Here is a 54,751-nt window from a genome sequence, read left to right as displayed (position 1 = left end):
CGCGCCACCGCCGCCTCGCCGAGGTCGATGTCGCCTACCACGTCGGCGGTCCGGATGTAGAACTGCGGCCGGTACCCGGTGGAGACGGCGGTCGTACGGCCGCCCTCCCGGGCCGACAGCACGTACACCTGCGCGGTGAAGCGCCGTCGGGGCACCACGCTCCCCGGTGCCGCCACGACGTGCCCGCGCCGGACCGCGTCGCGGGCCACCCCGCGCAGCAGCAGGGCCACGTTGTCGCCGGCCTCGGCCGACTCCATCGGCTTGCCGAAGGTCTCGACGCCGGTGACGACGCTCTCCAGACCGGCCCCGAGCACGTCCACCCGGTCGCCGACCCGTACGGTGCCGCGCTCGACGGCGCCCGTGACCACCGTCCCGCGGCCGGTGATGGTCAGCACGTTCTCGACCGGCAGCAGGAACGGCGCGTCCACGTACCGCTCCGGCATCGGGACGTAGGTGTCCACGGCGTCCAGCAGCGCCTCCACGGACGCCGTCCACCTCGGGTCCCCGGCCAGGGCGCGCAGCCCCGAGACCCGTACGACGGGCGCGGTGTCGCCGCCGTAGCCGTGCGCGGTGAGCAGGTCGCGTACCTCCAGCTCGACGAGTTCGACGAGTTCGTCGTCGGCCGCGTCGGCCTTGTTCAGCGCCACCACCACGTGGTCGACGCCCACCTGCCGGGCGAGCAGGACGTGTTCGGCGGTCTGCGGCATGATCCCGTCGAGCGCGGAGACCACGAGGATCGCTCCGTCGAGCTGCGCGGCGCCGGTCACCATGTTCTTGACGTAGTCGGCGTGGCCGGGCATGTCGACATGGGCGTAGTGCCGGGTGTCGGTCTCGTACTCGACGTGCGCGATGTTGATGGTGATGCCGCGCGCCGCCTCCTCGGGCGCCCGGTCGATGCGGTCGAAGGGCACGTAGGTGCCGGAGCCGCGCTCGGCGAGGACCTTGGTGATGGCGGCGGTCAGGGTGGTCTTGCCGTGGTCGACATGGCCCATGGTGCCGATGTTGAGATGCGGTTTGGTGCGGACGTAGGCCGTCTTGGACATGGTGGTACCTCGAAGCGTCATGAGTGGCGGTGGTGGGACCCCGAGGACTCTCCGACCCTCCCCCTGCGGGGTCCGCCGGACGTTCCGGAGAGGGTCAGCTTCGGGCGCCGTCGACAGCGGCCGGGGGCACGACTGCGGCAGCCTTCGGGGCATCCGCTGCCGCGGATGCTGCGAGGAGGAAGGCGTGCCGGAACATGAGGCCGATCATCGTCGACGGGATGTCCGACGTCGAATGGTTTTCGCCGGTACGGGAGTTCGGCAGGCCGGTGCGGCCGGGGGCGCTCTCAGGCGCCGATGTTCTTCAGCGCCTCCCGCACCGACAGCGGCGCGAGCCGCCCCTTCTCCCGCGCGACGAAGTCCCGGACTGCCCGGGGGTCGGTCTTGGCGTACTCGCGCAGGGCCCAGCCGATCGCCTTGCGGACGAAGAAGTCGGGGTGGGCGGCCTGGGCCGAGCAGTAGGCGAAGAGCCGGTCGGCGTCGGTGCGCTCCTTGTGACGCAGTTGGTGGAGGAGGGCGGTGCGGACGATCCACAGGTCGTCGTCGGTGCTCCAGGCGTCCATGGCGGTACGCAGTCGCGGATCGGCGGCGACGAGCGCGCCGACGACATGGGCGGCGAGCAGGTCCACGGTGTCCCACCAGGGGACGGTGGAGACCAGGTGCCGGGTGACGGGCAGGAAGGCGGAAGAGCAGCGTCCGGCGTGCCGGCGCAGGTAGTCCACGGCGAAGTACTGGTACTCGCGTTCGGGAAGCCGCCAGCAGCGCAGCGCGACGGCGGCGCAGTCCGCCTCGTCCGGCCGGGGAAGGCCCTGAAGGACCGGCCGGGACAGGGACCGGCGCACGGGGGTGGTGAGGCCGAGGAAGGGCGCCACGTCCTTCATGTACGCGCGCATGGCCACGGCCCGCTCGGGGTCGGCGGCGGGGCCGTAGGCGGCGGTGAGGCGGCGCAGCACGGTGTCGGCGAGGGCGCTGTCGGGGACGTCCGGGGTTTCCCCGCCTGTCACGCTCATGAGACGAACCATACGGCGATCACACACATATGTCGGTTAGTGTCACCGGATGCTCGATGCCCACACCCGCTCTGGGGGCACCGCCCTGGCCGCCGCTCCCCCGGCCGCCGCTGAGCTCACCGTCGCCCTGCCCGTGCCGTTCGCCGCGCGCTGTTCGAGAGCGCTGCTGTCGCCCTGGTCGCGGCTGTCCCTGCTGCTGGTCCTGCTGGTCTCGGCCGCGGTCTGCGTGCTGCTGTTCGAACCGCAGCGGCTGCTGGCGGACGGCTGGCCGCCCCAGCTGGGCGGCGCCGCCGCGACGCTGGTGTTCGCCGTGGCGTACGGGCTGTGCACGGTGGCGTTCGTGCCGCGGCCGCTGCTCAACCTCGCCGCGGGCGCGCTCTTCGGCTCCCAGTTCGGTCTGGCGGCGGCGCTCGCGGGGACCGTGCTCGGGGCCGGGCTCGCCTTCGGGCTGGGCCGGATCCTCGGGCAGGAGGCGCTGCGCCCGCTGCTGCGGGGCCGCTGGCTGAAGGCGGCGGACGGACAGCTCTCCCGGCACGGCTTCCGCTCGATGCTGGCGGTGCGGCTCTTCCCGGGGGTGCCGTTCTGGGCGGCGAACTACTGCGCCGCCGTCTCCCGTATGGGCTACGCGCCGTTCCTGCTGGCGACGGCGCTCGGTTCGATCCCGAACACCGCCGCCTACGTGGTGGCCGGCGCCCGCGCCTCGACACCGACGTCACCGGCCTTCCTGATCGCGCTGGCCTGTATCGCGGTGCCCGCGCTGGCGGGCGTGGTGGTGGCCTGGCGCAAGCGGCACCACCTGCGGGGCTGAACCGCGCCCCCGCGAGCGCCGGACTACAGGCTCTCCACGATCATCGCGTTGGCCAGCCCGCCCGCCTCGCACATGGTCTGCAGGCCGTAGCGGGCGCCCCTCGCGCGCATCGCGTGGACCAGGGTCGCCGTCAGGCGGGTTCCGCTGGCGCCCAGCGGATGGCCGAGCGCGATGGCGCCGCCGTGCACGTTGACCTTCGCCAGGTCCGCCCCGGTCTCCTGCTGCCAGGCCAGGACGACGCTGGAGAACGCCTCGTTGACCTCGAACAGGTCGATGTCGTCGAGGCCGAGCCCCGAGCGGCGCAGCACCTTCTCGGTGGCCGGGACGACTCCGGTGAGCATCAGCAGCGGGTCGGAGCCGGTGACGGCGAAGCCGTGCAGCCGGGCGAGGGGGCGCAGGCCCAGCCGGGCGGCGGTGTCGGCGGAGGCGATGAGCACGGCGGAGGCGCCGTCGTTGACGGGGCTGGCGTTGCCGGCGGTGATGTTCCACTCGATCTGCGGGAAGCGCTCGGCGAAGCCGGGGTCGTGGTAGGCGGACCTGAGCCCGGCGAGGACCTCGGTGGTGCTGCCGGGGCGTACGCACTCGTCCCGGGCGACGCCGTCCAGGGGCGCGACCTCGGCGTCGAACAGGCCCTGTTCCCAGGCCGCGGCGGCCTTGCGGTGTGAGGAGACGGCGAAGTCGTCCATCCGCTCGCGGGTGAGGGACCACTTGGCGGCGATGAGTTCGGCGCTGATGCCCTGCGGGACCAGGCCCTCGGGGTAGCGCGCGGCGACGCCGGGGCCGAAGGGGTCGGCGCCGGGCGGCACGTTGGACCACATCGGCACCCGGCTCATGGACTCCACGCCGCAGGCCACGACGAGGTCGTAGGCGCCGGCCATGACGCCCTGCGCGGCGAAGTGCACGGCCTGCTGGGAGGAGCCGCACTGGCGGTCCACGGTGGTGGCCGGGACCGACTCGGGGAAGCCTGCCGACAGGGCCGCGTACCGGGTGGTGTTCATGGCCTGCTCGCCGACCTGGTCGACGGTGCCGCCGATGACGTCGTCGATCAGTGCCGGGTCGACGCCGGTGCGTTCGACCAGGGCGCGCAGGGTGTGGGCGAGGAGTTCCACGGGGTGGACGTGGGCGAGGGCGCCACCGGGCCTGCCCTTGCCGATCGGGGTGCGTACGGCTTCGACGATCACTGCGTCTCGCATGGTGCGGGCCTCCACAGCTACCGGTCAGTAGGAAATTCCAACTCACCATAGCTCCGCAAGTTGGAAAAACAAACCCTCTCCTAGACTTGGCGCCATGACCGCCGCGAAGGACCCCCGCCCCTGCTCCATCGCCGACGCCCTGGCCCTGGTCGGCGAGAAGTACTCCCTGCTGGTCCTGCGCGAGGTCTGCCTCGGCAACGGCCGCTTCGACCAGCTGGTGCGCAACATCGGGGCACCGCGCGACGTCCTGGCGACCCGGCTGCGCCGCCTCGTGGACGCCGGGATCCTGACCAAGCGCCTCTACAGCGAGCGGCCGCAGCGCTTCGAGTACCGGCCCACCCGCGCCGGCCTGGAACTGGAACCGGTCCTGATGACCCTGATGGCGTGGGGCGACCGCCATCTGCGCGGCACAGCGGAACGCCCGATGATCGTCGAGCACAGGTGCGGCCAGGCGCTCGAACCGGTCGTCACCTGCGCCGCCTGCGGCGAGCCGGTCCGGCACGAGGACCTCACCGCGCACCCGCAGACGCCGGGCTGGACGCTGTCGGGGCCGACGGCCGCGGCCTGAGCGGGCCCATCCCGCGAAACCCCTGTGCCATGGCCGGAGTCGAGGGACGCTACGCTGCCCTCGACACTGTGATCACCGGGCCTCGTGGGCGCGGTGCACCCGTTCGCGCCAACCCGATCACCACTTGGACGTCGTAACTTCATGTCTTGGTTTGAATCCCTCATCCTCGGACTCGTCCAGGGGCTGACCGAGTTCCTCCCCGTGTCCTCCAGCGCCCACCTGCGGCTCACCGCGGCGTTCTCCGGCTGGGAGGACCCGGGTGCGGCCTTCACCGCGATCACCCAGATCGGCACCGAGGCAGCCGTGCTGATCTACTTCCGCAAGGACATCGGGCGGATCGTCCTCGCCTGGACCAAGTCACTGACCGACAAGGCGATGCGGCGCGACCACGACGCACAGATGGGCTGGCTGGTGATCGTTGGCTCGATCCCGATCGGCGTCCTCGGCCTGACGCTGAAGGACCAGATCGAGGGCCCCTTCCGCGACCTGCGGATCACCGCGACGATGCTGATCGTCGTCGGCATCGTCATCGGTGTCGCCGACCGGCTCGCGGCCCGCGACGAGACCGGCGGCCGGCACCGCGCGGCCAAGCAGCGCAAGGACCTCAAGAGCCTCAACGTCAAGGACGGCCTGATCTTCGGCCTGTGCCAGTCCGCGGCCCTGATCCCCGGTGTCTCCCGCTCCGGCGCCACCATCAGCGGCGGCCTGTTCATGGGCTACCAGCGCGAGGCGGCGGCCCGTTACTCCTTCCTCCTCGCGATCCCCGCGGTGCTCGCCTCCGGCCTGTTCGAGCTCAAGGACGCGATGGAGGGCGGCCATGTCACCTGGGGTCCGACGATCTTCGCGACCGTCATCGCCTTCGCGACCGGCTACGCGGTCATCGCCTGGTTCATGAAGTACATCTCCACCAAGAGCTTCATGCCGTTCGTCTGGTACCGCATCGCCCTCGGCATCGTGATCATCGTGCTGGTCGCCACCGGCAAGCTGAGCCCCGACGCCGGTGAGCCCGCGCACTGACCGCGTGCGCCGGAGCGCCCGTGACCGAGGACATACAGGATGCGTAGCCATTCGGTAGCGCAGTGTCAGTGCTTGCCCCTAGGCTGGCCCGCATGTCCCCGGATTACTTAACCCGTGGTTCCCTGCGCTCGGCCGCCGAGGTGAACGAGCAGATCCGCGCGCTGTGGGTGCGCGCGGGCGGCACCCTGTCCGCCCAGGAACGCGCGGAGTACGAACTGCTGGTCGTCGAGTGGGCGGCCGCCATCCGCCGCGCCGTCGTGGTCGAGGCCGCCTAGAGCCTCGGGATCAAGGAAGTCCCGCACGCCTCTTGGCGTCGACCGCCGCATGCCCAACACTGAGCCGATGACGCAGCGTGTGGAGCTCGCGACCGTGATGGACCGGCTGGCCGTCGACGGGCTGATCACCGAGTACGCGGTGGCGGTCGACGACGGCGACTGGGAGGCGTACCGCGGGCTGTTCGCCCCCGCGGGCCGCGCGGACTACCGCTCGGCGGGCGGCATCGAGGGCGAGGCCCGGCAGGTGGCCGACTGGCTGGCCGAGAGCATGCGGCTCTTCCCGATGCGCCAGCATCTGATCGTCAACCGCCGGATCAGCTTCGGGATTCTGGAGCAGGACACCGGGGACACCGCCCGCGTCCGGGCCGACTACGTCAACCCGATGCGCATGGCCCCCGACGGCACCGCCCCCGACTTCGTCTGCGGTGGCCGCTACGACTTCGCCCTGACCCGCACCCACGACGGCTGGCGCCTCGGCGAGGTCGTCGTCAGGGAGAAGTGGCGGCGGCTGCCCGAACCGGCCACGACACGATAGGCGGCCGATCCCGGGCGCTCTGTTGCCCGAACGATCTCAGCGCGCACACTGGAGGCACCAAGGGGCAGGGAGGCGGCGCATGCAGAGGTTCGGCCACTGGCTTCACACCCCGTGGCGGCGATCGCTGACCACGGCGGCGGCCGGAGCACTGCCCGTCCTCGCCTTCCCGGCCCCCTCCCTGTGGTGGTTCGCCTACGCCGCCCTCGTCCCCTGGATGCTGCTGCTGCGCACCTCCCCCACCCCCCGCCGGGCGCTGTACGACGGCTGGTGCGGCGGCTTCGGCTTCATGCTCGCCATGCACCACTGGCTGCTGCCGAACCTGCACGTCTTCACCTTCGTCATCGCCGCCCTGCTGGGCGCACTGTGGGCGCCGTGGGGCCTGCTGGTCCGGCACTTCCTCGCCGGTGAACCCGGCGCCGGCCGGGTCGCGGCCGCGCTGGTGGTACTGCCCTCGGGCTGGCTGATGGTGGAACTGGTCCGCTCCTGGGAGGCGCTCGGCGGGCCCTGGGGGATGCTCGGCGCCTCCCAGTGGCAGGTGGAACCGGCGCTGCGGCTGGCCTCGGCCGGCGGGGTCTGGCTGCTCAGCTTCCTGGTGGTGGCCCTCAACGTCGCCGTCACCGTGCTGGTCGCGGTCCGCCGGTCCCGGGTCCCCGCGGTGGCCGGTCTGATCGCCACCGCCACCGTCACCTCCGCCGCCTGGGCCTGGACCCCGCGCCCGGAGAACACCGGGCGCACCCGGATCGCCGTGGTGCAGCCGGGGGTGGTCAAGGGCGCCGACAGCCCCGACCGGCGCTTCGCGGTGGAGGAGCGCCTCACCCGTGAACTCGCCGGCCGGGACGTGGACCTGGTCGTGTGGGGCGAGAGCAGTGTCGGCTTCGACCTCGGCAGCCGCCCGGACCTGGCGGGGCGACTGGCGGAGCTGGTCCGGGAGACGGGCGCCCGCGTCCTGGTCAACGTCGACGCCCGGCGCTCCGACCGGCCCGGGATCTACAAGAGTTCGGTGCTGGTCGGGCCGGACGGGCTGACCGGGGCGCGCTACGACAAGATGCGGCTCGTCCCCTTCGGCGAGTACGTGCCGGCCCGGTCGCTGCTCGGCTGGGCCACCTCGGTCGGCGAGGCGGCCGGCGAGGACCGACGGCGCGGGACCGAGCAGGTCCTGATGGACGCCGGCGGAGGGCTGCGGGTGGGCCCGATGGTCTGCTTCGAGTCGGCGTTCCCCGACATGAGCCGCCACCTCGCCGCCGACGGCGCCCAGGTGCTCGTCGCCCAGTCGGCGACGTCGACGTTCCAGCAGAGCTGGGCCCCCGAGCAGCACGCCTCGCTCGCCGCGCTGCGCGCCGCGGAGACCGGCCGCCCGATGGTGCACGCCACCCTCACCGGCGTGTCCGCCGTCCACGACGCCCGTGGACACCGCGTCGGCTCCTGGCTCGGCACCGATGCCAGCACCGCACAGGTCTACGACGTACCGCTCGCCCGCGGCACCACGCTCTACGTCCGGTTCGGGGACTGGCCCCTGCTGATGGCGCTGCTGGTGCTCGCCGCCTGGTGCACGGGCGAGGGGGTGCGCGGCCGCCGGGTCAGGCGGCCCGGTCCTGAACCGCTCGTACCACCCGCTCGCACAGTTCATGGGTCGCCAGCGCGTCCCGGGCGCTGAGCACCTTCCCGGCGCGCACGGCGTCCAGGAACGCCAGCACGGCCTGCTCGATGCCCCGCTGGCGGGCCACCGGCACCCAGTCCCCGCGACGGCGCACCGTCGGCTGGCCCTTGTGGTCGACGACCTCGGCCAGGTTGATCACCTGCCGCTTGGTGTCCTGGCCGGACACCTCCAGGATCTCCTCGGCCGAACCGCTGAGCCGGTTCATCACCCCGAGCGCGGTGAAGCCGTCACCGGCGAGCTGGAGCACCACATGGTGGAGCAGCCCGCCCTCGGTGCGGGCCCGCACGGTCACGTCGTCCACCGGCCCCGGCACCAGGAACCGCAGGGTGTCCACGACATGGATGAAGTCGTCGAGGATCATCGCGCGCGGCTCCTCCGGGAGCCCCACCCGGTTCTTCTGCATGAGGATCAGCTCGCGCGGATGGTCGGCGCACTGCGCGTACCCGGGGGCGTGGCGCCGGTTGAAGCCGACCGCGAGGCTCACCCCGCGCTGTTCGGCGAGCTCCACCAGCCCCTCGGACTCGGCGAGTTCGTACGCCAGCGGCTTGTCGACGTAGGTCGGCACGCCCGCCTGGAGGAGCCGCGTCACGATCACCGGGTGGACGTCGGTGGGGGCGTGCACGAAGGCCGCGTCGAGGCCGGCGGCGAGCAGGGAGTCCAGGGAGGTGTGCCGCTGCCCGGCGGGGACGCGCAGCGTGTCGCCGACCCGCTCCAGGGTGGCGGGGGTGCGGGTCTGGAGGTGGAGTTCGACCCCGGGCAGCTGGCCGAGAACGGGCAGGTAGGCCTTCTGCGCGATGTCGCCGAGTCCGATGCAGCCGACCTTCACTGGTGCTCCCTGAGATGTGTCCGAGCTGACACGACCGAAGCATACGGCGGCCGTGGGAGGGAGGCTTGGGGCGGCCCGGGGCCGGTGGAAAACCGATGGTGGGTGTCGGGGAATCCAACGAGGATGCGGGGATGACGACCGAACGCCGTGAACCCTCCCTGACCGCCGACGAGCGCACGATGCTGGACGGCTGGCTCGACTACCACCGGGACACCCTCGCCCACAAGTGCGAGGGCCTGACCGAGGCCCAGCTGCGGACCGCGTCCGTGGAGCCGTCCGAGCTGACCCTGCTGGGGCTGGTGCGGCACATGGCGGAGGTGGAGCGGTTCTGGTTCCACGAGATCCTCCTCGGCGAGGACCTGGGAGTGCTCTACTCCTCGGAGGAGGACCGGGACGGCGACTTCCACTTCTCCGACTCGGACACCTGGCAGGAGGCGCGGCAGACCTGGGGGAACGAGATCGCCCGGGCCCGCCGCAACAGCGCCGGCCTCGGCCTGGACGAGCTGTCCAAGGGCACCAGCCGGTCCGGCGAATCCTTCAACCTGCGCTGGATCTACACCCACATGATCGAGGAGTACGCCCGCCACAACGGCCACGCCGATCTGCTGCGCGAGCGCATCGACGGGGCCACCGGGGACTGACGTCACCCTCGGCGGGCGCGCGGCCTCCTTACGGGGGCCGAGATCACCCGTGCGGGGCATCCTGCGCCCGTCCGCTGTTCCGGGAGCGGCCGCAACCAGCAGAGTTGCGCGGGTGCATCGAACGACGACCACCGCGACCCTCCTGGTCACCGTCGCCCTCTCGGCCCTCTCGGGCTGTGTGACGGTCCAGCGCCCGCCCGTGTCGGCACCCGTGCCCACGTCGGACCGGCCGTCCACGCCGCTGCCGGGCGCCCGCTCGGGGCCGCAGACCGTGCAGGCGCCGGCGCTGGAGGCCCTGGAACTCATCGGCCCGCCGCGCCGCCCGGACCGGCGGCCGACGCTGACGCGGCGGCCGGCCGAGCCGTCGGTGGCGCCGGGGACCCCGCGGGTACGGCCGCCGGTGCCGCCCGCCCGTCCGCGTCCGGCCCGCCCCGAGCCGCGGCGCCCCGAGCACACCCTCCCCCGGCGCCCCGGGGTCGAGGTGTCCGACATCGCGGAGTCGGTGCGCGAGAGCACCGACGTCTGCGCGCTGGGCAGGAAGTACGGCGGCTGGCGCGGGGACAGCCCGGAGGCCCGCCTCTGCGAGCAGACGTACGGTCGCTGAGTCAGACGCGCTGCCCGGGAGGGCCCCAGTCGTCCGAGGGGTCGCCGTCCCCCAGCCGCAGCTCCAGTCGGCTGATGGCCGCCCGTACGCCGTCCCCGTAACTGTCCTCGGCGAGTGTCCGCGAGGCGGTGCGGGCCCGGCGCAGATGGGTCCGGGCGGCGTCGGGGCGGTCGAGCTTCACGTAGTCGGCGGCGAGGTTCAGATGCAGCGAGGGGTAGAGCGCCCGCACCGCCGGCGCCCCCTCGTGCGCGGCGAGCCGGTCCCCGGTCAGCTCCTCCGCCGCCGTCAACGCCCTGAGGTCCCAGGCGAGTTCGTCGGCGGGCTCGTCCTGGGTGTCGGCGAGGTAGTGGGCGAGGGTGCAGCGGTGCAGGGCGTCGCCGTCCTCGCCGATCTCGGACCACAGGGCGAGGAAGCGGTGCCGGGCCTCCTCCCGGTCCCCCGCGTGATGCAACATCACGACCTGCCCGATCCGTGTCATCACGGCGTCCGGCGCCGTACGCTCCTGTCGCTCCGCCACCGCGTCCTCCACACCTCACCGGCCCTGGTCGCCCCCGACGCTAACCGCAGGCCGCGGCATTCCGGGCGAGGCGGGGCCGACCCGGCAGGGCGGCCCCGCACCCGGTCAGCCCAGGCTGGGCAGCCGCCAGTCGATCGGTTCGTGGCCCTGCGCCGCGACCGCCTCGTTGATCTGGGTGAAGGGACGGGACCCGAAGAACTTCTTCGCCGACAGCGGCGAGGGGTGGGCGCCCTTGACGACCACGTGCCGGCTCTCGTCGATCAGCGGGAGCTTCTTCTGCGCGTAGTTGCCCCACAGCACGAACACCGCCGGGTCGGGCCGGCCGGCCACCGCGCGGATCACCGCGTCGGTGAACTTCTCCCAGCCCTTGCCCTTGTGGGAGTTGGCCTCCGAGGCGCGGACCGTGAGGACCGCGTTGAGCAGCAGGACGCCCTGCCGGGCCCACGGCATCAGATAGCCGTTGTCGGGCACCGGCAGCTCCAGCTCCTGCTCCATCTCCTTGTAGATGTTGCGCAGCGAGGGCGGGGTCTTCACGCCGGGCCGGACGGAGAAGCACAGACCGTGCCCCTGGCCCTCGCCGTGGTAGGGGTCCTGGCCGAGGACCAGGACCTTGACCTGGTCGAAGGGCGTCGCGTCGAGCGCCGCGAAGACCTCGTCGCGCGGAGGGTAGACGGGACCCTTCGCTCGCTCCTCCTCGACGAACTCCGTCAGCTCCTTGAAGTAGGGCTGCTGCAGTTCGTCGCCCAGAACCCCGCGCCAGGACTCGGGCAGCATGGCGATGTCGGTCACGTCAACTTCCTTCGGTGTGCGGTCACTACGACGTGCGTCGCTTCCTGACCACAGAACCTACCGGCGACCACTGACAACGCGCGGCGCCTGCCCCGAACCCGCCTGCTACCAGCTGGTCTTGCGGTAGAGCGAGCCCATCGTCATGATCGTCGACGGGTCGAGCGCCCGTTCCGCGCCGGAGATCTCGTTGCTGGCGGCGACGTACTGCCGGCCCTGCCACAGCGGGATCAGCCGCGCGTCCCTGAGCAGGTACTTCTGGGCCTCCTCGAACTCCTTCTCCACCGCGGCCCGGTCGCTCTCCTGGCGCGAGCGGGGCAGCAGGTCCCCGGTGATCTCGGGGGCCGGGTAGGGCGTGCCGAGGGCGTTCTGCTCGCCGACGAAGGGCGCGATGAAGTTGTCGGCGTCGGGGAAGTCGGGGGACCAGCCGCGGCCGAACACCGGGTACTCGCCCTTCTGGTAGCCGGAGACGTAGGTCTTCCAGGGGCGGCTCTTGAGGGTGACCTCGAAGAGGCCGGACTCGTCCAGCTGGTTCTTGATCTCCTCGAACTCCGCCTTGGTCTCGGAGCCGTAGCGGTCGGTGGTGTACCAGAGCTGGAGCGGCACCGGCTCGGTGATGCCGTCCTCGGAGAGCATCTGGCGGGCCTTGGAGGTGCTGGGCTGGCCGAAGTCGTCGAAGAAGCCGGTGGTGTGGCCGGTCAGGCCCTTGGGGACCATGGAGTACAGCGGCTCCACGGTGTCCTTGTAGACCTTGTGCGCGATGGCGGGCCGGTCCAGGACCTGGGCGACGGCCTTGCGGACGGAGGGCTTCGCGGCCCACGGGTCCTTGGGGTTGAAGACCAGGTAGCTGATCTGGGTGCTGACGCTCTCGACGACCTGGAACTCCTTCTGCGCCTCGTGCGTCTGGAGGTCGAGGATGTCGTCGGCGGCGATACCGCGGAAGGCGACGTCCAGTTCGTGCTTGCGCAGGGCGTCGACCATCTCGCCGGAGTCCTGGAAGTAGCGGATGGTCACGGCGCCGTTCTTGCGCTCCGCGTACCCGTCGTAGCTGTCGTTGCGGGCGAGTTCGGCCTTCGTGCCGTCCTCGTACGACTTCAGCGTGTAGGGCCCGGAGCCGACGATCCCGTCTCCCTCGCGGAGCTTGTCCGCGGGGTAGCTCTCCGGGTCGACGATCGACATGGCGGGCGTGGCCAGCACGAACGGGAAGGTGGCGTCCGGCTTGTTGAGGTGGAAGACGACCTCGCGGTCGCCCAGCGCCTGGACCCGTTCGAGGCTGCCCAGCAGACCGGCGGGACCGCCGTTGACGTTGATGTCCCGGATGCGGTCGATGGAGTACTTGACGGCCTGCGCGTCCAGCGCGCCGCCGTTGGAGAACTCCAGGCCCTCGCGCAGTTCGCAGCGGTACGCCGTGTTCGAGGTGTCGGTGAACGCGCAGCTCTCGGCCGCGTCGGGCTCGGGCACCGTGGCGCCGGCCGGGTAGCTCAGCAACGTCTGGTAGATGTTGCGGAACAGTTCCCAGGAACTGTCCCAGGAGGCGGCGGGATCCAGCGTGCTGGGCGCACTGGTGGTCCCGACGACGATCGGCCCCTCGTCCTCGGAAGAATCAGACGAGAGAACTCCGCATCCGGTCATCAGGGACGATATGGACGCGATGGCCGCCACCTGCCGCAGGCATCGGTTCCGGTTGAACACGCGCACGCTCCTCGATCTGCCATACCAAGGGTCGGCAGACCATACCGCAGAGCATCACCACTTGAACCGGCTTGTCACAAGGCATCTTGATCGATAAACCTTTGACTACGTTGTCAACGTCCTGTGAACTTATGAGTTTTGGACGTTTCGCTCAGCTCTGTACAGAGATCGGTACGGAAAAGGGCCCGCGCCTCCGCGGAAGGAGCGGAGACACGGGCCCGTCGCGGCCGTCAGCCGACGCCGGCGTTGAGGAAGATGCCTCCGTCGACGACGAGGGTCTGACCGGTCACCCAGTCCGACTGCTCGGAGGTGAGGAACGCGGCGGCGCCCCCGATGTCGGAGGGCACGCCGAGGCGGGCCAGCGGGTAGGAGGCGGCCGCCTCCGCTTCCCGGCCCTCGTAGAGCGCCTGGGCGAACTTGGTCTTCACCACGGCCGGGGCGATGGCGTTGACCCGCACCTTGGGCGCGAACTCGTGCGCCAGCTGCTGGGTCAGGTTGATCAGCGCGGCCTTGCTGACGCCGTAGGCGGCGATGAAGGGCGAGGGCGCGATGCCCGCCACGGAGGCGATGTTGACGATCGCGCCGCCGTTGTCCTTCTGCCAGGCGTGCCAGGTCTTCTGCGCGAAGCCCAGTGCCGAGATCACGTTGGTCTCGAACACCTTGCGGGCCACCCCCAGGTCCAGGTCCGCGATGGGCCCGAACACCGGGTTGGTGCCGGCGTTGTTGACCAGGAAGTCCACGCGGCCGAAGGCCTCCATGGTGCGCTCGACGGCGACGGCCTGGTGGGCCTCGTCGTGCGCCTTGCCGGCGATGTGGATCGCGCGGTCGGAGCCGAGCCGCTCGACGGCCTCCTTGAGGGAGTCCTCGTTGCGGCCCGTGATGGCGACCCGGTCGCCGCGCGCGACGAGCGCCTCGGCAACGCCGTAGCCGATGCCGCGGCTGCCGCCCGTGACCAGGGCGACCTTGCCGGAGAGTGCTGCTGAAGTCATGTGTCCGATCCTCTAGTCGAGCGGTCCGCCGGCCACGTACAGCACCTGGCCGGAGACGAAGCCGGCGGCCTCGCCGGTGAAGAAGGCGATGGCGTTGGCGATGTCGTCCGCCTCGCCGACGCGCTGGACCGGGATCTGGGTGGCGGCGGCGGCCTTGAAGTCGTCGAAGCCCATGCCTACGCGCGCGGCGGTGGCGGCCGTCATGTCGGTGGCGATGAAGCCGGGGGCGACGGCGTTGGCGGTGACGCCGAACTTGCCGAGCTCGATGGCGAGGGTCTTGGTGAAGCCCTGCATGCCGGCCTTGGCCGCGGAGTAGTTGACCTGGCCCCGGTTGCCGAGCGCGGAGGACGAGGAGAGGTTCACGATCCGGCCGAACTTGGCCTCCACCATGTACTTCTGGCACGCCTTCGCCATCAGGAAGGCCCCGCGCAGGTGGACGTTCATGACGGTGTCCCAGTCGGAGACGCTCATCTTGAACAGCAGGTTGTCCCGGAGCACACCCGCGTTGTTGACGAGGATGGTCGGCGCGCCGAGCTCCTCGGCGATGCGGGCGACGGCCGTCTCGACCTGGGCCTCGTCGGAGACGTCGCAGCCGACCGCGAGGGCCTTGCCGCCGGCCGCGGTGATCTTCTCCACGGTGTCCTTGCAGGCGGCCTCGTCGAGGTCGACGACGGCGACCGCGCGGCCCTCGGCGGCCAGGCGTACGGCGGTGGCGGCGCCGATCCCGCGCGCTGCGCCGGTGACTACGGCGACCCGCTGGTCAGTGGTGGACATGGCTGCTTCTCCTCGCCCTTGGGGTGCGGCTCAGCGGCCCGCCCATCGGTGAGCGACCGCTTAGTACCTTCAGCAGACGTGACGCTAGAAGCCCTGGCACCCGGTGTCAACGGCACACCGTCACGTGTGATCCATTACCTGGCCCCGAGCGGTGACCGTCCGCCATCCTCCCGCGCCGCGCCCGCCCACGACACCCGATCGGCCCCGCTGGACGGGTCACCGCCGCGGGCGGCCCCTAGCGTCGGCCGAGAGCCCGTACGGGCCGGAGAGGAGGCGCGCCATGCGCCGTCGCACCGGGGCCGCAGGCACGCTGATCGCGATAGCCGCGATCATGCCGCTGGCCGGCATCGCACACGCGCAGGACCTGGACTGCGGGAACTTCACCTACCAGGAGGACGCGCAGGCCGAGTACGACCGCAACCCCGCCGATCCGAACCGGCTCGACGAGGACCAGGGGCAGGACGACGGCATCGCCTGCGAGGTCCTGCCCCGGCGGGGACCCGGCGCGACCCTGATCCCGCCCGCGACGCCTCCCGCGACCGTCACCCCGCCGCCCCGGACTCCCGCGACCGTGAGTCCGGTGACCCCGGTCCCGGTGACCAGCATTCCGGTGACCACCGTTCCGGTGACCACGGCCCCCGCCACCCTGAGCCCCGCCACGACCACGCCTGCCACGCTCACCCCGACCCTCGGTGTCCGGGGCGGTCTGGGCGGTTCCGCGGGTTCCGCGCTCGGGGGCTGGGAGGCCGCCGCCGGGGCGGCCCTGGTTGCTGGCGGCGCGGTGGCGGCCGGCTACGTCATCAGGCGGCGCCGCCGCTCCTGAATCACCGCACGAGCAGGTCCAGCAGGCGTTCCGGTTCGGCCTCCGGGTCGGTGGTCAGGCCGGTGTGGACGGGACCGGGCTGGACGATCGTGGAGCGGGGGGCGATCAGCCAGCGGAACCGGCGGCCCGCGTCGTCGGGCGCGGCCTGGCCGGCCGCGTCGCCGCCGGAGCAGACGCGTTCCACGGCGCCGAGCGCGGCCCGTACGCCGGCCACGTCCGCCCGTGGGTCCAGGGCCAGCAGCCTGGCCTCGTCGAGGTGGGTGCGCGCGCCGACGTAACCCCTGGCGCGGCAGTAGACGAGCACCCCGGCGTTGATGCACTCACCGCGCTCGATACGGGGCACGACGCGCAGGACGGCGTACTCGTAGACCTCGCGGCCGGTCGGTCCGCCCTTGATGAAGTGCCGGTCGTCGCTCACTGGAGCCCCTCGATGCGTTCGTGGATGACGGCGGCCCGGGCCAGCAGGGGGCGCGCGTAGGCCCGTCTGAGGTCGTTCGGGGTATCGAAACCGGGTTCGTCGGCCAGCCAGGCGTCCGGGATCTCGGCGGTGACCTCGGCGAGCAGTTCCCCGGTGATCCGGGGGGCCAACTCGGCGGCGGCCGAGGCCACATCGGGGGCGAAGGGCGCGAGCGCGTGGTCGCCGGCATCGTAGGGGCGGACCGCGGAGGTGTCGGCGCCGGGCCAGTTGTGGTGCCAGATCAGGGTGGCGCCGTGGTCGATGAGCCACAGCTCGCCGTGGAGCATCAGCAGGTTGGGGTTGCGCCAGGAGCGGTCGACGTTGTTGACCAGCGCGTCGAACCAGACGATCCGGCCGGCCTCCTCGGGGCCGACCGGGAAGGCAAGCGGGTCGAAGCCGAGCGCGCCGGACAGGAAGTCCATGCCCAGGTTGGTGCCGCCGCTGCCCCTGAGCAGTTCCTGCACCTGCTGCTCGGGCTCCCCCAGACCCAGCACCGGGTCGAGCTCCACGGTGACCAGACGGGGCATCCGGAACCCGAGCCGACGGGCGAGTTCGCCGCACACCACCTCGGCGACCAGGGTCTTGCGGCCCTGTCCCGCGCCGCGGAACTTCATGACGTACGGGCGCGCGTCGTCGGCCTCGACGAGCCCCGGCAGCGAGCCGCCCTCACGCAGCGGTGCGACGAAGCGGGTCGCGATGACTTCCCTGAGCATCGCCCCAGGTTACTTGCGCCCTGAACGGCACACGCGCGCCGCCCGTACCAGAGGGCGCAAGGCGTACCTCCGTGGAAGGGATGACCCGCATGACGAGCGAACCGCTCCACCCCGCCGACGCACCGAGCCGCCGGACCGTCGTGGCGGCCGTGGGCGCGGTGGGGATCTCCTTCGCGCTGAACGCCTGCGGCTCGGAGGACGACGACCCGCCCGCGACCTCCGGGTCCGGCGGGACGGTCATCGCTCGGACCGCGGACGTGCCGGAGGGCGGCGGCCGGATCGTCCCCGAGCACAAGGTGGTCCTGACCCAGCCGACCGCGGGCACCTTCAAGGCGTTCTCCTTCGAGTGCACCCACCAGGGCTGCCCGGTGACGGGCGTCTCCGACGGCGCCATCACCTGCCCGTGCCACAACAGCAGGTTCTCCATCGAGGACGGCAGCGTGCAGAAGGGTCCGGCGACGCAGCCGCTGCCCGCCAAGGAGGTCACGGTGGACGGCGACGAGATCACACTGGCCTGAGCCGGCGGTCGCGGCGGAACGCGGCCACCGCCTGTTCGGTGGTGGTGAGGGTGGCGACGAGCGCGAGGGTGTGCCGGACCATCGCGGGGGTGTACGCGCAGGGCACCCCGGCTATCGCGTCGGTGGGCACGACGGCCGTGTAACCGCGGTTCACCGCGTCGAACACGGCGTTGGGGATCGCCACGTTGGCCGAGACCCCGGCCACCACCAGCGTGCGGCACCCCAGATTGCGCAGCAGAGCGTCGACGTCGGTGCCCTGGATCGGCGACAGGCCGTGCAGCCGCCGTACGACGATGTCCTCCTCGCGGACCTCGATCGGGTCGGCGACCCGGACCGCGGCGGAGCCGGCGAGCTGCTGGACGGGGAGCCGTTCGGCGGCGCGGAACAGGCGCGCGTTGCGGTTGGCGCCGCGGCCGTCGGGGCGGCGCTCGGCGAGCGCGTGAATCACCTGGACCCCGCCGGCGCGGGCGGCGGCCACCAGCCGGGCGACGTTGGCGAGGGCGCCGGAGGAGCGGGCCGCCTCGGCGAGTTCGGGCAGGGCGCTGTCCGGCCCCACGACCCCCTGTTGGCACTCGACCGTGAGCAGCACGGTGGCGACGGGGTCGAGGAGTTCGCTGAGCTGGTCGGAGGACGGCACGATGGTCCCCTTCTCGCCGACGGGCCTGGGCGGGCGACGGTAGCCACCATTGCGCGCGGAGGGAAGACGACTCATCCTTTTCTGACGTGATGTCAGAGGATCTCCTCTGACACGACGTGGGAGAAAGAGGGGGAGGGACCTATGACCGTCGCTCAGCGCCGGGGTCGGAAGATCATGATGACTCCGGGTGAACTGGACGAGTTCCTGGCCACCCAGCGCACCTGCCGGGTCGCCACGGTGTCCGCCGACGGGGCGCCGCACGTCAGCACGCTCTGGTTCGCGTGGGACGGCACCTCGCTGTGGCTGTACTCGGTGGTGCGCAGCAGGCGTTGGGCCCAGCTGCGGCGCGACCAGCGGGTCGCGATCGTGATCGACACGGGCGAGGAGTACGACGAGCTGCGGGGCGTGGAGCTGTCCGGGACGGTGGAGTTCGTGGGCGAGATCCCGCGCACCGGGGAGCTGCGCGCCGAACTCGACGTGCCGGAGACGCTGTTCGCGCGCAAGAACTTCAACCTGGAGGAGATGCCGCACGACGGCCGCCACGCGTGGGTGCGGCTGACCCCGGAGAAGACGGTGTCCTGGGACTTCAGGAAGCTGGCGGGGGCCTGAGCCCGGCACCGGGTGCCAGGCGTAAAGGAGCGCGGGGTGACGCGGAGGAGCGCCGAGGGGCCCTATCCGCCGATCCTCTCCCCCGCCGCGCGCAGCGCCTGCACCGCCGCCCGGATCGACGGCCGGCGGTCGGCGTCCGCCCGCCAGACGACGTACACATGGCGCCGCACCCGCTGGCGCAGCGGTACGGCGACCACTCCCGCGGGCATCGGGTCGCGGCCCAGCACGGGCACGATGCACACCCCGAGTCCCGCTGCGACCAGGCCGAGCTGGGTGTGGGTCTCCGCGGCACGGTGGCCGACGATCGGCTCGATGCCCTTGGAGCGCAGGGTGAACATCAGCCACTCGTGACAGAACTCGCCCTGGCCCCAGGTGATCCACTCGTCCTCGGCGAAGTCGGCGAGGTCCACCTCGTCCCGGCCGGCGAAGCGGTGGCCGGCCGGCATCGCCACGTCGGCGGGGTCGTCCAGGATCGGGGCCTTCACCAGGCCGTCCGGCAGCGGCATCGGCTTGTTGTACCAGTCGAGGACGACGGCGAGGTCGAGGTCGCCGCGGACCACCCCGGCGACGCCCGCCTCCGGTTCCAGCTCGCAGGAGCGCAGCCGCAGCGCCGGGTGTCCGGCGCGCAGCGCGGCGAGGGCGACGGGGAACAGCCCGCGCGCCGCGGTCGGGAACGCCGAGATCCGCAGCTCGCCCGCGACCTGGCCGCGCTGCGCCTCCAGATCGGCCTGGGCCAGTTCGACCTGCGAGAGGATGCGGGCCGCGTGCTCGGCGAGCAGCCGTCCGGCGTCGGTGAGGCGGACACCGCGGCCGTTCTTGGCCAGCAGTTGCTGTCCGACCTCCCGCTCCAGCTTGGACATCTGCTGGGAGACGGCGGACGTGGTGATGTGCAGCCCCTCGGCGGCGCCGCTGACCGAGCCGTGCCGGGAGAGGGCGTCGAGGGTACGCAGGCGCTCCAGGTTCAACATGTAAGCAATGCTACGAGATAAAGCTCGCGAATTCTCGCTTGTGCTACGAGATCCTTCGGCCGCACCCTGGTCCCATGACCCGCTCACGCTCACGGCTCGACTGGCGCCTGCGCTTCGCCGCGCTCTCCCTGATCTGGGGTTTCAGCTTTCTGCTCATCAAGGTGGGCACCGAGGGCTACGCGCCCTTCCAGGTCACGCTCGGCCGGCTGGTGTTCGGCACGGCCGTGCTGGCGGTGGCGATGGCGGTGCGCCGGGAGCGACTGCCGCGCGGGGCCCGAACCTGGGGGCATCTGACGGTCGCCGCGTTCCTGCTGAACGCGCTGCCCTTCTCGCTGTTCGCGTACGCGGAGCTGACCATCCCCTCGACGCTCGCGGGCATCTGCAACGCGACCTCACCGCTGTGGGGCATGGCGCTGTCCATGGTCGCGCTCTCCGAGGACCGGCCGACCCGGGTGCGCGTCGCCGGTCTCGGTCTGGGCTTCCTCGGGGTGCTGACGGTGCTGGGCGCCTGGCAGGGCTTCAGCGGCATGGACGCCCGGGGCACCGGGATGGCCCTGCTGGCCTCGCTCTGCTACCCGGTCGGCTGGATCCACATCCGCCGCACCCTGGCCGGCTCGCCCTCCTCGCACCTCTCCCTGACCGGCGCCCAGTTGCTGCTCGCGACGGCTCAACTCGCCGTCATCACTCCGCTGTTCACGTCGATCCCGGCCGAACTCCCGCTGGTCCCGCTGCTGGCGGTGGTGGCCCTCGGCGCCCTCGGCACCGGTTTCGCGGTGCTGCTGCAGTACGGGCTGGTGGCCGAGGTCGGTCCGACCACGGCCCAGATGGTCACGTACTTCATCCCGGTCATCGCGACGGCGGCGGGCGTCCTGGTGCTCGGCGAGCCGCTGAGCTGGTCGACCCCGGTCGGCGCCGTGATCGTGCTGGCGGGGGCGGCCCTGACCCAGCTCCGCCCCCGACGCCACGAGCCGCCCCGGGCGAACATCGCCGAAACGCCCGAGCGGGCGGCGGCCGTACCGGGCGCGGCGACCCGCTGAGCGCCCTCGGCGGACCGGCCACTTCTAGACGCCGCCCCTGCCGGGCGCCGGGCGTACGGCCGAGGCGACGGCGTCGGCCAGGGTGAGGGTCTCGGCGTCGGTGAGGGTCGAGACCGTGATGCGCAGTCCCGGGCCGGAGTTCAGGCGGAAGCGGGCGCCGGGGGCGACGGCCCAGCCGGCGTGCAGCAGGCGGGAGACGGCGCCGGTCTCGTCCGGGACGGGCACCCACACGTTCATGCCGGTGCGGCCCCGCGCCACGACCCCCCGCTCGGCGAGCGCCCCGATGAGCAGATCCCGGCGCCCGCCGTACGCCGCCGCCACCGCCTTCGGATCGACCGAACCGTCCGCCCACAGCCGGACGACGGCACGCTGGACGACCAGGCTCACCCAGCCGGGCCCCAGGCGCTGCCGTCCCCGGACCCGGTCGAGGGTGACCTCGTCCCCGGTCAGCACCGCGAGCCGCAGGTCGGGGCCGTACGCCTTGGCCGCCGAGCGGACCAGGGCCCAGTGCCGGGTGACGCCGGCCAGGGGGTGCAGCGGGACGTCGACGATGGCGTACCCGTGGTCGTCCTCGACGAGGAGGGTGTCCGGGTACTCCCGGAGCACGGACCGCAGCGCACGCGCGCGTGCGGCGCCGACCGCGGCGCCGGTCGGGTTCTGCGCCCGGTCGGTGACGATCAGGGCGCGGGCCCCGGCCGCCAGCGCCCCGCGGACGTCCTCGGGCACCGGCCCCTCGTCGTCCACGCCGACCGGCGCGAGGCGCAGCCCCAGCGCGGGGACCAGGTCCAGGACGCTGCCCCAGCCCGGGTCCTCGACGGCCACGGTGTCGCCCGGTTTCAGATGCGCTGCCAGCACCCGCTCGATGGCGTCGAGGGAGCCGGAGGTCACCGCCAGCGGCCCGTCCGGCACACCGTCGGCGTCCAGTTCGGCGCGGGCGATCCGCACCAGCTCGGGGTCGACGGGCTCGTCCCCGTAGAGCACCGGCGCCCGGTCCGCCCGAAGCGCGGCGGCGGTGAACGCCGGGGCGAGCGGCGGCAGCAGGGCCGTGTCCGGGTTGCCGTCGGCGAGGCCGCGCACGCCCGCGGGGACGTCGTCACGGATGTAGTCGCGGGCCGTGGTGGCCGGTTTCGGCCGCACCCGGCTGCCCCGGCGCCCCGCGGTCTCGATGACCCCGCGCTCGCGCAGGGTGCGGTAGGCGGCGGCGACGGTGTTGGGGTTGACCCCCAGCTCGGCGGCCAACTCCCGCATCGGCGGCAGCGTCTGCCCCGGTGCCAGCCGCCCCGCGCCGACCGCCGCCTCGATACCGGCCGCGATTTCCGATGCGCGCCGACCCGTGATCCGATATTCTCCTAGCACAAACCAGATTATGCACTAGTGCAATGGAGACCGCAATGCAGGGGACGCCTCCGCAGGAACACCAGCCCGCCGCCTACACGCCGACGGACCGCACCGTCCCCACCCGCTCCGCCAAGCGGGCGTCGTACGACAGGGAACTGGTGCACTCGATACTCGACGAGGCGTACGTCTGCCATCTGGGCTTCGTCCGGGACGGCGCGCCGGTGGTGCTGCCGACCCTCTTCGGCCGCGTCGGCGACACGCTCTACGTGCACGGCTCGACCGGCTCGCGCCCGCTGCGGATGACGGGCCAGGCGGACCCGGGGCTGCCCGTGTGCCTGACCGTCACGCATGTGGACGCGCTGATCCTGGCCCGGTCGGCCTTCCACCACTCGATCAACTACCGCTCGGTGGTGGTGCACGGTGTCGCGCACCAGGTGACGGACCCGGAGGAGAAGCGGATGGCCCTGGACGCCCTGGTCGACCATGTCGTACCGGGCCGCTCGGCGGACTCCCGCCCCGCCAACGGGAAGGAACTGGCCGCCACCGCCGTCATCCGGCTGGACCTGAACGAGGTCTCGGCGAAGCTGCGCACCGGCGGTGTGAACGACGAACCCGAGGACCTCGCCCTCCCGCACTGGGCCGGCGTGGTCCCCCTGCGCAAGGGCTACGAGGCCCCGGTCGACGACCCGGACCTGGCACCCGACACGAAGGTGCCCGCGTACCTCACGTGACCGCGGGGCCCGGGACGTCAGGCCCTACGTGGCCGTCCCCCTGGCCGACAGTTCCCGCTCGGCGCCGCCGCCCGCGGCCACCGGTTCGCCGGACCCCTTGCCCGGCGCCGAGGACTGGGCGATGAAGGCGCCGAGGAGGACCACCGCGCCGCCGATGATCTGCGGGGCGGAGAGGTGCTCGCCGAGCAGGACCCAGGCCAGGACGGTCGCGATGACCGCCTCAAGACACGCGACCACGCCCGCGACCTGCGGGGAGAGCCGGCGCACCGAGACCACGCCGGTGACGTAGGCGACGACGGTGGCGACGAGGACGATCCAGGACAGCAGCAGCGCGGCCGCGACCGGGGTGCCGTTCATGTCCGCGCTGCGGGTGAGGACGCCCCAGTCCATGGACCAGGGCCGGGCCACCACGGTCAGCACGGCGGCGCCGACGAGCAGACCGTAGGCGATGACGCCGAGCGGGTCCGGCGCCTCGTCCGCCGAGTCGCTGCCCTGGTCGGACAGGACGAAGTAGCCGACCTGGCAGCAGGCCGCGCCGAGCGCGAGCAGCAGGCCGAGCGCGTCGAAGCCGAGCCCGGCCCACACCTCGACGACACAGGCGAGTCCGCCGACCGCGAGGACCACCCCGAGCGCGGCGGCCCGGGTCACTGGCCGCCGCTGCACGAACCGCACCCAGCCCAGCACCAGCGCCGGCGCGAGGTACTCCACGAGCAGCGCGACCCCGACCGGGATGCGGGAGATGGAGGCGAAGTAGAAGGCCTGCACGCCGGCCACGCCGAGCAGTCCGAACCCGGCGAGCAGCGCGGGCCGTTGCCGCACGAGCGCGCGATGGCGCACGGCGAGCGGCAGCATCACCAGGGCGGCGCCGGCCACTCTCAGCCACACCACGTGCAGCGGGTCCAGGCCCGCCTCGATCAGCGGCTTGGCCGCGACACCGGATCCCCCGAAGGCGAGCGCGGAGACGAGTGCGAGGCCCAGCCCCATGCCCCTGCCGCTGCCCTGACTGCTCTCTGACGTACGCACCGGCACATGATGACAGGCGACGACATGAGCGTCACCCCCGATGACACCTGTCTCAGCGCATGGACTCCGCTCAGCAGCCGGAGTCGCCCGGTCAGCAGCCGGAGTCGCCCGCGAAACTCCCGGGCCGGCTGTCGATCCGGGAGTACACCTCTCCCGCGTCGATCCCGGCCCGGGCCAGCACCTCCACGGCGCGGGCCCGCGCGTCGACGACGAGCGCGGCGAGCAGGTCGACACCGGCCGCGGGTTCGCCGCGGCGGGCGGCGCGGGCGCAGGCGTGCTCCAGCGCGCCCGCGGCGAGCGGGGAGAGGCCGTCGGTGTCGGTCACCACGGGCAGGGCGGCGGAGTCCTCGACGCTGCCCTGCCAGCGCAGGCCGTAGCCGATGCTGCGCTGGACGAGATAGCCGAGCAGCCGGGCGACCCGGGGCGCGTCGCCGAAGACGTCCCGCACCTCGGCGTCGTACTCCAGGAGGGAGTGCAGCAGATGGGCGCTGTCGACCTGGCGGTCCGCGTCCCGCACCGCACGGCGGCGGGCGCCGGAGATCACCGCTGCCAGCTCCGCACCGAGCCTGGCATCGTTGTCCGTGCGCCTTCCGGCCTGTTCGGGTTCCGGCTGGCGGGGAATACGGGATGGCACATCCCCTACCCCATCAGTCGCCGGGGTCGCGGTCATCCCCGGCGGGATGCATCTTCGCGTCCCACGGAGAGTGGACCCGGTGGGCCGAAATCTCCTCCCTGGGGATGAGATCAGGCCGTTTCCGGACCGACGGCGCGCGCCGCCTTGCCCCGCGCCCCGCGCGCAACCGCGCCGGGTCCGAGTACGTCCCAGAGGTGGATGGAGAGCAGGTGCTGGCTGGTGGCGCTGCCGGCCGTGGACGGCAGACAGTACGTCTACCGGGTGTACGCCCCGGAGGACGCGCTGCGCGGTGACCTGTTCTGGGACGCCTGGCACTGTCACGACGAGAGCGCCCTGCCGCGCGCGTGGGACCTGTTCGACGCGGCGGTCATACGGCTCATGGGCTGAGTCCCGGACGGGCCCGGTCTCCACACATTCTGACGGTTCATCAGTATTGAATGTTCCGGGCCCCGCGACTACGTTCCGCGACACCGTAGCGTGCGACGAAGGGGTGGCGGCATGGCCGAAGTCAACGCGGAGGCGCGGATCGGGGCACCGGCCGACAAGGTGTGGGACCGGCTCACCGACTGGCCCGCGTACGGCGAGTGGAACGCGACCCACACCAGCTTCCCCCGGGGCGGCCCGGCCGTCCTGGAAGTGGGCGGGACCTTCCAGGAGAACATGAAGCTGATGGGCTTCCCGGCCGAGGTCGAGTGGACCATCGAGGAGCTGGAGCCGGCCCGGGTGCTGGCCCTGCGCGGCAAGGGTCCGATGGCGGTGAGCGTCTGCACCCGCTACACGCTGACGCCGGACGGGGACGCCACCACCGTGCGCATCGACGGGGAGTTCACCGGCGCCGCCGTGTCGCTGATGGCGGGCCGGCTGAAGGACTCGGGGACGGCGGCGCTGAACGAGTCGCTGCGCAAGCTGGCCGGACTGGTGACCTGAGCCCGCACGACGAAGGGGCGCCCCGAGGGGCGCCCCTGACTCACGGCGGGGAGGCTGCCGTCAGTCCTCGTCGGCGAGGATCAGGTACAGCTTCTTGCGCGCTTCGTTGATCACGGAGATCGCCTTCTCGCGCTGCTCCTTGCTGCCGGTCTTCCAGACCTGCCCGAACGCCTCCATCAGACCGAAGCCGGCCTGCCGGATGTCGTTCACGGCCTCCCAGTCGACCCCGCGCGCGGCCTCTTCCCAGGGCGCCTCGGGGCCTTCGTCGGCCGCGGTACGGCCGGCCTCGGTGAGGGAGAACAGCTTCTTGCCGCCCTCGCTCGCACTGGAGATCAGCCCCTCGTCCTCCAGCAGTTGAAGGGTGGGGTACACCGAGCCCGGGCTGGGCTTCCACGCCCCGCCGCTGCGCTCGGTGATCTCGCGGATCATCTCGTAGCCGTGCATCGGCCGTTCCTTGAGCAGGGCCAGGATCGAGGCGCGTACATCGCCGCGCCGCGCCCTCCCCCGAGGTCCGCCACCCCGGCCCCTGGGCCCCCAGGGGCCGGGTCCGCCGCCGAAGCCGGGACCGCCCGGCCCGAAGGGCCCGAAGGCACCGCGCCGTCCGTCGAAACCGCCCCGGCCCTGACGACCGGCTCCACTGTGTCCACGTTCGAATCCATGGGAACGCATCGCAATCACTCCATTCCATCGTTGATCTGTCGCGATGCGTCAACGATATATCGGAACTGTTCTTACGACAAGCCCCCGGTTCGGGCGGGCCGACGCCCAAATCGGTCCAGCGCCCCGGAATTGGCCTTGGCCCGCGCCTTCGGCACCCCTCTACCGTCGAGGCATGCGCATCCGAATCGTCGACGCCTTCACCGACCGCCCGTTCCGCGGGAACCCAGCCGGGGTCCTGCTCCTGGACGCCTTTCCGGCCGACGACTGGCTCCAGAACGTCGCCATGGAGGTCAACCACGCCGAGACCGCGTTCGCCCACCGCCTCACCGACGACGCGCACGCCGACTGGGCGCTGCGCTGGTTCACGCCGGCCGCCGAGGTCGCGATGTGCGGTCACGCCACCCTCGCCACGGCACACGTCCTGCGCACCACCGGGGCGCACGAGGGCCCGGTGCGGTTCGCCACCCGCAGCGGGGTCCTGGTCGCCACGCCCCAGGAGGACGGCTCGTTCGTCCTGGACTTCCCGACGGCACCGCTCACCGCGTCCGCGATCCCGGACGGGGTCGCCGAGGCACTCGGCGCCCAGCCGCTGAGCGCCTACGACACCGGCCCGAACGTGGGCGACCTGCTGGTGGAACTGGCCGACGAGAAGACCGTCCGCTCCCTGGCCCCCGACCTCAAGTCCCTGGGCGCCTACTCCGAGCGCGGTGTGATCGCCACCGCCCGCGCCGAGGACCCTTCGCAGGGCCACGACTACGTCTCGCGCTGCTTCTTCCCGAACATCGGCATCGACGAGGACCCGGTCACCGGCAGCGCGCACACCGCGCTGGCCCCCTTCTGGTCCGAGCGCCTCGGCCGCGCCGCACTCACCGGGCTCCAGGCGTCCCGGCGCTCCGGCCTGGTCCGCACGGAGGTACGCGGCGACCGCACCCTGCTCGGCGGCCGCGCGGTCACGGTGATCGACGGGGAGCTGCTGGCCGGGTGAGGGTGGGGCGGCGGGCGCCTCCCGCCGCTGCCCCGGCACACGGCTTCCAGGTTTCCCGGCTGCCGCCCCGCCCGGTCAGGCGGTGGGCAGCCAGTCCACCTTGCCCGCGAGCAGCGCGTACCCGACGAACGCACCGATGTCGAGCAGCGAGTGCGCCACGACCAGCGGTCCGACCCGGCCCCACCGGCGGTAGAGGTACACGAAGACGACGCCCATCACCATGTTCCCGATGAACCCGCCGATGCCCTGGTAGAGGTGGTAGGAGCCGCGCAGCACGGAACTGGCCGCCATCGAGGCCCCCGGCGACCAGCCCAGCTGCTGGAGCCTGCGCAGCAGGTAGCCGACCACGATGACCTCTTCGAGGATCGAGTTCTGCAACGCCGACAGGATCAGCACCGGGTACTTCCACCACACCTCGGGCAGCGCCTCGGGGACCACGGTGAGGTTGAACCCCAGGCCCCGGGCGGCGAGGTAGAAGGCGATGCCGGTGCTGCCGATCACCGCGGCGACGGCCGCGCCGCGGCCCAGGTCGGGCCAGGGGCGGGTGCGGTCGAACCCGAGGGCCCGCAGTCCGCTGCCCTCGCGCATCAGGAAGTGCGCGACAAGGAGCACGGGGACCAGCGAGGTGGTGATGCCGAAGAGCTGCCAGGCGAGGTCCAGCCAGGGCCGGCCGGGCGCGGCGGAGGCGTTCAGGGTGGCGGCCTGGTCCTTCAGGCCGCCGGGCCGGGTGACCGAGCCGACGAAGCTGATCAGCGCGGAAACCCCGCTCGCACCGAGCGACAGCGCCAGCACCAAGAGGGTCTCGTCGCGCAGGATCCGGCGCGAGGGCCCCTCCTGCGGGAACGACCCGGACACAGGTCCCGCCTCCGCCTGCACACTGCCTCCCAGGGGCACCACCGTCATCGGACGTCACAGCTTGCCCGATCAGTATGGAGCGGACGGCGGCGACCCCCGGTCCGGCGCCCCTCAGCCCAGCGCAACCGCCTCCGGCAGCCCCACCGGCCAGGTGTGCACCGGCTCGCCCGCGTGCATCAGCTCGCAGTAGCGGCGGGTGGTGGCGGCCAGCGCGGCGTCCCGGGACAGCCCGCGTTCCAGGGCCCGGTGGAAGGTGGCGGACTGCCAGGCGGCTCCGTTGGTCCGCCGTCGGCAGCGCTCCTCGATGACCCCCAGGTACCGGTCCCGGTCGACGGGTTCGACACCCCAGGCGTCGAGACCGGCCGCCGCGAGCGGCAGCAGTTCCTCGCGTACGAGGGTGGTGGCGTCCAGTTCCGTGGTGCCGCCGTGGCGGCCGCGCCGGGGCCACTGCAGACGGGCGTCGATGCCGTGCCGGCAGGCGGCGTCGAAGTTGGCCGCGGCAGCCTCGAACGGCAGCCGGGTCCACACCGGGCGGGACTCCTCGGCGAGGGCGCGGACGACGCCGTAGTAGAAGGCGGCGTTGGCGATCACGTCGGTGACGGTGGGGCCGGCCGGCAGGACGCGGTTCTCGACCCGAAGGTGCGGGACGCCGTCGGCGATGCCGTAGACCGGGCGGTTCCAGCGGTACACCGTGCCGTTGTGCAGGACGAGTTCGGCGAGGGAGGGGATGCCGCCCTCGTCGAGCACCTTCAGCGGGTCCTCGTCGTCGCAGATCGGCAGCAGGGCCGGGTAGTAGCGCAGGTTCTCCTCGAACAGGTCGTAGGCGGAGGAGATCCAGCGCTCCCCGAACCAGGTCCGCGGGCGCACCCCCTGGGCCTGGAGTTCGGGCGGCCGGGTGTCGGTGGACTGCTGGAAGAGCGGGGGCCGGGACTCACTCCACAGCTCACGGCCGAACAGGAACGGCGAGTTAGCGCCGACCGCGATCTGGGCCGCGGCCACGGCCTGCGCCGCGTTCCACACGGCGGCGAAGCGGGCCGGGGTGACCTGGAGGTGCAGTTGGACCGAGGTGCAGGCGGCTTCCGGCGCTATCGACTTCGAGGTGCAGGTGAGGTGTTCGACGCCCTGGATGTCGAGCAGGAAGTCCTCGCCGCGGGCGGCCACGATCTGGTCGTTGAGCAAGGTGTAGCGGTCGACGTCGGAAAGGTTGGAGGAGACCAGGTCGTCCCGGTCGAGGGTCGGCAGAATGCCGATCATCATGATTCCCGCATCGAGCTCCCCGGCTTTTCGATGGGCATATGCCAGCGACGTACGGAGTTCCTCGTCGAGCTGGTCGAATACCCGGCCTCCCAGCCGGTGTGGAGCTATGTTGACTTCCAGGTTGAACATGGCGAGTTCTGTTTGGAAATCCCGACTCGCGATCCGCTCGAGAACCTGCGCATTCAACATTCTGGGCATGCCGTCGGCTCCGGCGAGATTCAATTCGATCTCGAGCCCCATGAGGTTCTTCGGGCGGTCGAACCGCTTCTCCGCCAGCAACCGCTCCAGACCCGCCAGACACTCCCGGAGCTTGTCGCGGTAGCGCTGGCGGTCGGACAGATCGAACCGCCCTGCCACGACTTTCTCCCCCATCGGAGCCTCTCCCTCCTCGCATGGGCGGGCCGTGCGTCCGGCCGCCGTGGTCCCGAGTCAGGTGGGATGATGCCCAGCACGAGCGATCGATAACGTCTCCGGCCCGACTCGCGGCCCGCTAGGCTGTCGCACATGACCGGCGGCACATTCACCGGGCATGCGGCAGCGCGGGGTTTCGGGGCCTTGACGAACTCGTGAAAAACGCCGACGACAATTGGCCGTCCGCTCCTTGCGCATTTACCGAGGTCATCGCCTCACACCCCATCCGGAATCGGGATGATTCCCGCGGAACGCCGTCCGAATGCACCCTTGCCGAGTGGGCCGCAGACGTGTAGATGAAACACTCACTGAACACTTGTCGTATAAACTCCGCGGACAAGGCAGAAGGCTGGCGCCCGGTCGGAGAACCTGCCGCAGGGATGGACTGCGGCGGGTCTCGCGCACACCCACGCATCCAGACCTCGGCCCCTGCCCTCTCCACCCCCGCGAGCTGACAGCGCCGTCCGCCACGCCCTCGCGCCACTGTGCCTGTCGAATGAGAGGCGACCCACCATGCCGCTGCATGTCCCCCCGGCTCCCGCGCCCGCACTTCGCTCCGTCCTCACCGCACTCGGCTCCCCCACCGCGGTCCGCGAGGCCCGAACGCCGTCCCTGCGCGCCGCCCAGGGGCCCGCGACCCCCGAGCTGCCCCTTCCGGTGCACGTCCTGGACGGCATCGCCACCGGCGGGCCCGTCACCACCCGGCTCGCCGGGTGGCGGTTCCTGATCCGCTGCGGCGACCGGGCCGTCGCCGCGGCGGAGACCCGGCTGACCCCCGACGGCTGGGCCTTCTCGCACTTCTTCGAAGGCCCCTACATCACCTCGACCGAGCACGCGCTGCGCCAGGCCGAGACGATGCCACAGGCGTACCAGCCCCGACTGCTCTCCGTGCCCAGCCTGTACATGCTGACCCTGTGGCTGCACGGCGACGCCGCCGCCGACGCCGCCGCCGGCCATCCGGAGCCCATGGACCTGCTGGTGCCGCTGGCGCCCGCCCCGCCCGGCATCGCGGCCCACCGCCCGCACCGGGCCGCCGATCTGCTGCCGGTGCTGACCCACCGCGTGGCCCCGGCCCCGCTCCTCGGCTCCCCCGCCTGACGCCCCCGCCGCAACTCCCGTACCCCGCCGCCGGTCGCCGGCCGCGGGGTACGGCGGCATGTACGGCGCTCGTCCGCTCGTACGAGCGCGAGTACGCTCCCAAGAGCCTCTGACCTGCGTGGACTAGCCCTTTCCGGCCCCCCTGAACCACCCGAAATGACAGTGCGGTCGGGCTGAACCGTCCGCGCGAGTGACGCGTCATCAACCTATGAGAAGCGGTGCACCGAAATCCCTGCGGATTGACGCCCGTAGGGCAACACTGGGTTCGAACCACTTGTCGCAACGGGGGCGGCCATGAACAACACGACAGAGCGAAAGATCCCACCCATGTGCCAGCACCAGACACCGTGTCCCTCCGCAGACTCCGCCGACCGGGAGTCCGCCCGCCTCGTGGCGCACCACCCGGAACAGGGCTGGAGCCTGCTGTGCAACGGCGTTCTGCACTTCGAGGACACCGGTGAGCTCCTGCCCGACGGGCAGATCATCGCCCCGCACCGCCCGTTGGGCGCCGGCCAGGTGATGACCGCGGCCTGACCGCGGCCGGGCGGTCCGCCGACCGCCCGGAGACCCAGGGGGCCGGCCGCAGACCCGTTCTGCGCACCGGCCCCGACGCGTGTCCGGCGCCGGTCACTGCACGTAGTCCCCCGTATCTGCTGCGGTTTCGGCCCCGCCCGCCACCTCGCGGGTCACCCCTTCGTCGCGCCGGCGGTCAGGCCGCCGACCAACTGGCGCTCGGCGACCGAGTAGAAGGCCAGGGCCGGCACCATCGCGAGGACGAGATAGGCGAAGACCCGGGCCACGTCCTGCGAGTACTGCCCCTGGAACTGCTGCACCCCGATCGGGATCGTCCACCACGTCGGCTCGTTGAAGACCAGCAACGGCAGGAAGAAGTTGTTCCAGCTGGTGACCACGGCGAGGACCGACACCGTGCCCAGCGCGGGCCGCGCCATGGGCAGCAGCACCCGCCAGAAGAAGCCCAGCGGCCCGCAGCCGTCGAGCGTGGCGGCCTCCTCCAGCTCGCCGGGGATCTGCCGGAAGAAGCCCCGCAGGATGATGATGGTCATCGGCAGTCCGAACGCCGCCTGCGGCAGGATCACACCGAGCGGGTTGTCCAGCAGGTTCATCGAGCGCAGCAGCAGGAACAGCGGCAGCGCCGCCACCGCGAAGGGGAACATCAGCCCCATCGTGAAGACCGTGAACAGCAACTCCCGGCCGCGGAAGGCGAACCGCGCGAAGGAGAACGCGGCGAGCGCCGAGGCCGCCACCACGATCAGCGTGGTCGCCACCGCGATCAGGGTGCTGTTGCCGACCAGCCGCCAGAAGTCGCCGGAGGCGAGAACTCCGGTGTAGTTCCCGGTCACCCACGGGTCGGGCAGCCCGATGGGGTTGCGGGAGAGCTGGTCGGTGGACTTGAAGCCGGAGATCACCGCGTAGAGCAGCGGGACGCCCATCAGCGCGCCGACCGCGATCAGGACGAGGTGCAGCGGAAGCCCGCGCCCCCGGTTCTTGTGCCGGACGCTCACTTGCCGCCTCCCCGCATGGTCGTGGTCGCACCCTCCAGGTCCCGGCGGAGCACGAACCGCTGGTAGGCGAGGGCGAAGACGAGGCTGATGCCGAACATGACCACGCTGATCGCGCCGGCGTAGCCGACCTGGTAGCGCTTGAAGCCGAACTGGAACATGGTCACGGCCATCGTCTCGGAGTGGTGGTCGGGGCCGCCCGCGGTGACCACCCACACCAGGTCGAAGAGCTGGATCGACCCGATGACGGAGAGGAACACGCTGATCCGCAGGGTCGGCGCGAGCAGCGGCACGGTGATGCTGCGGAACCGCTGCCAGGGACCGGCGCCGTCGATCAGCGCCGCCTCGTGCAACTCCTTCGGTATGGACTGGAGTCCGGCCAGGTACAGCATCATGTGGAAGCCGAAGTACTTCCAGGTCATGACGAGGAACAGGGTGGCCATCACCATGTCCGGGTCGGCGAACCACTCACCGCCCAGACCTTCCAGGCCGACCCCGTCGAGGACGTGGTCGGCGAGGCCCTCGCCCGGGGCGAAGATCATGGCGAACAGCACGCCGGTGATGGCCTCGGAGAGCACGTACGGCGCGAAGAAGAGCATCCGGTACACCGCCCGGCCGCGCATCCGCTGGTTGAGCGCGACGGCCATGGCGAGCGCGAACGGCAGCTGCAGGGCCAGCGAGAGCACGATCAGGACGAGGCAGCGCCAGAGGTCGCCGAGGAAGACCGGGTCGTCGAGGAGCCGGGTGAAGTTGTCGACGCCGATGTAGTCGGAGGGCATGCCGAAGCCGCCCCACCGGAAGAAGGAGGCGTACAGGGCGAAGAGGATCGGCAGCAGCACCAGGACGCCGAACAGCACGAGCGCGGGCACCTGGAAGGAGACCGCGGTGAGCCAGGCCAGCGCCCGCCGCCGGGCCCGCTCCCGGACCGCGTCGGGGGCCGGGAGCGGGGCGTCCGGGTCCGGACCGGTCCGCCGGTCCGGGAGGAAGGTGGACGTCATCGGCGGCTACTGCTCTTCCTTCGCGACGGCGGTGATCGAATCGCCGACCTGCTCGGGCGACTTGGACCCGGCGATCAGCGCTCCCACGCTGTCGTTGACCTCCTGGCCGACGGCGGGCGCGTACGCCTGGTCGAGGTAGAGCTGGAAGCCGGTGGCGGCCGTCAACTCCTTGTGCACCGCCTTGATGTTGGGGTCCGTGAGGGCGCTCTCGGCGGCCGGGACGACCGGCAGCACCCCGGTCTTCTCGACCAGCTCCCGGTCGGTCGCCTCCGAGGCGAAGAACTTCAGGAAGTCCACGGCCGCCTGCGGGGCGCCGCTGCGCAGGGCGTGGCCGCCGCCCCCGCCGAACACCTCGGTGATCGCTCCCCGGCCGCCCTCCACGGCCGGGAAGGGGAAGAAGCCGAGGTCGTCGCCGATGCCCTTGCCGGCGTCGGCCTGGACGACGGGCGCCCACTGGCCCATGAGCTCCATCGCGGCCTTGCCGTTGCCGACGGTGGCCGCCTGCCCGGTCGGGCCTGAGTAGGAGGCGCCGAGGAACCCCTTCTGGAACGGCTCCAGTTCGACCAGTTCCTTGAGGTGCTCGCCGGCCTGGACGAGCCCGGGAGAGGTGAAGTCCTTGTCCTCGTCGGCCTTGCGCAGGGCGTCCGCTCCGGCGGTGCGCATCGCCAGGTAGGACCAGTAGTACATCCCGGGCCACTTCTCCTTGCCCGCGAGGGCGAGCGGGGTGACACCGGCGGACTTCAGCCGTTCGACCGCCTCCAGGAAGGCGCTCCAGGTGGCCGGGGGCGCGCTGATGCCGGCCTGCTCGAAGAGCGCCTTGTTGTACCAGAAGCCGATCATCCCGATGTCGAAGGGAATGCCGTACAGCTTCTCGTCGAGGAGGTAGGGCTGTCTGGCGACCGGCAGCAGTCCCTCGGCCCAGGCCTCGGTGCGGTCCGTGAGGTCCTCGACCAGTCCGGCCTCGACCTGCTGGCGCAGGACGCCGCCGCCCCAGGTGTGGAAGATGTCCGGGAGTTCCCCGGAGGCGGTCAGCGCCGTCATCTTCGACTTGTAGGCGTCGTTCTCGAACTGAACGATCTTCACCTTGACCTTCGGGTTCTGGGCCTCGAACTTCCGCGCCAGGCCCGCCCACACGTCCTTCGTGGGCTGGGTGGTGGAGATGTTCCACCACTCGATGGTGGTCGTGCCGTCGGACGACCCCCCGTCCGAGTCGCCGCCGCAGCCGCTCAGTGCCGTCATGCCCAGACCGGCCGCGGCGGAGGCCGCCAGGAAGCCGCGGCGGGAGAGTGCCGGGTCGCCCATCATGCGCTCCTTGTGCTCGGGACGGCGCGTCCGCTCCGCCCACCAGGGATTTCGAAAGTTTCGATGCAAATCCAGAAAGCTTCGCTGCTGCCGCACCCTAGAGACAGCGCTCGATGGGTGGCAACCCCTTGCGCACGGGGAATCCGCAGCCGACTCGCCCGTACCTGCTGGGGAGTTGGGCTCAAGGGGCCCCAGAGCCCCGCGTACGGGTTGGGAGCGGACTTCGGAGGGTGTGCCGAAACATTCGGCCTGACTGGCGAACCTTACGAACAGCGGCGAACCTTGCGGGGCAGGACGCGGGACGCCGACGGGGCCGGGACGTCGTACTCGTCCCGGCCCCGCCGACTCCCGTTCGCGCCGACCGGCGCGATCAGCTCTTCGCCACGAGCGCCTTGAGGGCGATGTTCAGTTCGAGGACGTTCACCCGGGGCTCGCCCAGGAACCCGAGCGTGCGCCCCTCGGTGTGCCGGTCCACGAGCGCCTGCACCTGTTCGGGCGTCAGTCCGTTCCGCTCGGCGACCCGGTGGACCTGGAGGTCCGCGTAGGCCGGGGAGATGTCGGGGTCCAGTCCGGAGCCGGAGGAGGTCACCGCGTCGGCGGGCACGTCCGACGGCTCGACCCGGTGGTCGGCGGTGGAGTTGTCCTCGACGACGGCGGCCTTGGCCTCCTTCACCCACCGGACCAGTTCCTCGTTGTCCCCGGACCGGTTGGTGGCGCCGGAGAGGATCAGCGCGTACTGGGTGTTGACGCTGTTGGTGCCGAGTCCGTTCTGCGGCCGGCCCTGGAACCACTTCAGATCGGGCTCCGGGGTCTCCCGGCCCTCCTTCAGCGGCAGGTTGTAGGTCTGCCCGATCAGCGAGGAGCCGACGACCCTGCCGTCCGCTTCGACTTCGGAGCCGTTGGCCTTGCCGTTGAAGAGGGCCTGCGCGACGCCGGTGACGACGAGCGGGTAGAGCACGCCCGTCACCAGGGTCAGTACGAGGAGGGCGCGCAGGCCCGCCCCGAGCAACCGGGCGGTGTTGGATACGGAGTTGTTCATCGCGTCAGCCGATTCCGGGGATGAGGGAGAGAAGCATGTCGATGGCCTTGATGCCGATGAAGGGCGCGACCAGACCGCCGAGGCCGTAGATCCCGAGGTTGCGGCGGAGCATCCGGTCCGCGCTCGTCGGGCGGTACCGGACGCCCTTCAGGGCGAGCGGCACCAGGGCGACGATGATCAGCGCGTTGAAGACGACCGCCGACAGGATCGCGGAGTCGGGCGAGGACAGGTTCATGATGTTGAGCTTGTCCAGGCCCGGGTGGACGGCCGCGAACAGCGCCGGGATGATCGCGAAGTACTTCGCGACGTCGTTGGCGATGGAGAAGGTCGTCAGCGCGCCCCGCGTGATCAGCAACTGCTTGCCGATCTCGACGATCTCGATCAGCTTGGTCGGGTCGGAGTCGAGGTCGACCATGTTGCCGGCCTCCTTCGCGGCCGACGTACCGGTGTTCATGGCCACGCCGACGTCCGCCTGCGCGAGCGCGGGAGCGTCGTTGGTGCCGTCGCCGGTCATCGCGACCAGCTTCCCGCCGGCCTGCTCCCGCTTGATGAGCGCCATCTTGTCCTCGGGAGTCGCCTCCGCGAGGAAGTCGTCGACGCCCGCCTCCTCGGCGATCGCCTTGGCCGTCAGCGGGTTGTCACCCGTGATCATGACGGTCCTGATGCCCATGCGGCGCAGTTCGTCGAACCGCTCCCGCATGCCGTCCTTGACGACGTCCTTGAGGTGGACGACGCCCAGGACCCGGGCCCCGGCTCCGTCCTCGACGGCGACGAGCAGCGGTGTTCCGCCGGCCTCGGCGATCCGGTCGGCGAGCGCCGCGGCGTCGTCCGCGACCCGGCCGCCCCGCTCCTCGACCCAGGCGATGACCGAACCGGCCGCGCCCTTGCGGATCATGCGCCCGTCGACGTCCACGCCCGACATCCGGGTCTGGGCGGTGAAGGCCGTCCAGGTCGCGCCGGCGAGTTCGCCCCGGGGCCGCTCGCGCAGACCGTACCTCTCCTTGGCCAGCACGACGACGGAACGCCCCTCCGGGGTCTCGTCGGCCAGCGAGGAGAGCTGGGCCGCGTCGGCCAGCTCGGCCTCCGTGGTCCCGCGCACCGGGACGAACTCGGCGGCCTGGCGGTTGCCGAGGGTGATGGTGCCGGTCTTGTCGAGCAGCAGGGTGGAGACGTCACCGGCCGCCTCGACCGCTCGCCCGGACATCGCGAGCACGTTGCGCTGGACCAGCCGGTCCATGCCCGCGATGCCGATGGCGGAGAGCAGGGCGCCGATGGTGGTCGGGATGAGGCAGACCAGCAGGGCGACGAGGACGACCATGGTCAGGTCGGCGCCCGCATACTCGGCGAACGGCGGCAGGGTCGCCACGGCCAGCAGGAACACGATGGTCAGCGAGGCGAGGAGGATGTTCAGCGCGATCTCGTTCGGCGTCCTCTGCCGGGCCGCGCCCTCGACCAGGTTGATCATCCGGTCGATGAAGGTCTCCCCCGGCTTCGTCGTGATCCTGATGACGATGCGGTCGGAGAGGACCTTCGTGCCGCCGGTGACCGCGGACCGGTCGCCGCCGGACTCCCGGATGACGGGCGCCGACTCACCGGTGATCGCCGACTCGTCGACGGAGGCGACGCCCTCGACGACGTCACCGTCGCCGGGGACGATGTCGCCGGCCTCGCAGACGACCAGGTCGCCGATGCTCAGCTCGGTGCCGGCGACCACGGAGCCGTCCGCCCGACGGGCCACGGTGTCGGTCTTGGCCTTGCGCAGGGTGTCCGCCTGCGCCTTGCCCCGCCCCTCGGCGACCGCCTCGGCCAGGTTGGCGAAGATCACCGTCAGCCACAGCCAGGCGCTGATCGTCCAGCCGAACCAGTCGCCCGGGTCCCCGAAGGAGAACAGGGTCGTCAGCACGGACCCCACCAGCACCACGAACATCACCGGGGACTTGACCATCACCCGCGGATCGAGCTTGCGGAAGGCGTCCGGCAGCGACCTGACCAGTTGCCCGGGGTCGAACAGGCCCCCGCCGACACGGCCTTCGGAGGGCTTGTGCCCGGTGGGCGCGTCGGGGTGGGGCGCCAGGGTGGGAGTGGACATGGCGTCCTGTTTCTGTACGTCGGTGGTCATCACGCCAGCCCTTCGGCGAGCGGGCCCAGTGCGAGGGCCGGGAAGTAGGTCAGCCCGGTGATGATGAGGATCGCCCCCACCAGCAGACCGGTGAACAGCGGCTTCTCGGTGCGCAGGGTGCCCGCCGTGACGGGGACCGGCCGCTGCCCGGCGAGCGAGCCGGCCAGCGCCAGCACGAACACCATCGGCAGGAACCGGCCGAAGAGCATGCACAGGCCGAGGGTGCTGTTGAACCACTGCGTGTCCGCGTTCAGACCGGCGAAGGCCGAGCCGTTGTTGTTCGAGGCGGACGTATAGGCGTAGAGGATCTCGGAGAATCCGTGCGCCCCGCTGTTGGTCATCGAGTTCGCCGGGGTGGGCAGCGCCATCGCGAGGGCGGTGAAGACGAGCACCAGCGCCGGGGTGACGAGGATGTAGCAGGCGGCCAGCTTGATCTCGCGGGTGCCGATCTTCTTGCCGAGGTACTCGGGCGTCCGTCCGACCATCAGACCGGCGATGAACACCGCGATGATCGCCATGATCAGCATGCCGTAGAGGCCGGAGCCGGTGCCGCCGGGCGCGATCTCGCCCAGCATCATGCCGAGCATGGTGATGCCGCCGCCGAGGCCGGTGAAGGAGGAGTGGAAGGAGTCGACCGCGCCGGTGGAGGTGAGCGTGGTCGAGACGGCGAAGATCGAGGAGCCGCCGATGCCGAAGCGGAGTTCCTTGCCCTCCATCGCCCCGTTCGCCAGCTCGAACGCCGGGCCGTGGTGCGTGAACTCGGTCCACATCATCAGGGCGGTGAAGCCGAGCCAGATGGAGCCCATCGTGGCGAGGATCGCGTACCCCTGCTTCACCGAGCCGACCATCAGACCGAAGGTGCGGGTCAGGGAGAAGGGGATGACCAGGATCAGGAAGATCTCGAACAGGTTGGAGAAGGGGGTGGGGTTCTCGAAGGGGTGGGCGCTGTTGGCGTTGAAGTAGCCGCCGCCGTTGGTGCCCAGCTCCTTGATGGCCTCCTGGGAGGCGACCGCGCCGCCGTTCCACTCCTGCGTGCCGCCCGTGAACTGGCCGACCCCGTGGATTCCGGCGAAGTTCTGGATGACACCGCAGGCGACGAGCACGACCGCGGCCACGGCCGCGAGGGGCACCAGGATGCGGACGGTGCCGCGCACCAGATCGGCCCAGAAGTTGCCGAGTTCACCGGTGCGGGAGCCTGCGAAGCCCCGGACGAGGGCGACCGCGACGGCGATGCCGACGGCCGCGGAGACGAAGTTCTGCACGGCGAGGCCGGCGGTCTGCACGACGTGGCCCATGGCCTGCTCGCCGTAGTACGACTGCCAGTTGGTGTTGGTCACGAACGACACGGCCGTGTTGAACGCCTGGTCCGGGTCGATCGAGGCGAAGCCCAGGGAGCCGGGCAGGACGCCCTGGAGCCGCTGGAGCGCGTAGAGGAAGAGGATGCCGACCACGGAGAAGGCGAGCACCCCGCGCAGATACGCGGGCCAGCGCATGCGGGTGTCGGGGTCGGCTCCGATCCCCTTGTAGATCCACCTCTCCACCCGCCAGTGCCGGTCGGAGGTGTACACCCTGGCCATGTGGTTGCCGAGGGGGACGTGGGCGAGCGCCAGCGCCGCTATGAGTGCGGTCAGCTGGAGGACGCCGGCGAGTACGGGACCCATGGCTGTTCTCAGAACCTCTCCGGGAAGACAAGGGCGAGGACGAGATAGCCCAGCAGGGCGACGGCGACCACCAGGCCGACGATGTTCTCGGCGGTCACAGCTTCGCCACCCCCTTGGCGACGAGGACCACCAGCGCGACAGCCGCGATCGTGGTGACGACGAAGGCCAGATCGGCCATCGTGAGCTCCTGGAGTGTGAGGTTCGGTCGGAGAGGGACGATTGAAGGAAACCTCTGCTGTGACCGGAAACGACCGCCGTTGACGGCTCCCTTACGGAGCAGGGCTCGCCTTTGACGGGTCTCTTACGGCACCGCCGCCCACTCCGTCACACGACCGCTGACCAGGGGCAAGGCCGCCCCCACTCCCCCACGGCCCCGGTCCGCGGTGCGTCCTCGCGCGGGGGCCGCCGGGCCGACGCCCTATCGTGACCGGCATGCAGTCCTACACCATCGGCCAGGCCGCACGACTCCTCGGCGTCAGCCCCGACACCGCCCGCCGCTGGGCGGACGCGGGCCGGGTGGCCACCCACCGCGACGACAGCGGCCGGCGCCTCATCGACGGACGGGACCTGGCCGCGTTCTCGGTGGAACTGGCCAAAGCGTCCGCCACGCCCGACGAGGAGACCTCGTACACCTCCGTCCGCAACGCCTTTCCCGGCATCGTCACCGCGATCAAACTTGGCGACGTGGCGGCGCAGGTGGAGATCCAGGCGGGCCCCCACCGACTGGTGTCGCTGCTGACCCGCGAGGCCGTGGAGGAGCTGGGACTGGAGGTCGGCATGGAGGCCACGGCCCGGGTGAAGTCGACAAACGTACACATCGACCGCACCTGACACCCGGCGACGCACACTCGCGTACATACCGGGATCAAAACCCCCACCCGACTACCGTGGGACGCCCCCGTTCCGCCCGAAGGCGAGGCGCCCCATGCCCCTGAGCATCCGCAACCAGCTGCCCGGCACCGTCACCGCCGTCACCCCCGGCGAGGTCATGGCGACGGTCGGGGTGGACCTCCCCGGAGGTCACCACCTCACCGCCGCGATCACCCGGGAGGCGGCCGAGGACCTCTCCCTCACCCCGGGCTCGAAGGTCCGCGCCCTGGTGAAGTCGACGGAGGTCTCCCTGGCCACGGCCCCCGTGACGGGCCTGTCGATCCGCAACCAACTCCCGGGCACGGTGAGCGGGATCGCCACGGGCGGCGCGATGACCACCGTGCGCATCACGACGACCGGCGGCGAACTCACCTCCGCCATCACCACCGACGCGGCCACCGAACTGGGCCTGACCCCCGGCACCCCCGTCGTCGCCCTGATCAAGTCGACCGAGGTCTCCCTGGCCACCCCCTGACACGAAAAGGGCTCCGCCCGGGCCACAACAGCCCGGGCGGAGCCCTTCACTCGACTTCGACTACCGCCGATCAGTCCTCGTAGGCGTCCAGCGGCGGGCAGGAGCACACGAGGTTGCGGTCACCGAAGGCCTGGTCGATCCGGCGCACCGGCGGCCAGTACTTGTCGGCCGCCGAGACCCCGGCCGGGAAGACGGCGTCCTCACGGCTGTACCCGTGCTCCCACGCCCCGCCCAGCGAAGCGGCGGTGTGCGGGGCGTTGCGCAGCGGGTTGTCGTCCTCGGCCCACTCGCCGGAGCCGACCTTCTCGATCTCCCCGCGAATGGCGATCATCGCCTCGCAGAAACGGTCCAGCTCGATCAGGTCCTCGGACTCGGTCGGCTCGATCATCAGCGTGCCGGCCACCGGGAAGGACATCGTCGGCGCGTGGAAGCCGTAGTCGATCAGGCGCTTGGCCACGTCGTCGACGCTGACGCCGGTCGCCTTGGTCAGCGGCCGCAGGTCGATGATGCACTCGTGCGCGACCAGCCCGCCCGGACCGGTGTAGAGCACCGGGAAGTGCGGCTCCAGCCGCTTGGCGATGTAGTTGGCGCTGAGCACCGCGACCTGCGTGGCCCGCTTGAGCCCCTCGCCGCCCATCAGCCGCACGTACGACCACGAGATCGGCAGGATGCCCGCGGAACCCCACGGCGCCGCCGAGATCGGCCCGACCCCGGTCTCGGGCCCGGCGCTCGGCTGCATGGGGTGGTTCGGCAGATACGGCGCCAGGTGCGCCCGCACACCCACCGGACCGACGCCCGGACCGCCGCCGCCGTGCGGGATGCAGAAGGTCTTGTGCAGGTTGAGGTGCGAGACGTCGCCGCCGAAGTGGCCGGGCTTGGCCAGCCCCACGAGCGCGTTGAGGTTGGCCCCGTCGACGTAGACCTGCCCGCCGGCCTCGTGCACCTGGGCGCAGATGTCCGCCACGTGCTCCTCGAACACACCGTGCGTCGACGGGTACGTGATCATCAGCACCGACAGCTCGTCCCGGTACTGCTCGATCTTGGCCCGCAGGTCCTCGACGTCGATCTCGCCGTCCTCGGCGGTCCTGACCACGACGACCTTCATGCCGGCCATCACGGCGCTGGCCGCGTTGGTGCCGTGCGCGGAGGACGGGATCAGGCAGACGGTGCGCTGCAGGTCGCCGTTGGCGCGGTGGTAGCCGCGCACGGCCAGCAGTCCGGCCAGTTCGCCCTGCGAGCCGGCGTTCGGCTGGAGGCTGACCCTGTCGTACCCGGTGACCTCGGCGAGGCGGTCCTCCAGCTCGCGGATGAGCGTGAGGTAGCCCCCGGCCTGCTCCTCGGGCGCGAAGGGGTGCAGCTGCCCGAACTCGGGCCAGGTGACCGGCTCCATCTCGGTCGTCGCGTTGAGCTTCATGGTGCAGGAGCCCAGCGGGATCATGCCGCGGTCCAGCGCGTAGTCACGGTCGGCGAGCCGGCGCAGGTAGCGCAGCATGGCCGTCTCGGAGCGGTGCTGGTGGAAGACCGGGTGGGTGAGGAACGCGTCCTCGCGCACCAGGCCCTCGGGCAGCGCGTCGGCGGCGGCCGCGTCCAGCGCCTCGACGTCGCCCTCGACCCCGAAGGCGCTCCACACGGCGGCGAGCTGGGCCCGGCCGGTGGTCTCGTCGCAGGCCGCGGAGACGTGGTCGGCGTCGACGAGGTGCAGGTTGACGCCGTTGTCGCGGGCCGCGGCGACGACCTCGGCGGCCCGTCCGGGCACCCGCGCGGTGACGGTGTCGAAGTAGGCGCCGTGCACGACCTCGACCCCGCCCGCGGTGAGCCCGGCGGCAAGGATCGCGGCGTACCGGTGGACGCGCCGGGCGATGCCCTTGAGGCCCTCGGGCCCGTGGTAGACGGCGTACATGCCGGCCATGACGGCGAGCAGCACCTGCGCGGTGCAGATGTTGCTGGTCGCCTTCTCCCGGCGGATGTGCTGCTCACGCGTCTGCAGCGCCAGCCGGTACGCCTTGTTGCCGTCTGCGTCCACGGAGACCCCGACGAGCCGTCCGGGCAGGCTGCGCGCGAACTTCTCGTGGACGGCCATGTAACCGGCGTGCGGGCCGCCGAAGCCCATGGGGACACCGAACCGCTGCGTGGTGCCGACGGCGATGTCCGCGCCGAGCGCACCCGGCGAGGTCAGCAGCGTCAGGGCGAGCAGGTCGGCGGCGACGGTGACGAGCGCGCCGAGTCCGTGGGCCTGCTCGATGACGGGCTTGATGTCCCGCACGGCACCGGAGGCGCCCGGGTACTGGATCAGCACGCCGTTGATCTCACGCGCGGCGATCTCGGCCGGGATGCCGTCGCTGAGGTCGGCGACGACGACCTCGACGCCGGTCGGCTCGGCGCGCGTCTCGATCACCGCGATGGTCTGCGGCAGCGCGTCCGCGTCGATCAGGAACAGGCCCTTCTTGTTCCTGCCCATGCGCCGGGACAGCGCCATGGCCTCGGCGGCGGCCGTCCCCTCGTCGAGCAGCGAGGCCCCGGAGGTGGGCAGCCCGGTGAGCTCGGCGACCATCGTCTGGAAGTTCAGCAGCGCCTCCAGGCGCCCCTGCGAGATCTCCGGCTGGTACGGCGTGTAGGCCGTGTACCAGGACGGGTTCTCCATCACGTTGCGCAGGATCACCGGCGGGGTGAAGGTGCCGTAGTAGCCGAGCCCGATCATGGAGTCGAGCACCTGGTTGCGGTCGGCGAGCGACCGCAGCTCGGCGAGCACCTCGGCCTCGGTCCGGGCGCCCGGCAGCGCGAGCGAGTCGGCGTTCTTGATCACATCCGGTACCGCGGCGGCGGTGAGCTCGTCCAGCGAGCCGTATCCGACCTGGGCGAGCATCTTGGCCCGGGCTTCCTGGTCAGGTCCGATGTGACGCTGCTCGAAGGGGATGCCCGACTCGAGCTCGGAGAGAGGAATGCGGTGGGCGGTCATTGCGGAGGCCTCCTGGTCTGACGCGACCGGTGGGGGGCACCACGGCACGGGTACCCGGACGGCCTCCCCCTCTGTCATCTCAACCTGAGAGCTTCACCGGGGTCCCGAAGGGCACCCGGCTTTCACCGTCGGTGAGAGCGGACACCGTCGACACCCGCTCTGCTTTCCAGAGTGACCTCGTCCGTGCGGTACGTGGGCCTGAGAGATTCCGGGGAGGATTTGCTCCTTCGGCGCCTCCGGATGGTGTCCGAAGGACTCTCCCGCACGGGGTCAGCAGCCGCTTGAAGCGTACCAGCGAGGTCAACGTCCAGGCGTTCGAGTGGCCGCCTCACCCGATGTGCTCTTTTGTAGTGCTTACGGATGATTCGCGAGCAAGTGGAGGGCCCGTGCAGACCGACATCGATCCGCGCAACCTGATCGGCCGCAAGGCCTTCGACCAGAACGGCACGAAGATCGGCACGATCGACGAGATCTACCTCGACGACGCGACCGGCATACCGGAGTGGGCCGCCATACGCACCGGCCTGTTCAGCAGGGACGCCTTCGTCCCCCTGGAGCCCAGCGAACTGGTCGAGGGCACCCTGCACGTCCCCTTCGAACGCGCCCTGATCAAGGACGCCCCCGACTTCGGGGTGGGCCGCCACCTCTCCCCCGAACAGGAACTCCAGCTCTACCACCACTACGGTCTGGACATCACGTCACCCCCGCCCCCGGACCACGACTTCGGCAACCTGGCGGGCACCGAGGACAAGGACACCTGACCCGCGCACGCGCCCTGCCGTCGCGCCGCCGAGCCGAACGGGTGGCACACGGGCCCCCGCCCACGCGTTCCGTCCTGCCGTCCGCGGCTCAGGCGTGCGCCCCGTCCACGGCGACACCGTCCATCCCGACCCCGGGCTCCGCCTCCACCAGCGGCAACGGCTCCGCCACCGCCAGCGCCGGATCGTCCACCCGGAACGTCCGCACCCGCCCCACCTCCGAGGCCGGCGTCTCGAACCGCACCGTTACCCGCCCGAGCCCGCTGCCCTGCACCCAGCCGTGCCCGTACTCGGCGTGCCTGACGTCATGGCCGGCGGGCCACCGCCGCTCCCCCGGCACCTCGGCCTCCCCCGGCCCGCCGGGCTCCCGCTCGCCCTCCTCCGCCGTTTCGCGCGCCGTCTCCAGCTCCCCCGCTGCCTGCGCGAACAGGTCCTCCTGCGTGTAGTCGGCGAGCCCGCTGACCCCGACCCCCAGCAGCCGCACACCCCCGGTGGTGTCCACCGACTCCAGCAGCCGCGCGGCCGCTTCCCGCACCACCGCCGGATCGTCCGTGGGCCCGCGCAGCGTCTCGGACCGCGTCAGCGTGGAGAAGTCGTAGCGCCGCACCTTCAGCACGATGGTCCGCCCCGACAGTCCGGCCCCCCGCAGCCGCCGCACACACCGGTCGGCCAGCCGCTGCACCTCCACACCCACCCGCACCCGGTCATGGATGTCGACGTCGTACGTGTCCTCCACCGACACCGACTTCGTCTCCCGCTCGGCCACCACCGCCCGCTCGTCACGGGCCAGCGCCATCGCGTACAGCGCGTGGCCGTGCGCCTTCCCCAGCAGCCGCACCAGCTCGTCCTCGCCGGCCTCGGCGAGTTCGCCGACCGTGTGGATGCCCGCCCGCCGCAGATGGTCCCCGGTGGCCGGCCCCACCCCCGGCAGGGTCCGCACGGACATCGGCGCCAGCAGCGCCCGCTCGGTGCCCGGCTCGATGAGCACCAGACCGTCCGGCTTGGCCCGCTCGGAGGCGATCTTCGCCAGCATCTTGGACGCGGCCAGCCCCACCGACCCCGTCAGCCCCGTGACAGCCCGTATGTCGGCGCGCAACCGCACGCCCGCCAGCAGGGCCGAGTCGGCGTCCCAGGCCGCTTGACCCGCCTCCAGATCGACGAACGCCTCGTCCAGGCTGAGCGGCTCCACCAACGGCGACAACGCCCGCAGCAGCCCCATGACCTGTTCGCTGATCGACCGGTAGAACCCGAAGCGCGGCACGAGATACGCGGCGTTCGGAGCCAGCCGCCGCGCCTGCGCCATCGGCATCGCCGAGTTGACGCCGAAGACCCGCGCCTCGTACGACGCCGTCGCCACCACACCGCGCGGCCCCAGCCCGCCCACCACGACGGGCTTCCCGCGCAGACTGGGCTTGGACGCCTGCTCCGCCGAGGCGAAGAAGGCATCCATGTCCAGATGCAGGATCGTGGGCGCGCTTCTCACATCTCCGATGCTGCCCTACGCCACTGACAACGGGGCCCACCGGCCGGCGGCCCCGAGGGGTGTCGCGGCGCCCCGCGCTCACACGGCCCGGTTGCGCCGCCGCGCCAGCTCGTCCGCGGGGTTCTGGCCGACCAGCGTCTCGCCGGTGTCGATCCGCTCGCCGTGCAGTTGCGACAGAGCGCTCTCCACATCCCGCCACACCACGCCGACGGCGATCCCGAAGATGCCCTGGCCGCCCTGGAGCAGCGCGTGCACCTCGTCGGGCGAGGTGCACTCGTAGACCGTGGCGCCGTCGCTCATCAGCGTCATGCGCTCGAGATCCTGGAAGCCCCGCTCCCGCAGATGCTGAACCGTGGTCCGGATGTTCTGCAGGGAGACCCCGGTGTCCAGGAACCGCTTGACGATCTTCAGGACCACGACGTCCCGAAAGCTGTACAGCCGCTGCGTCCCCGACCCGTGCGCGGGCCGCACACTCGGCTCCACCAGCCCGGTGCGGGCCCAGTAGTCCAGTTGCCGGTAGGTGATCCCGGCCGCCGCGCAGGCCGTCGGGCCGCGATAGCCGATCTGTTCGGTCGCCATGGACGTAGCCCCTCCACCGCTCGGCACTGCCGCCGGCAGCTGCGGGGCGCGCTCGGCCGCGCCACCCGGTTGGGGGTACCCCCCGTTCGGGCGGAACCGTGAGCCGGGGGGAGGGTACGGACCGCTCTCCCCGAAACCGCGTCCGGGGGCACCCCCAGCCGTACCGTCGCCGCTGCTTCTCACGCCGACCTCCGTCCTTGACCTGCCTTCTCGACGGTAGGCAGTCACCAGGGGTGCGTCAACGATCGCCACACTCGGCACGCCGAGTGATAATCACCCTAGGAGTGGTTTCCCGTACCCAACCGCGGGGAAAGGCTAGCCGAATGCGCTGGGAGCGGGCCGCAGGACGCTCTCACTCGCCGCTGGCAATTGCCGAGGTTTCGGGCCCGCCGCCGCCCCCGGCCATCCGCCGGGACCGAGGTCCGCCGGGTCGCAGGGGTCTCTCACTGGCTGCTGGTACCGAAGTCCTCGGGCGAGATCTGGTCGAGGAACTCGCGGAACTTCTCCACCTCGTCCTCCTGCTCGTCCGGGATCGCGATGCCGGCGTCGTCGAGCACGCCGTCACTGCCGTAGATCGGCGTACCCGTGCGCAGGGCGAGCGCTATCGCGTCCGAGGGGCGCGCGCTCACCTCGACGCCGCTGGCGAAGACCAGCTCGGCGTAGAAGACGCCCTCGCGCAGGTCCGTGATGCGCACTTCGGTGAGCTCCTGGCCGACGGCTTCCAGCACGTCCTTGAACAGGTCGTGGGTCAGCGGCCGGGCGGGGGCCATGCCCTGCTGGGCGAAGGCGATGGCCGTCGCCTCCCCCGGCCCGATCCAGATGGGGAGGTAGCGGTCGCCTCCCACTTCGCGCAGGAGCACGATCGGTTGGTTGGAGGGCATTTCGACCCGGACACCTACGACATCGAGCTCGTTCACACAGCAACCCTAGGCCGTGCTCGGGATGTTTGGGTAGTCGGGCCGGAAACGGGCCGTCGATCCGGCCCCGCCGGACAGGCCGCTCAGGGCAGCCGCACCCCGAGCGCGGTCTTCACCAGCGCGGCGTGCAGTTTGACCGTGAGTCCCGCCAGTTCCTTGGTGCGCGCCTCGGCGTGCGCCCTGGTCTGCGGGTTGCGATGGCGCTTGAGCGGCGCGACGACCTGGTCCACGAGCCCGGCCTCACGGTCCGCGGCGGCCTTCATCGCCCGCAGGTGCCGGGGCTCGATCCCGAAGCGCCCCAGCTCGGCGACGAGCGCCGCCACGGTGGCCGCCTCGGCGTCGTACGCCCCGTCGGGCAGCGGAGCGATCAGCCCGTAGGACTCCCACTCCTTGAGCTCCGGCTCGCCGATCTCGGCCGCGGCCATCAGCTCGGCACGCCCGATCCGGGCCGCCGTACGGGCGTCCGCGGGCTCTGCCGCGTCCTCCCCGTCGCGCTGACGGGCCAGGGACGGCAACGGCAGGGCCTCGCCGCGCTCCATGGCGTCCAGATGCTCCCTGATGACCTTCAGGGGCAGATAGTGGTCCCGCTGCATCCTCAGCACATGACCGAGGCGCTCGATGTCGCCGGCGCTGAACTTGCGGTACCCCGAAGGGGTGCGCTGCGGCTCGATGAGGCCCTCGGACTCCAGGAACCTGATCTTGGAGATGGTGACTTCGGGGAACTCGTCGCGCAGCGCGTTCAGGACCGTGCCGATGCTCATCAGCCCGTTGTCCGTGGCGGCGGCGCCGTGTCCGGCACCGCCGCTCGGTGTTTGAAGCATGGACCTACTCCGGGGAGGGTCAGTAGCCCCGCTGGCTCGCGTAGAAGACCAGTCGGTACTTGCCGATCTGCACCTCGTCGCCGTTGGACAGGGCGACCTGGTCGATCCGCTCGCGGTTGACGTACGTGCCGTTCAGGCTCCCCACATCGGCGACCGTGAACGAGCCGTCCGGACTCCGGCGGAACTCCACGTGCCGGCGGGAGACGGTGACGTCGTCCAGGAAGATGTCGCTCTGCGGGTGACGGCCGGCCGTGGTGAGGTCGCCGTCCAGCAGGAAGCGGCTGCCCGAGTTCGGACCACGGCGCACCACCAGGAGCGCGGAGCCGAGCGGGAGCGCCTCGACGGCCGCCTGCGCCTCGGGGGACAGCGCCGGGACCTGCGTCTGCCCCGTGACCTCGGCGTCGTAGGCCTCGAGACCGGAGATGGAGATCGTGGAAGTGGTCTCGGACGGACGCTCGGGGACGGCACCCGCCCTCAGCGGCGCACCGCAGTTGGAACAGAAGCGGCTGTTCTCCGCGTTGCGGTTACCGCACCTCGTGCACACCAGGGCCGACATGGACGGATCCTCCTGCCGCGGCTGCCCCACCGGGGCGTTGGACGCATACGGGTCGGCGGAAAACCCTCCACCCGCACTTGAGGCTGACGGTTGCCCGAAACCTATGCCTCCGGCCTGAGCAGGGTCAACCGACGACGCGCCCTGACCACCCACCTGGTCCCTGAACAGCGGGCGCTGGCCCTCCGCGTCGGGCTGCGCGCGATGACGCGCGGTGGCGTTGTCGTTGCCCTCTCGCGCGCTCTTGCCGAACAACTTCGCAAACAACTTCACGGGCGATTCCCCTTGACTGAAACAGACCCGCCCGTGGGGCAGGACGAACCCTGACTGCACACTCCGGCCGACCCGGACATCTTCACAACGTCCCTGTCCACCAGACAGTTTCCACCACGCACCACCCATTCGGTGCGCCGACCCCCCGCAACCTCATGCCCTCGCCGGACGTCCCCCATGCACCCCCGGTTCACCGCGATGACGACCGAGCGTAGTCAGGCCGCTCCGCGGCTCGCAAGGCGTCCACAACGATCTTGTCCGATCGCTCCACGGTCACGGTGGCCTGCTCCTTCTCCAAGGTCTGCACCACGCCTCCAGGGATGTTGAGCGCCGGCTCCAGGTCCTGCGGCTTGCCGATGACCTTGAAACGATAGGGTGCGTTGATCTTGTTCCCGTCGACGCTCACGGAGTTCCCCGATTCCGTGAGGTACGTGCCCGCCACCACGCGTACCCCGTTCACCTGGATCGCCTCCGCGCCGGCCGCACGCAACTCCTGAATGGCGTCGAGCAGCATGTCCGCCTCGACCGTCCCCTTCGTGTCGTCGATGGTCATCGTGATGCCGGGACCCTGCGCGGCCACGGTGCCCGCCAGGATGCCGAGTTGCTTCTCCTTCTCGACCGTCTGCCGACGGGCCTCCTCGGCCTGGTTCGAACTGTTCTCCAGTTCGTCCCGCTGGTTCTCCAGTCCCTGCTTCTCGTCCTCAAGACGCTGAGTACGGTCATCCAGTTCATCGAGGATCCGGACGAGATCTTCCTGACGTGCCCCGCGCAGGGCGTCGTCGCCGTCACTGTTGGACGCCACCTGGACGGCCAGGCCGAAGCCGAGGCCGAACAGCAGCAGCGCGACGATCAGTTGGGCCCGCGTGACCCGCGGCGGCCACAGTCCCTTGGCGAGCCGCTGCCGCCCGGTGAGGCCGGGCTGGGGCTCGGGGGTCTCCTCCGGCGCCTCGGGCACCGTGGCGGGAACCTCCTCGGGCAGTTCCTTGCGCAGCCTGTTCTCGGGCGCCTCGTCCTGGTCGCTCATCGGCCTCACGCCCGGAACACATGCCGGCGGATGGCCGCGGCGTTGGAGAAGATACGGATGCCGAGCACCACCACGACGCCGGTGGACAGCTGCGCCCCCACGCCCAACTTGTCGCCGAGGAAGACGATCAGCGCGGCGACGACCACGTTGGACAGGAACGACACCACGAAGACCTTGTCGTCGAAGATGCCGTCGAGCATGGCCCGCAGACCACCGAAGACGGCGTCCAGCGCCGCCACGACGGCGATCGGAAGATAAGGCTCGACGACCGCCGGAACCTCGGGCCGGACCAACAGGCCGGCCACGACTCCCACGACGAGGCCCAGTACGGCGATCACGATGTGCCCTTCTCGGTTTTCTCGGATTTCCCGGTGGTCGGCTGTGCCGTTCGTACGGTCACACTGGGTGCTGCGGGCAGCCGGAGATCCCCCTCCACGGAGATCGCGGTCCGGATGCCGAAGTTCTCCTGAAGGGCGTGCAGGTACAGCCCGTCGGCGCTGTCCTGGAACCTGGCGGCGAGCCGCTCCCCGTCCCCCACCGCGAGCACCGTGTACGGCGGCACCAGCGGCCGGTTGTCGACCAGTATCGCGTCGCCCGCGGCCCTGATCGCCGACAGCGCCGTCAGCCGCTGCCCGTTGATGGAGATCGCCTCGGCCCCCGACTCCCAGAGCCCGTTCACCACACGCTGCATGTCCCGGTCGCGCACCCGCCCGGTGTCCGAGAAGCCCGAGGTCTCCCTGGGGCCCCCGTCGCCGCCCGTGCCGGAGCCCTTGGCATCGTCCACGACCAGCTTCACCCCGGGACCGTGCACCTCCACGGCGCCGGCCAGGATGCCCATCAGATCGCCGTGGTCGCCGCCGCCGCTGTCCCTGAGCGCCTCGCGCTGGCGCGCGCCGACATCGGCGCGCAGGTCCTCGACGTCGTCTTCTAGCGCGTCCGCGTCCTCGGTCTCCTGATCGATCCGGTCGATCAGTTCCTCGCGCTCCTTCGCCACCACGGGAGCGGCGACCCGGGCCTGCGCGGCGCCGACCGTCACCACGAGCGCGGCGAGCACCAGTCCCGCCGCGAGCCCGAGCTTGGCCCGCAAGGTCTTGGGCATGCCCCCGTCAGCCGCCTGCTTCCTGGCCGCCGCCTCGGCGTATCCGTCGTCGAGGCTGTGATCCATGACGTTGTTGAGCAGCGACATGGAGGCGTCCGGGCGCGCGGGGCGCGGAGGAGTGCTCCGAACGGGGGGCTGCTGCGGCATGCCGCACATCGTCGCACGTCGCGACCAGTACCTCCGAATGGCCCCACCCGCGTGCCGGACAGGCCCCCTTGGGGACACATGTCCGGCACGCGCGTGTAGGACCCGTTTCAGCTTCCGGCGCTGTCCACCACGGCCGACCACTCGTCGAGCAGGGCCTGCGCGGAGGCGTCGTCCGGCCCCTCCGCCCACAGATGGGTGACCGCCTCCGCCGGGTCCGGCAGCACCATCACCCAGCGCCCGTCCGTCTCGACCACGCGTACCCCGTCCGTGGTGTCCACGGAGCGGTCTCCGGCCGCCTCCACGACCCGCCGCATGACGAGCCCCTTGACCGCCCACGGAGTCGCCAGGTCCCGCTTGAGGACGTGCGCACGCGGAATCCGCGCGTCGATCTGGCTGAGGGTGAGCTGCGTCCTGGCCACCAGCCCGATCAGCCGCACGAACGCCGCCGTGCCGTCGAAGACGCTGCTGAACTCGGGGACGATGAAGCCGCCCTTGCCGTCACCGCCGAAGATCGTGGTCTCGTCGCGCCCGACCCGCGTGAGGTCGTCGGGCGACGTGGTCGTCCACTCCACCTGAGTGCCGTGGTACGCGGCCACCTGCTCGGCGATCCTCGTCGTCGTCACCGGCAGCGCCACCCGGCCACTGCGCCGCTCGGCGGCCACCAGGTCGAGCATGACCAGCAGCGCCCGGTCGTCCTCGACGATCCGCCCCTTCTCGTCGACCAGGGACAGCCGCTCACCCACCGGGTCGAACCGCACACCGAACGCGGCCCGCGCGGAAGCGACGATCTCACCGAGCCGCACCAGCCCCGACCGGCGCGCGTCAGCGGTCTCCGTGGGCCGGGACTCGTCCAGACCCGGATTGATCGTCAGCGAGTCGACGCCGAGCTTGCCCAGCAGGCTCGGCAGCACAAGGCCGGCACTTCCGTTCGACGCGTCCACGACGACCTTGAGCCCGGAGTCGGCGATCCCGGTCGTGTCGACGTTCCGCAACAACGAACCCGTGTACGAGTCGAAGACGCTGGCCGGGAAGTGCAGGTCACCGATCTCCCCGGGGAACGCCCGCCGGTACTCCTGGCGCGAGAACACCCGGTCCAGCTTGCGCTGGCTGCCCTGCGACAGATCGGCGCCCTGCCCGTCGAAGAACATGATGTCGACGGAGTCCGGCACCCCGGGTGTCGTCCGGATCATGATCCCGCCGGCACTCCCGCGCGCGGTCTGCTGCCGCGCGACGGGCAGCGGCACGTTCTCCAGGTCCCGTACGTCGATGGCGCTCGCCTGGAGCGCGCTGATCACCGCCCGCTTCAGGGCCCGGGCACCCCGGGAGTGGTCACGGGCCGTCGTCACCGTCGACCCCTTCTTCAGGGTCGTCGCATAGGCACCGGCGAGGCGTACGGCCAGCTCGGGCGTGATCTCCACATTCAGGATTCCCGACACGCCGCGCGCACCGAAGAGATGCGCCTGGCTCCGCGATTCCCAGATCACCGACGTGTTGACGAAGGCGCCGGCCTCGACGACCTTGAACGGGTAGACCCGCACATTGCCCTGGATGATCGATTCTTCACCGACGAGACACTCGTCGCCGATGACCGCGCCGTCCTCGATCCGGGCCGCGCGCATGATGTCGGTGTTCTTTCCGACGACACAGCCCCGAAGGTTGCTGTGCTGGCCGACGTACACGTTGTCGTGCACGACGGCCTTGTGCAGAAAGGCCCCGGTCTTCACGACGACGTTGGAGCCGATGACCGTGTGCTCCCGGATTTCGGCGCCGGCCTCGACCTTCGCGTAGTCCCCGATGTAGAGCGGGCCACGGAGTACGGCGTCGGAATGCACCTCGGCACCTTCCGCCACCCATACGCCGGGCGAGATCTCGAACCCGTCGATCTCGACGTCGACCTTGCCCTCCAGGACGTCGGCCTGCGCCTTCACATAGCTCTCGTGGGTGCCTACGTCCTCCCAGTAGCCCTCCGCGACATAGCCGTAGATCGGCTTGCCTTCCTTCATCAGCTGCGGGAAGACGTCGCCGGACCAGTCGACGGGGACATCGGCCTCGACGTAGTTGAAGACCTCGGGCTCCATGACGTAAATGCCGGTGTTCACGGTGTCCGAGAAGACCTGTCCCCAGGTCGGCTTCTCGAGGAACCGCTCGACCTTTCCGTCCTCGTCGACGATGGTGATGCCGAATTCCAGTGGATTCGGTACGCGCGTCAGACAGACGGTGACGAGCGCACCCTTCTCCTTGTGGAATCGGATCAGCTCGGTGAGGTCGAAGTCGGTGAGGGCATCGCCGGAGATGACGAGGAAGGCGTCGTCCTTCAACGCCTCTTCGGCGTTCTTGACACTTCCCGCGGTACCGAGTGGCTTCTCCTCGTTGGCATAGCTGAGCTCCATTCCGAGCTCTTCGCCGTCACCGAAATAGTTCTTGACCAAAGAGGCCAGGAACTGGACCGTAACGACGGTCTCGTTCAGCCCATGCCTTTTGAGCAGCCGCAGAACGTGCTCCATGATCGGCCGGTTGGCCACCGGCAGGAGCGGCTTGGGCATGCTTGAGGTCATGGGGCGAAGGCGAGTGCCTTCGCCGCCAGCCATCACGACGGCCTTCATGTCGGAAGCGTCCTCCTCAAAGAGACGACGGTCTAGCCGACTTCACCCGTCCAGATTGTCCCGCACTTTCGCTCCGCGGGCCATCGAGCCGCTGTGGGGTCGCTACAAGGGGCGAGTTCAATCGGCCGTGGCGTCCGCACGTACCAGGCGGCGGACCTGAACCACATAGAGGACTCCTGCCCACCAGTAGAGCGTTGTACCCCATCCGGCGAACGCCCATCCGAAAATCGCAGCGAGTGACGCAAGCCACCCGCTTCCGTCACTGAGCAGGAGCAACGGGAAGGCGTACATCAAGTTGAAAGTAGCCGCCTTCCCCAGGAAGTTCACCTGGGGCGGCGGATAGCCGTGGCGCCTGAGGATGCCCACCATCACCAGCAGAACCAGTTCTCGCGCGAGAAGTACTGCTGTCAACCAGATGGGCAGAATCTCGCGCCAGGTCAGTCCGACCAAAGTCGAGAGAATGTAGAGCCGGTCGGCTGCCGGGTCGAGGAGCCGGCCCAGGCTGCTGATCTGGTTCCAGCGCCGCGCGAGCTTGCCGTCCAGATAGTCACTGATGCCGCTGAGCATCAGCACCAGCAGCGCCCAGCCGTCGGCCTTGGGGCCCCCGAACTCCGGCCAGAGGATCAGCCACAGGAACAGCGGCACACCTAGGAGCCGCGCCATGCTGAGGATGTTGGGGATGGTGAGGACCCTGTCCGTCTGGACCTGGGTCTCCTGGACCTCCACCCGGGGGCCTCCAGTGGGGAAACGTGCGAACGATGCCCCCTGACCTTACCTCAACGCAAAAAAGCTCTGGCTCCTGGGCGCATTGCCCAAGAGCCAGAGCTATAAAAGGAGTTCGGCGGCGTCCTACTCTCCCACAGGGTCCCCCCTGCAGTACCATCGGCGCTGTGAGGCTTAGCTTCCGGGTTCGGAATGTAACCGGGCGTTTCCCTCACGCT

Annotated in this window: 58 protein-coding genes, 1 rRNA gene and 1 riboswitch (1 of these 60 cut by a window edge); of the genes, 21 read left to right on the top strand and 38 right to left on the bottom strand. The window is 71.1% G+C overall.

Annotated elements, in window-relative coordinates; all coding sequences use genetic code 11:
• Positions 1–1,043: the 5' portion of an elongation factor Tu gene (tuf, locus tag ABT296_RS19875; RefSeq protein ID WP_351929023.1), read on the bottom strand. The gene continues 127 nt to the left of window position 1, outside the view; only the first 1,043 of its 1,170 coding nucleotides appear in the window; it begins with the start codon at positions 1,041–1,043; its stop codon lies off the left edge, out of view.
• 284 nt (positions 1,044–1,327) lie between these two features.
• Entirely contained in the window at positions 1,328–2,050 is a 723-nt protein-coding gene (locus tag ABT296_RS19870; protein WP_351929021.1) for a DNA alkylation repair protein, read from the bottom strand.
• A 49-nt stretch (positions 2,051–2,099) separates the two neighbouring features.
• On the opposite strand from ABT296_RS19870, the gene ABT296_RS19865 reads away from it, so the two are divergent.
• Entirely contained in the window at positions 2,100–2,858 is a 759-nt protein-coding gene (locus ABT296_RS19865) for a TVP38/TMEM64 family protein (RefSeq protein ID WP_351929019.1), read from the top strand.
• Positions 2,859–2,881: 23 nt separating this feature from the next.
• Here ABT296_RS19865 and ABT296_RS19860 read toward each other — a convergent pair whose 3' ends face one another.
• The gene (locus ABT296_RS19860) at positions 2,882–4,051 is read right to left on the bottom strand and encodes a thiolase family protein (protein WP_351929017.1); all 1,170 of its coding nucleotides are present in this window, start codon (positions 4,049–4,051) and stop codon (positions 2,882–2,884) included.
• A gap of 94 nt (positions 4,052–4,145) precedes the next feature.
• Here ABT296_RS19860 and ABT296_RS19855 point away from each other — a divergent pair, with 94 nt between their 5' ends.
• The 5 genes from ABT296_RS19855 (at position 4,146) to lnt (ending at position 8,100) form a co-directional block, all read left to right on the top strand.
• A complete protein-coding gene (locus tag ABT296_RS19855) occupies positions 4,146–4,619 on the top strand; it encodes a winged helix-turn-helix transcriptional regulator (RefSeq protein ID WP_351929016.1) in 474 nt (157 codons plus the stop codon).
• A gap of 141 nt (positions 4,620–4,760) precedes the next feature.
• Positions 4,761–5,636 carry an undecaprenyl-diphosphate phosphatase gene (locus tag ABT296_RS19850; RefSeq protein WP_351929014.1) on the top strand — a complete coding sequence of 292 codons (876 nt, stop codon included), beginning with the start codon at positions 4,761–4,763 and terminating at the stop codon, positions 5,634–5,636.
• A gap of 92 nt (positions 5,637–5,728) precedes the next feature.
• Entirely contained in the window at positions 5,729–5,911 is a 183-nt protein-coding gene (locus ABT296_RS19845) for a hypothetical protein (protein ID WP_351929012.1), read from the top strand.
• Positions 5,912–5,978: 67 nt separating this feature from the next.
• Positions 5,979–6,446: a nuclear transport factor 2 family protein gene (locus tag ABT296_RS19840; protein WP_351929010.1), complete on the top strand. Its 468-nt coding sequence runs from the start codon at positions 5,979–5,981 to the stop codon at positions 6,444–6,446.
• Between the two features lie 79 nt (positions 6,447–6,525).
• Positions 6,526–8,100 (top strand): apolipoprotein N-acyltransferase, encoded by a 1,575-nt coding sequence (gene lnt / locus ABT296_RS19835; RefSeq protein ID WP_351929008.1) that lies wholly within the window; start codon positions 6,526–6,528, stop codon positions 8,098–8,100.
• Here lnt and ABT296_RS19830 read toward each other — a convergent pair.
• Positions 8,024–8,929, bottom strand: coding sequence for a Gfo/Idh/MocA family protein (locus ABT296_RS19830; RefSeq protein WP_351929006.1), 906 nt, complete (start codon positions 8,927–8,929; stop codon positions 8,024–8,026). The genes lnt and ABT296_RS19830 overlap by 77 nt on opposite strands.
• Before the next feature lie 131 nt (positions 8,930–9,060).
• On the opposite strand from ABT296_RS19830, the gene ABT296_RS19825 reads away from it, so the two are divergent.
• Both ABT296_RS19825 and ABT296_RS19820 read left to right on the top strand, forming a co-directional pair.
• Positions 9,061–9,570, top strand: a complete 510-nt coding sequence (locus ABT296_RS19825; RefSeq protein ID WP_351929004.1) for a DinB family protein — start codon at positions 9,061–9,063, stop codon at positions 9,568–9,570.
• 112 nt (positions 9,571–9,682) lie between these two features.
• Positions 9,683–10,174 (top strand): hypothetical protein, encoded by a 492-nt coding sequence (locus tag ABT296_RS19820; protein ID WP_351929002.1) that lies wholly within the window; start codon positions 9,683–9,685, stop codon positions 10,172–10,174.
• A 1-nt stretch (position 10,175) separates the two neighbouring features.
• On the opposite strand, the gene ABT296_RS19815 is transcribed toward ABT296_RS19820, so the two are convergent.
• The 5 genes from ABT296_RS19815 to fabG form a co-directional block, all read right to left on the bottom strand.
• Positions 10,176–10,691: a hypothetical protein gene (locus ABT296_RS19815; RefSeq protein WP_351929000.1), complete on the bottom strand. Its 516-nt coding sequence runs from the start codon at positions 10,689–10,691 to the stop codon at positions 10,176–10,178.
• A 105-nt stretch (positions 10,692–10,796) separates the two neighbouring features.
• Positions 10,797–11,480: a uracil-DNA glycosylase gene (gene ung / locus ABT296_RS19810; protein ID WP_351928998.1), complete on the bottom strand. Its 684-nt coding sequence runs from the start codon at positions 11,478–11,480 to the stop codon at positions 10,797–10,799.
• Between the two features lie 105 nt (positions 11,481–11,585).
• Positions 11,586–13,169 carry an ABC transporter substrate-binding protein gene (locus tag ABT296_RS19805; protein ID WP_351928996.1) on the bottom strand — a complete coding sequence of 528 codons (1,584 nt, stop codon included), beginning with the start codon at positions 13,167–13,169 and terminating at the stop codon, positions 11,586–11,588.
• Between the two features lie 230 nt (positions 13,170–13,399).
• Positions 13,400–14,158 carry an SDR family oxidoreductase gene (locus ABT296_RS19800; RefSeq protein WP_351928994.1) on the bottom strand — a complete coding sequence of 253 codons (759 nt, stop codon included), beginning with the start codon at positions 14,156–14,158 and terminating at the stop codon, positions 13,400–13,402.
• A 12-nt stretch (positions 14,159–14,170) separates the two neighbouring features.
• Complete coding sequence (fabG, locus tag ABT296_RS19795; protein WP_351928992.1) at positions 14,171–14,932, bottom strand: 3-oxoacyl-ACP reductase FabG; 762 nt, start codon at positions 14,930–14,932, stop codon at positions 14,171–14,173.
• A gap of 280 nt (positions 14,933–15,212) precedes the next feature.
• Here fabG and ABT296_RS19790 point away from each other — a divergent pair, with 280 nt between their 5' ends.
• The gene (locus tag ABT296_RS19790; protein WP_351928990.1) at positions 15,213–15,755 is read left to right on the top strand and encodes an excalibur calcium-binding protein; all 543 of its coding nucleotides are present in this window, start codon (positions 15,213–15,215) and stop codon (positions 15,753–15,755) included.
• Between the two features lies 1 nt (position 15,756).
• On the opposite strand, the gene ABT296_RS19785 is transcribed toward ABT296_RS19790, so the two are convergent.
• On the bottom strand, positions 15,757–16,173 hold the full coding sequence (locus ABT296_RS19785; protein ID WP_351928988.1) for a DUF3037 domain-containing protein: 417 nt from the start codon (positions 16,171–16,173) through the stop codon (positions 15,757–15,759).
• Positions 16,170–16,925, bottom strand: a complete 756-nt coding sequence (locus tag ABT296_RS19780) for a HipA family kinase (protein ID WP_351928986.1) — start codon at positions 16,923–16,925, stop codon at positions 16,170–16,172. The genes ABT296_RS19785 and ABT296_RS19780 overlap by 4 nt, the downstream gene beginning before the upstream one ends.
• Before the next feature lie 89 nt (positions 16,926–17,014).
• Here ABT296_RS19780 and ABT296_RS19775 point away from each other — a divergent pair, with 89 nt between their 5' ends.
• Entirely contained in the window at positions 17,015–17,443 is a 429-nt protein-coding gene (locus tag ABT296_RS19775; RefSeq protein WP_351928984.1) for a Rieske (2Fe-2S) protein, read from the top strand.
• Here the strand turns inward: ABT296_RS19775 and ABT296_RS19770 are convergent.
• Complete coding sequence (locus ABT296_RS19770; RefSeq protein ID WP_351928982.1) at positions 17,430–18,080, bottom strand: cysteine hydrolase family protein; 651 nt, start codon at positions 18,078–18,080, stop codon at positions 17,430–17,432. The two genes, ABT296_RS19775 and ABT296_RS19770, sit on opposite strands and share 14 nt — an antisense overlap.
• Positions 18,081–18,221: 141 nt before the next feature.
• On the opposite strand from ABT296_RS19770, the gene ABT296_RS19765 reads away from it, so the two are divergent.
• A complete protein-coding gene (locus ABT296_RS19765) occupies positions 18,222–18,689 on the top strand; it encodes a pyridoxamine 5'-phosphate oxidase family protein (protein ID WP_351928980.1) in 468 nt (155 codons plus the stop codon).
• A 62-nt stretch (positions 18,690–18,751) separates the two neighbouring features.
• On the opposite strand, the gene ABT296_RS19760 is transcribed toward ABT296_RS19765, so the two are convergent.
• A complete protein-coding gene (locus ABT296_RS19760; protein WP_351928977.1) occupies positions 18,752–19,657 on the bottom strand; it encodes a LysR family transcriptional regulator in 906 nt (301 codons plus the stop codon).
• Between the two features lie 74 nt (positions 19,658–19,731).
• Here ABT296_RS19760 and ABT296_RS19755 point away from each other — a divergent pair, with 74 nt between their 5' ends.
• Positions 19,732–20,694, top strand: coding sequence for a DMT family transporter (locus ABT296_RS19755; protein WP_351928975.1), 963 nt, complete (start codon positions 19,732–19,734; stop codon positions 20,692–20,694).
• Between the two features lie 24 nt (positions 20,695–20,718).
• Here the strand turns inward: ABT296_RS19755 and ABT296_RS19750 are convergent, their stop codons facing one another.
• A complete protein-coding gene (locus tag ABT296_RS19750; protein WP_351928973.1) occupies positions 20,719–22,050 on the bottom strand; it encodes an aminotransferase class I/II-fold pyridoxal phosphate-dependent enzyme in 1,332 nt (443 codons plus the stop codon).
• A 23-nt stretch (positions 22,051–22,073) separates the two neighbouring features.
• On the opposite strand from ABT296_RS19750, the gene ABT296_RS19745 reads away from it, so the two are divergent.
• Positions 22,074–22,763 (top strand): pyridoxamine 5'-phosphate oxidase family protein, encoded by a 690-nt coding sequence (locus ABT296_RS19745; RefSeq protein ID WP_351928971.1) that lies wholly within the window; start codon positions 22,074–22,076, stop codon positions 22,761–22,763.
• Between the two features lie 24 nt (positions 22,764–22,787).
• Here ABT296_RS19745 and ABT296_RS19740 read toward each other — a convergent pair whose 3' ends face one another.
• A complete protein-coding gene (locus tag ABT296_RS19740) occupies positions 22,788–23,792 on the bottom strand; it encodes an EamA family transporter (RefSeq protein ID WP_351928969.1) in 1,005 nt (334 codons plus the stop codon).
• A gap of 85 nt (positions 23,793–23,877) precedes the next feature.
• Complete coding sequence (locus tag ABT296_RS19735; protein WP_351928967.1) at positions 23,878–24,420, bottom strand: Clp protease N-terminal domain-containing protein; 543 nt, start codon at positions 24,418–24,420, stop codon at positions 23,878–23,880.
• 198 nt (positions 24,421–24,618) lie between these two features.
• On the opposite strand from ABT296_RS19735, the gene ABT296_RS19730 reads away from it, so the two are divergent.
• The gene (locus ABT296_RS19730) at positions 24,619–24,807 is read left to right on the top strand and encodes a hypothetical protein (RefSeq protein WP_351928965.1); all 189 of its coding nucleotides are present in this window, start codon (positions 24,619–24,621) and stop codon (positions 24,805–24,807) included.
• A gap of 111 nt (positions 24,808–24,918) precedes the next feature.
• A complete protein-coding gene (locus ABT296_RS19725) occupies positions 24,919–25,347 on the top strand; it encodes a type II toxin-antitoxin system Rv0910 family toxin (protein WP_351928963.1) in 429 nt (142 codons plus the stop codon).
• Positions 25,348–25,407: 60 nt separating this feature from the next.
• Here ABT296_RS19725 and ABT296_RS19720 read toward each other — a convergent pair whose 3' ends face one another.
• Complete coding sequence (locus ABT296_RS19720; RefSeq protein ID WP_351928961.1) at positions 25,408–26,016, bottom strand: PadR family transcriptional regulator; 609 nt, start codon at positions 26,014–26,016, stop codon at positions 25,408–25,410.
• Between the two features lie 163 nt (positions 26,017–26,179).
• Here ABT296_RS19720 and ABT296_RS19715 point away from each other — a divergent pair, with 163 nt between their 5' ends.
• Positions 26,180–26,992 (top strand): PhzF family phenazine biosynthesis protein, encoded by an 813-nt coding sequence (locus ABT296_RS19715; RefSeq protein WP_351928959.1) that lies wholly within the window; start codon positions 26,180–26,182, stop codon positions 26,990–26,992.
• Positions 26,993–27,067: 75 nt separating this feature from the next.
• Here the strand turns inward: ABT296_RS19715 and ABT296_RS19710 are convergent, their stop codons facing one another.
• Together ABT296_RS19710 and ABT296_RS19705 are read right to left on the bottom strand one after the other, a co-directional pair.
• The gene (locus ABT296_RS19710) at positions 27,068–27,868 is read right to left on the bottom strand and encodes a CPBP family intramembrane glutamic endopeptidase (RefSeq protein WP_351929232.1); all 801 of its coding nucleotides are present in this window, start codon (positions 27,866–27,868) and stop codon (positions 27,068–27,070) included.
• Between the two features lie 90 nt (positions 27,869–27,958).
• On the bottom strand, positions 27,959–29,476 hold the full coding sequence (locus tag ABT296_RS19705; protein ID WP_351928957.1) for a glutamate-cysteine ligase family protein: 1,518 nt from the start codon (positions 29,474–29,476) through the stop codon (positions 27,959–27,961).
• Positions 29,477–30,028: 552 nt separating this feature from the next.
• Between ABT296_RS19705 and ABT296_RS19700 the strand changes: the two genes are divergently transcribed.
• Both ABT296_RS19700 and ABT296_RS19695 read left to right on the top strand, forming a co-directional pair.
• Positions 30,029–30,613: a hypothetical protein gene (locus ABT296_RS19700; protein ID WP_351928955.1), complete on the top strand. Its 585-nt coding sequence runs from the start codon at positions 30,029–30,031 to the stop codon at positions 30,611–30,613.
• Between the two features lie 327 nt (positions 30,614–30,940).
• Positions 30,941–31,147: a DUF5999 family protein gene (locus tag ABT296_RS19695; protein ID WP_351928953.1), complete on the top strand. Its 207-nt coding sequence runs from the start codon at positions 30,941–30,943 to the stop codon at positions 31,145–31,147.
• 152 nt (positions 31,148–31,299) lie between these two features.
• Here ABT296_RS19695 and ABT296_RS19690 read toward each other — a convergent pair whose 3' ends face one another.
• From ABT296_RS19690 to kdpF, 7 genes are all read right to left on the bottom strand, one after another.
• Positions 31,300–32,064: a carbohydrate ABC transporter permease gene (locus ABT296_RS19690; protein WP_351929230.1), complete on the bottom strand. Its 765-nt coding sequence runs from the start codon at positions 32,062–32,064 to the stop codon at positions 31,300–31,302.
• A gap of 68 nt (positions 32,065–32,132) precedes the next feature.
• Positions 32,133–33,131, bottom strand: coding sequence for a carbohydrate ABC transporter permease (locus ABT296_RS19685; protein ID WP_351928951.1), 999 nt, complete (start codon positions 33,129–33,131; stop codon positions 32,133–32,135).
• Between the two features lie 6 nt (positions 33,132–33,137).
• Positions 33,138–34,433: an extracellular solute-binding protein gene (locus ABT296_RS19680; RefSeq protein WP_351928949.1), complete on the bottom strand. Its 1,296-nt coding sequence runs from the start codon at positions 34,431–34,433 to the stop codon at positions 33,138–33,140.
• Between the two features lie 370 nt (positions 34,434–34,803).
• Positions 34,804–35,472: a potassium-transporting ATPase subunit C gene (locus ABT296_RS19675; RefSeq protein WP_351928947.1), complete on the bottom strand. Its 669-nt coding sequence runs from the start codon at positions 35,470–35,472 to the stop codon at positions 34,804–34,806.
• A gap of 4 nt (positions 35,473–35,476) precedes the next feature.
• Positions 35,477–37,591 (bottom strand): potassium-transporting ATPase subunit KdpB, encoded by a 2,115-nt coding sequence (gene kdpB, locus ABT296_RS19670; RefSeq protein ID WP_351928945.1) that lies wholly within the window; start codon positions 37,589–37,591, stop codon positions 35,477–35,479.
• Complete coding sequence (gene kdpA, locus ABT296_RS19665) at positions 37,591–39,252, bottom strand: potassium-transporting ATPase subunit KdpA (RefSeq protein ID WP_351928943.1); 1,662 nt, start codon at positions 39,250–39,252, stop codon at positions 37,591–37,593. The genes kdpB and kdpA overlap by 1 nt, the downstream gene beginning before the upstream one ends.
• A gap of 8 nt (positions 39,253–39,260) precedes the next feature.
• Positions 39,261–39,350, bottom strand: coding sequence for a K(+)-transporting ATPase subunit F (gene kdpF, locus ABT296_RS19660; protein WP_033264828.1), 90 nt, complete (start codon positions 39,348–39,350; stop codon positions 39,261–39,263).
• A 334-nt stretch (positions 39,351–39,684) separates the two neighbouring features.
• Between kdpF and ABT296_RS19655 the strand changes: the two genes are divergently transcribed.
• Together ABT296_RS19655 and ABT296_RS19650 are read left to right on the top strand one after the other, a co-directional pair.
• Positions 39,685–40,083, top strand: a complete 399-nt coding sequence (locus ABT296_RS19655) for a TOBE domain-containing protein (RefSeq protein ID WP_351928941.1) — start codon at positions 39,685–39,687, stop codon at positions 40,081–40,083.
• Positions 40,084–40,177: 94 nt separating this feature from the next.
• A complete protein-coding gene (locus tag ABT296_RS19650; protein ID WP_351928939.1) occupies positions 40,178–40,597 on the top strand; it encodes a TOBE domain-containing protein in 420 nt (139 codons plus the stop codon).
• A gap of 70 nt (positions 40,598–40,667) precedes the next feature.
• On the opposite strand, the gene gcvP is transcribed toward ABT296_RS19650, so the two are convergent.
• Positions 40,668–43,553 (bottom strand): aminomethyl-transferring glycine dehydrogenase, encoded by a 2,886-nt coding sequence (gene gcvP, locus ABT296_RS19645; protein ID WP_351928937.1) that lies wholly within the window; start codon positions 43,551–43,553, stop codon positions 40,668–40,670.
• Positions 43,554–43,729: 176 nt separating this feature from the next.
• Positions 43,730–43,826, bottom strand: a riboswitch (glycine riboswitch).
• A gap of 113 nt (positions 43,827–43,939) precedes the next feature.
• Between gcvP and ABT296_RS19640 the strand changes: the two genes are divergently transcribed.
• Complete coding sequence (locus ABT296_RS19640) at positions 43,940–44,314, top strand: PRC-barrel domain-containing protein (RefSeq protein ID WP_351928935.1); 375 nt, start codon at positions 43,940–43,942, stop codon at positions 44,312–44,314.
• Positions 44,315–44,402: 88 nt separating this feature from the next.
• On the opposite strand, the gene ABT296_RS19635 is transcribed toward ABT296_RS19640, so the two are convergent.
• From ABT296_RS19635 to rrf, 11 genes are all read right to left on the bottom strand, one after another.
• Positions 44,403–45,794 (bottom strand): DNA polymerase IV, encoded by a 1,392-nt coding sequence (locus ABT296_RS19635; protein ID WP_351928933.1) that lies wholly within the window; start codon positions 45,792–45,794, stop codon positions 44,403–44,405.
• Between the two features lie 78 nt (positions 45,795–45,872).
• A complete protein-coding gene (locus ABT296_RS19630) occupies positions 45,873–46,556 on the bottom strand; it encodes a MerR family transcriptional regulator (protein WP_351928931.1) in 684 nt (227 codons plus the stop codon).
• A gap of 260 nt (positions 46,557–46,816) precedes the next feature.
• On the bottom strand, positions 46,817–47,290 hold the full coding sequence (locus tag ABT296_RS19625; protein WP_004002801.1) for a bifunctional nuclease family protein: 474 nt from the start codon (positions 47,288–47,290) through the stop codon (positions 46,817–46,819).
• An 83-nt stretch (positions 47,291–47,373) separates the two neighbouring features.
• Positions 47,374–48,111 carry a transcriptional regulator FtsR gene (gene ftsR / locus ABT296_RS19620; protein ID WP_351928929.1) on the bottom strand — a complete coding sequence of 246 codons (738 nt, stop codon included), beginning with the start codon at positions 48,109–48,111 and terminating at the stop codon, positions 47,374–47,376.
• 19 nt (positions 48,112–48,130) lie between these two features.
• Entirely contained in the window at positions 48,131–49,066 is a 936-nt protein-coding gene (locus tag ABT296_RS19615) for a zinc-ribbon and FHA domain-containing protein (RefSeq protein WP_351928927.1), read from the bottom strand.
• A 61-nt stretch (positions 49,067–49,127) separates the two neighbouring features.
• The gene (locus ABT296_RS19610; RefSeq protein ID WP_351928925.1) at positions 49,128–49,961 is read right to left on the bottom strand and encodes a DUF881 domain-containing protein; all 834 of its coding nucleotides are present in this window, start codon (positions 49,959–49,961) and stop codon (positions 49,128–49,130) included.
• A 5-nt stretch (positions 49,962–49,966) separates the two neighbouring features.
• Complete coding sequence (locus tag ABT296_RS19605; protein ID WP_003988855.1) at positions 49,967–50,299, bottom strand: small basic family protein; 333 nt, start codon at positions 50,297–50,299, stop codon at positions 49,967–49,969.
• On the bottom strand, positions 50,296–51,216 hold the full coding sequence (locus ABT296_RS19600) for a DUF881 domain-containing protein (RefSeq protein WP_351928923.1): 921 nt from the start codon (positions 51,214–51,216) through the stop codon (positions 50,296–50,298). Before ABT296_RS19600 ends, ABT296_RS19605 begins: the two co-directional genes overlap by 4 nt.
• A 98-nt stretch (positions 51,217–51,314) precedes the next feature.
• Positions 51,315–53,810 (bottom strand): sugar phosphate nucleotidyltransferase, encoded by a 2,496-nt coding sequence (locus ABT296_RS19595; RefSeq protein ID WP_351928922.1) that lies wholly within the window; start codon positions 53,808–53,810, stop codon positions 51,315–51,317.
• 117 nt (positions 53,811–53,927) lie between these two features.
• Positions 53,928–54,536 carry a cardiolipin synthase ClsA gene (clsA, locus tag ABT296_RS19590; RefSeq protein ID WP_351928921.1) on the bottom strand — a complete coding sequence of 203 codons (609 nt, stop codon included), beginning with the start codon at positions 54,534–54,536 and terminating at the stop codon, positions 53,928–53,930.
• A gap of 110 nt (positions 54,537–54,646) precedes the next feature.
• Positions 54,647–54,751: ribosomal RNA gene (gene rrf / locus ABT296_RS19585) — 5S ribosomal RNA — on the bottom strand; the annotation flags it as partial.

It is taken from the genome of Streptomyces sp. NPDC000983 (genome assembly GCF_040299205.1).
Taxonomy (GTDB): Bacteria; Actinomycetota; Actinomycetes; order Streptomycetales; family Streptomycetaceae; genus Streptomyces.
This window is presented reverse-complemented; position numbering and strand designations above follow the sequence as displayed.

What these genes read in the sequence shown, in the direction of transcription:
- ABT296_RS19870 (WP_351929021.1), bottom strand. Translation starts at nt 2,050, where the DNA reads ATGAGCGTGACAGGCGGGGAAACCCCGGACGTCCCCGACAGCGCCCTC.
- ABT296_RS19865 (WP_351929019.1), top strand. Translation starts at nt 2,100, where the DNA reads ATGCTCGATGCCCACACCCGCTCTGGGGGCACCGCCCTGGCCGCCGCT.
- ABT296_RS19860 (WP_351929017.1), bottom strand. Translation starts at nt 4,051, where the DNA reads ATGCGAGACGCAGTGATCGTCGAAGCCGTACGCACCCCGATCGGCAAG.
- ABT296_RS19855 (WP_351929016.1), top strand. Translation starts at nt 4,146, where the DNA reads ATGACCGCCGCGAAGGACCCCCGCCCCTGCTCCATCGCCGACGCCCTG.
- ABT296_RS19850 (WP_351929014.1), top strand. Translation starts at nt 4,761, where the DNA reads ATGTCTTGGTTTGAATCCCTCATCCTCGGACTCGTCCAGGGGCTGACC.
- ABT296_RS19845 (WP_351929012.1), top strand. Translation starts at nt 5,729, where the DNA reads ATGTCCCCGGATTACTTAACCCGTGGTTCCCTGCGCTCGGCCGCCGAG.
- ABT296_RS19840 (WP_351929010.1), top strand. Translation starts at nt 5,979, where the DNA reads ATGACGCAGCGTGTGGAGCTCGCGACCGTGATGGACCGGCTGGCCGTC.
- lnt (WP_351929008.1), top strand. Translation starts at nt 6,526, where the DNA reads ATGCAGAGGTTCGGCCACTGGCTTCACACCCCGTGGCGGCGATCGCTG.
- ABT296_RS19825 (WP_351929004.1), top strand. Translation starts at nt 9,061, where the DNA reads ATGACGACCGAACGCCGTGAACCCTCCCTGACCGCCGACGAGCGCACG.
- ABT296_RS19800 (WP_351928994.1), bottom strand. Translation starts at nt 14,158, where the DNA reads ATGACTTCAGCAGCACTCTCCGGCAAGGTCGCCCTGGTCACGGGCGGC.
- fabG (WP_351928992.1), bottom strand. Translation starts at nt 14,932, where the DNA reads ATGTCCACCACTGACCAGCGGGTCGCCGTAGTCACCGGCGCAGCGCGC.
- ABT296_RS19790 (WP_351928990.1), top strand. Translation starts at nt 15,213, where the DNA reads ATGCGCCGTCGCACCGGGGCCGCAGGCACGCTGATCGCGATAGCCGCG.
- ABT296_RS19780 (WP_351928986.1), bottom strand. Translation starts at nt 16,925, where the DNA reads ATGCTCAGGGAAGTCATCGCGACCCGCTTCGTCGCACCGCTGCGTGAG.
- ABT296_RS19775 (WP_351928984.1), top strand. Translation starts at nt 17,015, where the DNA reads ATGACGAGCGAACCGCTCCACCCCGCCGACGCACCGAGCCGCCGGACC.
- ABT296_RS19765 (WP_351928980.1), top strand. Translation starts at nt 18,222, where the DNA reads ATGACCGTCGCTCAGCGCCGGGGTCGGAAGATCATGATGACTCCGGGT.
- ABT296_RS19760 (WP_351928977.1), bottom strand. Translation starts at nt 19,657, where the DNA reads ATGTTGAACCTGGAGCGCCTGCGTACCCTCGACGCCCTCTCCCGGCAC.
- ABT296_RS19755 (WP_351928975.1), top strand. Translation starts at nt 19,732, where the DNA reads ATGACCCGCTCACGCTCACGGCTCGACTGGCGCCTGCGCTTCGCCGCG.
- ABT296_RS19745 (WP_351928971.1), top strand. Translation starts at nt 22,074, where the DNA reads ATGGAGACCGCAATGCAGGGGACGCCTCCGCAGGAACACCAGCCCGCC.
- ABT296_RS19730 (WP_351928965.1), top strand. Translation starts at nt 24,619, where the DNA reads ATGGAGAGCAGGTGCTGGCTGGTGGCGCTGCCGGCCGTGGACGGCAGA.
- ABT296_RS19725 (WP_351928963.1), top strand. Translation starts at nt 24,919, where the DNA reads ATGGCCGAAGTCAACGCGGAGGCGCGGATCGGGGCACCGGCCGACAAG.
- ABT296_RS19720 (WP_351928961.1), bottom strand. Translation starts at nt 26,016, where the DNA reads ATGCGTTCCCATGGATTCGAACGTGGACACAGTGGAGCCGGTCGTCAG.
- ABT296_RS19715 (WP_351928959.1), top strand. Translation starts at nt 26,180, where the DNA reads ATGCGCATCCGAATCGTCGACGCCTTCACCGACCGCCCGTTCCGCGGG.
- ABT296_RS19705 (WP_351928957.1), bottom strand. Translation starts at nt 29,476, where the DNA reads ATGGGGGAGAAAGTCGTGGCAGGGCGGTTCGATCTGTCCGACCGCCAG.
- ABT296_RS19700 (WP_351928955.1), top strand. Translation starts at nt 30,029, where the DNA reads ATGCCGCTGCATGTCCCCCCGGCTCCCGCGCCCGCACTTCGCTCCGTC.
- ABT296_RS19695 (WP_351928953.1), top strand. Translation starts at nt 30,941, where the DNA reads ATGTGCCAGCACCAGACACCGTGTCCCTCCGCAGACTCCGCCGACCGG.
- ABT296_RS19690 (WP_351929230.1), bottom strand. Translation starts at nt 32,064, where the DNA reads ATGGGCGTCCCGCTGCTCTACGCGGTGATCTCCGGCTTCAAGTCCACC.
- ABT296_RS19685 (WP_351928951.1), bottom strand. Translation starts at nt 33,131, where the DNA reads ATGACGTCCACCTTCCTCCCGGACCGGCGGACCGGTCCGGACCCGGAC.
- ABT296_RS19680 (WP_351928949.1), bottom strand. Translation starts at nt 34,433, where the DNA reads ATGGGCGACCCGGCACTCTCCCGCCGCGGCTTCCTGGCGGCCTCCGCC.
- ABT296_RS19675 (WP_351928947.1), bottom strand. Translation starts at nt 35,472, where the DNA reads ATGAACAACTCCGTATCCAACACCGCCCGGTTGCTCGGGGCGGGCCTG.
- kdpB (WP_351928945.1), bottom strand. Translation starts at nt 37,591, where the DNA reads ATGACCACCGACGTACAGAAACAGGACGCCATGTCCACTCCCACCCTG.
- kdpA (WP_351928943.1), bottom strand. Translation starts at nt 39,252, where the DNA reads ATGGGTCCCGTACTCGCCGGCGTCCTCCAGCTGACCGCACTCATAGCG.
- ABT296_RS19655 (WP_351928941.1), top strand. Translation starts at nt 39,685, where the DNA reads ATGCAGTCCTACACCATCGGCCAGGCCGCACGACTCCTCGGCGTCAGC.
- ABT296_RS19650 (WP_351928939.1), top strand. Translation starts at nt 40,178, where the DNA reads ATGCCCCTGAGCATCCGCAACCAGCTGCCCGGCACCGTCACCGCCGTC.
- gcvP (WP_351928937.1), bottom strand. Translation starts at nt 43,553, where the DNA reads ATGACCGCCCACCGCATTCCTCTCTCCGAGCTCGAGTCGGGCATCCCC.
- ftsR (WP_351928929.1), bottom strand. Translation starts at nt 48,111, where the DNA reads ATGCTTCAAACACCGAGCGGCGGTGCCGGACACGGCGCCGCCGCCACG.
- ABT296_RS19615 (WP_351928927.1), bottom strand. Translation starts at nt 49,066, where the DNA reads ATGGGTGGTGCGTGGTGGAAACTGTCTGGTGGACAGGGACGTTGTGAA.
- ABT296_RS19610 (WP_351928925.1), bottom strand. Translation starts at nt 49,961, where the DNA reads ATGAGCGACCAGGACGAGGCGCCCGAGAACAGGCTGCGCAAGGAACTG.
- ABT296_RS19600 (WP_351928923.1), bottom strand. Translation starts at nt 51,216, where the DNA reads ATGTGCGGCATGCCGCAGCAGCCCCCCGTTCGGAGCACTCCTCCGCGC.
- ABT296_RS19595 (WP_351928922.1), bottom strand. Translation starts at nt 53,810, where the DNA reads ATGAAGGCCGTCGTGATGGCTGGCGGCGAAGGCACTCGCCTTCGCCCC.